General features: G+C 66.2%; 53 protein-coding genes (2 of these 53 cut by a window edge). 19 read left to right on the top strand and 34 right to left on the bottom strand.

What is annotated here, in order from left to right:
- The 5 genes from CLU88_RS17585 to CLU88_RS17565 form a co-directional block, all read left to right on the top strand.
- Positions 1–815, top strand: partial view of an ABC transporter substrate-binding protein gene (locus CLU88_RS17585; protein WP_099657696.1) — the 3' portion only. Its footprint begins 514 nt before the window's first position; the window shows 815 of its 1329 coding nt (coding positions 515–1329); its start codon lies off the left edge, out of view; its stop codon occupies positions 813–815.
- Positions 816–1055: 240 nt separating this feature from the next.
- The gene (locus tag CLU88_RS17580; RefSeq protein ID WP_099658976.1) at positions 1056–1865 is read left to right on the top strand and encodes an ABC transporter ATP-binding protein; all 810 of its coding nucleotides are present in this window, start codon (positions 1056–1058) and stop codon (positions 1863–1865) included.
- 227 nt (positions 1866–2092) lie between these two features.
- Positions 2093–3340, top strand: a complete 1248-nt coding sequence (locus CLU88_RS17575) for a phenylacetate--CoA ligase family protein (protein ID WP_099657695.1) — start codon at positions 2093–2095, stop codon at positions 3338–3340.
- A gap of 310 nt (positions 3341–3650) precedes the next feature.
- The gene (locus CLU88_RS17570) at positions 3651–4637 is read left to right on the top strand and encodes a tripartite tricarboxylate transporter substrate-binding protein (protein WP_099657694.1); all 987 of its coding nucleotides are present in this window, start codon (positions 3651–3653) and stop codon (positions 4635–4637) included.
- A 189-nt stretch (positions 4638–4826) separates the two neighbouring features.
- Complete coding sequence (locus CLU88_RS17565) at positions 4827–5942, top strand: tripartite tricarboxylate transporter substrate binding protein (protein ID WP_199173470.1); 1116 nt, start codon at positions 4827–4829, stop codon at positions 5940–5942.
- Positions 5943–6017: 75 nt separating this feature from the next.
- Here the strand turns inward: CLU88_RS17565 and CLU88_RS17560 are convergent, their stop codons facing one another.
- Positions 6018–6350 carry a DUF1840 domain-containing protein gene (locus CLU88_RS17560; protein WP_099657693.1) on the bottom strand — a complete coding sequence of 111 codons (333 nt, stop codon included), beginning with the start codon at positions 6348–6350 and terminating at the stop codon, positions 6018–6020.
- A 194-nt stretch (positions 6351–6544) separates the two neighbouring features.
- Complete coding sequence (locus CLU88_RS17555) at positions 6545–7525, bottom strand: EamA family transporter (protein WP_099657692.1); 981 nt, start codon at positions 7523–7525, stop codon at positions 6545–6547.
- A gap of 97 nt (positions 7526–7622) precedes the next feature.
- On the opposite strand from CLU88_RS17555, the gene CLU88_RS17550 reads away from it, so the two are divergent.
- From CLU88_RS17550 to arsC, 3 genes are read left to right on the top strand one after another with little or no spacing between them, the layout of a single operon-like run.
- A complete protein-coding gene (locus CLU88_RS17550) occupies positions 7623–8099 on the top strand; it encodes an Lrp/AsnC family transcriptional regulator (RefSeq protein WP_099658974.1) in 477 nt (158 codons plus the stop codon).
- A complete protein-coding gene (locus CLU88_RS17545) occupies positions 8096–8776 on the top strand; it encodes a DUF1045 domain-containing protein (protein WP_099657691.1) in 681 nt (226 codons plus the stop codon). Before CLU88_RS17550 ends, CLU88_RS17545 begins: the two co-directional genes overlap by 4 nt.
- Complete coding sequence (gene arsC / locus CLU88_RS17540; protein WP_099657690.1) at positions 8773–9120, top strand: arsenate reductase (glutaredoxin); 348 nt, start codon at positions 8773–8775, stop codon at positions 9118–9120. Before CLU88_RS17545 ends, arsC begins: the two co-directional genes overlap by 4 nt.
- Positions 9121–9148: 28 nt before the next feature.
- Here the strand turns inward: arsC and CLU88_RS17535 are convergent, their stop codons facing one another.
- From CLU88_RS17535 to CLU88_RS17485, 11 genes are all read right to left on the bottom strand, one after another.
- On the bottom strand, positions 9149–10168 hold the full coding sequence (locus CLU88_RS17535) for an NAD-dependent epimerase/dehydratase family protein (RefSeq protein ID WP_099657689.1): 1020 nt from the start codon (positions 10166–10168) through the stop codon (positions 9149–9151).
- Positions 10168–11172, bottom strand: coding sequence for a fumarylacetoacetate hydrolase family protein (locus CLU88_RS17530; protein ID WP_099657688.1), 1005 nt, complete (start codon positions 11170–11172; stop codon positions 10168–10170). The genes CLU88_RS17535 and CLU88_RS17530 overlap by 1 nt, the downstream gene beginning before the upstream one ends.
- A 22-nt stretch (positions 11173–11194) precedes the next feature.
- Entirely contained in the window at positions 11195–11773 is a 579-nt protein-coding gene (locus CLU88_RS17525) for a cupin domain-containing protein (RefSeq protein WP_099657687.1), read from the bottom strand.
- An 11-nt stretch (positions 11774–11784) separates the two neighbouring features.
- Entirely contained in the window at positions 11785–12582 is a 798-nt protein-coding gene (locus tag CLU88_RS17520; protein ID WP_099657686.1) for a cyclase family protein, read from the bottom strand.
- 84 nt (positions 12583–12666) lie between these two features.
- The gene (locus tag CLU88_RS17515) at positions 12667–13827 is read right to left on the bottom strand and encodes an MFS transporter (protein WP_199173469.1); all 1161 of its coding nucleotides are present in this window, start codon (positions 13825–13827) and stop codon (positions 12667–12669) included.
- A gap of 12 nt (positions 13828–13839) precedes the next feature.
- Positions 13840–14970, bottom strand: coding sequence for an FAD-dependent oxidoreductase (locus CLU88_RS17510; protein ID WP_099657685.1), 1131 nt, complete (start codon positions 14968–14970; stop codon positions 13840–13842).
- A complete protein-coding gene (locus CLU88_RS17505; RefSeq protein ID WP_099657684.1) occupies positions 14967–15317 on the bottom strand; it encodes a Rieske (2Fe-2S) protein in 351 nt (116 codons plus the stop codon). The genes CLU88_RS17510 and CLU88_RS17505 overlap by 4 nt, the downstream gene beginning before the upstream one ends.
- Positions 15318–15327: 10 nt before the next feature.
- A complete protein-coding gene (locus CLU88_RS17500) occupies positions 15328–16269 on the bottom strand; it encodes a VOC family protein (protein WP_099657683.1) in 942 nt (313 codons plus the stop codon).
- Between the two features lie 47 nt (positions 16270–16316).
- Positions 16317–17480: a S9 family peptidase gene (locus tag CLU88_RS17495; protein WP_099657682.1), complete on the bottom strand. Its 1164-nt coding sequence runs from the start codon at positions 17478–17480 to the stop codon at positions 16317–16319.
- A 9-nt stretch (positions 17481–17489) separates the two neighbouring features.
- The gene (locus CLU88_RS17490; RefSeq protein WP_143226043.1) at positions 17490–17978 is read right to left on the bottom strand and encodes a nuclear transport factor 2 family protein; all 489 of its coding nucleotides are present in this window, start codon (positions 17976–17978) and stop codon (positions 17490–17492) included.
- A gap of 28 nt (positions 17979–18006) precedes the next feature.
- The gene (locus CLU88_RS17485; RefSeq protein WP_233205517.1) at positions 18007–18918 is read right to left on the bottom strand and encodes a transporter; all 912 of its coding nucleotides are present in this window, start codon (positions 18916–18918) and stop codon (positions 18007–18009) included.
- Between the two features lie 312 nt (positions 18919–19230).
- On the opposite strand from CLU88_RS17485, the gene CLU88_RS17480 reads away from it, so the two are divergent.
- A complete protein-coding gene (locus tag CLU88_RS17480) occupies positions 19231–20160 on the top strand; it encodes a LysR family transcriptional regulator (RefSeq protein WP_099657680.1) in 930 nt (309 codons plus the stop codon).
- Between the two features lie 7 nt (positions 20161–20167).
- Here the strand turns inward: CLU88_RS17480 and CLU88_RS17475 are convergent, their stop codons facing one another.
- On the bottom strand, positions 20168–20860 hold the full coding sequence (locus CLU88_RS17475) for a DNA-3-methyladenine glycosylase I (protein WP_099657679.1): 693 nt from the start codon (positions 20858–20860) through the stop codon (positions 20168–20170).
- A gap of 103 nt (positions 20861–20963) precedes the next feature.
- Between CLU88_RS17475 and CLU88_RS17470 the strand changes: the two genes are divergently transcribed.
- Genes CLU88_RS17470 through CLU88_RS17450 form a run of 5 tightly spaced genes read left to right on the top strand, consistent with a single transcriptional unit; the run spans position 20964 to position 27577 of the window.
- Positions 20964–22160 carry an aminopeptidase gene (locus tag CLU88_RS17470; RefSeq protein ID WP_099658971.1) on the top strand — a complete coding sequence of 399 codons (1197 nt, stop codon included), beginning with the start codon at positions 20964–20966 and terminating at the stop codon, positions 22158–22160.
- On the top strand, positions 22153–22464 hold the full coding sequence (locus tag CLU88_RS17465; RefSeq protein WP_099657678.1) for a polyhydroxyalkanoic acid system family protein: 312 nt from the start codon (positions 22153–22155) through the stop codon (positions 22462–22464). Before CLU88_RS17470 ends, CLU88_RS17465 begins: the two co-directional genes overlap by 8 nt.
- A 10-nt stretch (positions 22465–22474) precedes the next feature.
- Positions 22475–23404, top strand: a complete 930-nt coding sequence (locus tag CLU88_RS17460) for a hydroxymethylglutaryl-CoA lyase (protein WP_099658970.1) — start codon at positions 22475–22477, stop codon at positions 23402–23404.
- A 31-nt stretch (positions 23405–23435) separates the two neighbouring features.
- Positions 23436–25172, top strand: a complete 1737-nt coding sequence (locus tag CLU88_RS17455; protein ID WP_233205516.1) for a VRR-NUC domain-containing protein — start codon at positions 23436–23438, stop codon at positions 25170–25172.
- On the top strand, positions 25169–27577 hold the full coding sequence (locus CLU88_RS17450; protein WP_099657677.1) for an ATP-dependent DNA helicase: 2409 nt from the start codon (positions 25169–25171) through the stop codon (positions 27575–27577). Before CLU88_RS17455 ends, CLU88_RS17450 begins: the two co-directional genes overlap by 4 nt.
- Before the next feature lie 142 nt (positions 27578–27719).
- Here CLU88_RS17450 and CLU88_RS17445 read toward each other — a convergent pair whose 3' ends face one another.
- From CLU88_RS17445 to CLU88_RS17435, 3 genes are all read right to left on the bottom strand, one after another.
- Entirely contained in the window at positions 27720–27974 is a 255-nt protein-coding gene (locus CLU88_RS17445; protein WP_099657676.1) for an acyl-CoA-binding protein, read from the bottom strand.
- Positions 27975–28238: 264 nt separating this feature from the next.
- On the bottom strand, positions 28239–29339 hold the full coding sequence (locus tag CLU88_RS17440) for a M14 family metallopeptidase (RefSeq protein WP_099657675.1): 1101 nt from the start codon (positions 29337–29339) through the stop codon (positions 28239–28241).
- A gap of 132 nt (positions 29340–29471) precedes the next feature.
- Entirely contained in the window at positions 29472–30680 is a 1209-nt protein-coding gene (locus tag CLU88_RS17435) for a M20 aminoacylase family protein (protein ID WP_099657674.1), read from the bottom strand.
- A gap of 140 nt (positions 30681–30820) precedes the next feature.
- Here CLU88_RS17435 and argE point away from each other — a divergent pair, with 140 nt between their 5' ends.
- Entirely contained in the window at positions 30821–31978 is a 1158-nt protein-coding gene (gene argE, locus CLU88_RS17430) for an acetylornithine deacetylase (protein WP_099657673.1), read from the top strand.
- 83 nt (positions 31979–32061) lie between these two features.
- Here the strand turns inward: argE and CLU88_RS17425 are convergent, their stop codons facing one another.
- The gene (locus CLU88_RS17425) at positions 32062–33210 is read right to left on the bottom strand and encodes an ABC transporter substrate-binding protein (protein WP_099657672.1); all 1149 of its coding nucleotides are present in this window, start codon (positions 33208–33210) and stop codon (positions 32062–32064) included.
- 134 nt (positions 33211–33344) lie between these two features.
- Here CLU88_RS17425 and CLU88_RS17420 point away from each other — a divergent pair, with 134 nt between their 5' ends.
- Positions 33345–35426 (top strand): molybdopterin-dependent oxidoreductase, encoded by a 2082-nt coding sequence (locus CLU88_RS17420; protein ID WP_099657671.1) that lies wholly within the window; start codon positions 33345–33347, stop codon positions 35424–35426.
- A 130-nt stretch (positions 35427–35556) separates the two neighbouring features.
- Here CLU88_RS17420 and CLU88_RS17415 read toward each other — a convergent pair whose 3' ends face one another.
- The 5 genes from CLU88_RS17415 to CLU88_RS17395 form a co-directional block, all read right to left on the bottom strand.
- The gene (locus tag CLU88_RS17415; protein ID WP_099657670.1) at positions 35557–36237 is read right to left on the bottom strand and encodes a type 1 glutamine amidotransferase domain-containing protein; all 681 of its coding nucleotides are present in this window, start codon (positions 36235–36237) and stop codon (positions 35557–35559) included.
- 103 nt (positions 36238–36340) lie between these two features.
- Positions 36341–37504, bottom strand: coding sequence for an iron-containing alcohol dehydrogenase (locus tag CLU88_RS17410; protein ID WP_099657669.1), 1164 nt, complete (start codon positions 37502–37504; stop codon positions 36341–36343).
- 232 nt (positions 37505–37736) lie between these two features.
- Entirely contained in the window at positions 37737–39902 is a 2166-nt protein-coding gene (locus CLU88_RS17405; RefSeq protein WP_143226042.1) for a M66 family metalloprotease, read from the bottom strand.
- A gap of 279 nt (positions 39903–40181) precedes the next feature.
- Positions 40182–41177, bottom strand: coding sequence for a tripartite tricarboxylate transporter substrate binding protein (locus CLU88_RS17400; RefSeq protein ID WP_099657667.1), 996 nt, complete (start codon positions 41175–41177; stop codon positions 40182–40184).
- Between the two features lie 112 nt (positions 41178–41289).
- Positions 41290–42303, bottom strand: coding sequence for a fumarylacetoacetate hydrolase family protein (locus CLU88_RS17395; protein ID WP_099657666.1), 1014 nt, complete (start codon positions 42301–42303; stop codon positions 41290–41292).
- A gap of 102 nt (positions 42304–42405) precedes the next feature.
- Here CLU88_RS17395 and CLU88_RS17390 point away from each other — a divergent pair, with 102 nt between their 5' ends.
- The 3 genes from CLU88_RS17390 (at position 42406) to CLU88_RS17380 (ending at position 44902) form a co-directional block, all read left to right on the top strand.
- Positions 42406–43188 (top strand): IclR family transcriptional regulator, encoded by a 783-nt coding sequence (locus tag CLU88_RS17390; protein ID WP_099657665.1) that lies wholly within the window; start codon positions 42406–42408, stop codon positions 43186–43188.
- Positions 43189–43225: 37 nt separating this feature from the next.
- Positions 43226–44419: a DUF3108 domain-containing protein gene (locus CLU88_RS17385; protein ID WP_099657664.1), complete on the top strand. Its 1194-nt coding sequence runs from the start codon at positions 43226–43228 to the stop codon at positions 44417–44419.
- A gap of 186 nt (positions 44420–44605) precedes the next feature.
- On the top strand, positions 44606–44902 hold the full coding sequence (locus tag CLU88_RS17380) for a DUF3567 domain-containing protein (protein ID WP_099657663.1): 297 nt from the start codon (positions 44606–44608) through the stop codon (positions 44900–44902).
- Positions 44903–44938: 36 nt separating this feature from the next.
- On the opposite strand, the gene CLU88_RS17375 is transcribed toward CLU88_RS17380, so the two are convergent.
- The 11 genes from CLU88_RS17375 to narH all read right to left on the bottom strand — a co-directional run.
- Positions 44939–46021, bottom strand: a complete 1083-nt coding sequence (locus tag CLU88_RS17375) for an AbrB family transcriptional regulator (protein WP_099657662.1) — start codon at positions 46019–46021, stop codon at positions 44939–44941.
- Positions 46022–46217: 196 nt separating this feature from the next.
- Entirely contained in the window at positions 46218–46763 is a 546-nt protein-coding gene (locus CLU88_RS17370) for a hemerythrin domain-containing protein (RefSeq protein WP_099657661.1), read from the bottom strand.
- An 8-nt stretch (positions 46764–46771) separates the two neighbouring features.
- Positions 46772–47185, bottom strand: a complete 414-nt coding sequence (locus CLU88_RS17365; protein ID WP_099657660.1) for a ribonucleotide reductase subunit alpha — start codon at positions 47183–47185, stop codon at positions 46772–46774.
- Positions 47186–47214: 29 nt separating this feature from the next.
- Positions 47215–47979 (bottom strand): nitroreductase family protein, encoded by a 765-nt coding sequence (locus CLU88_RS17360; RefSeq protein ID WP_369827663.1) that lies wholly within the window; start codon positions 47977–47979, stop codon positions 47215–47217.
- 23 nt (positions 47980–48002) lie between these two features.
- Positions 48003–49349 (bottom strand): NnrS family protein, encoded by a 1347-nt coding sequence (locus CLU88_RS17355; protein WP_099657658.1) that lies wholly within the window; start codon positions 49347–49349, stop codon positions 48003–48005.
- On the bottom strand, positions 49346–51793 hold the full coding sequence (locus CLU88_RS17350; protein ID WP_099657657.1) for an adenosylcobalamin-dependent ribonucleoside-diphosphate reductase: 2448 nt from the start codon (positions 51791–51793) through the stop codon (positions 49346–49348). Before CLU88_RS17350 ends, CLU88_RS17355 begins: the two co-directional genes overlap by 4 nt.
- Before the next feature lie 105 nt (positions 51794–51898).
- Positions 51899–52573 carry a carbonic anhydrase gene (locus tag CLU88_RS17345; protein WP_099657656.1) on the bottom strand — a complete coding sequence of 225 codons (675 nt, stop codon included), beginning with the start codon at positions 52571–52573 and terminating at the stop codon, positions 51899–51901.
- A 29-nt stretch (positions 52574–52602) separates the two neighbouring features.
- On the bottom strand, positions 52603–53427 hold the full coding sequence (locus CLU88_RS17340; RefSeq protein WP_369827697.1) for a peptidylprolyl isomerase: 825 nt from the start codon (positions 53425–53427) through the stop codon (positions 52603–52605).
- A 142-nt stretch (positions 53428–53569) separates the two neighbouring features.
- The gene (gene narI, locus CLU88_RS17335) at positions 53570–54301 is read right to left on the bottom strand and encodes a respiratory nitrate reductase subunit gamma (protein ID WP_099657655.1); all 732 of its coding nucleotides are present in this window, start codon (positions 54299–54301) and stop codon (positions 53570–53572) included.
- A complete protein-coding gene (gene narJ, locus CLU88_RS17330) occupies positions 54298–54999 on the bottom strand; it encodes a nitrate reductase molybdenum cofactor assembly chaperone (RefSeq protein WP_099657654.1) in 702 nt (233 codons plus the stop codon). Before narJ ends, narI begins: the two co-directional genes overlap by 4 nt.
- A 22-nt stretch (positions 55000–55021) precedes the next feature.
- On the bottom strand, positions 55022–55981 hold the 3' portion of the coding sequence (gene narH / locus CLU88_RS17325; protein WP_099657653.1) for a nitrate reductase subunit beta. The gene runs 564 nt beyond the window's last position; the window shows 960 of its 1524 coding nt (coding positions 565–1524); its start codon lies off the right edge, out of view; the stop codon is at positions 55022–55024.

The raw sequence follows: 55981 nt of genomic DNA, 5'->3' as shown, positions 1-55981 counted from the left end.
TCAAGGGCAAGAAGATTGCCTTGGTCTACCACGACAGCCCGTTTGGCAAAGAGCCCATCCCGGTGCTGCAAGAGCGCGCCAAGATGCACGGCTTTGAGCTGCAGATGCTGCCCGTGACGGCCCCCGGTGTGGAGCAAAAAGCCACCTGGCTGCAGGTGCGCCAAAGCCGCCCCGACTACGTGCTGCTGTGGGGCTGGGGCGTGATGAACTCCACCGCCCTGAAGGAAGCCCAGGCCACGGGCTACCCCCGCGACAAGATGTATGGCGTGTGGTGGGCTGGTGCCGAGCCCGATGTGCGCGACGTGGGCGAAGGCGCCAAGGGCTACAACGCGCTGGCGCTGAACGGCTACGGCCAGCAAAGCAAGGTGATCCAGGACATCCTGAAGCACGTGCACGACAAGGGCCAGGGCACAGGGCCCAAGGACGAAGTGGGATCGGTGCTGTACACGCGCGGCGTGATCATCCAGATGCTGGCAGTGGAGTCGGTGCGCCGCGCGCAAGAGCGCTTTGGCAAGGGCAAGGTCATGACCGGAGAGCAAGTGCGCTGGGGCATGGAAAACCTGGCGCTGGACCAGAAGAAGCTGGATGCCCTGGGCTTCAACGATGTGATGCGCCCCCTGTCCACCAGCTGCGCCGACCACATGGGATCGACCTGGTCGCGCGTGCACACCTGGGACGGCAAGAAGTGGAACTTCTCGTCCGACTGGTACCAGGCTGACGAGCAGATCCTCAAGCCCATGGTGAAGGCCGGTGCGGACAAGTACCTGGGCGACAAGAAGATGACGCGGCGGGACCCTGCTGATTGCAGTAGCTAAGTGCATCCCCCTGAGCGGCTTTGCCGCTTCCCCCTTCTCTCGAATCGCTGCGCGATTCGGGAAGGGGGACACCACCAGTGCGGCGGGGCGGCGCGGCCGGCGTAGGCCCTTGCACGGTGGTCCTGGCCTGGGGCTGCGACCGTTTCAAAGGCCAGTGACGTAGCGGCTGCATTCGTTTGCAGCCGCCAATCGAAAGGGTTGCACCGCAGCCCTTTCGATTGGCACAGCGAAGGCAACACCATGGACTCTAAAAACATTGTTCTCAACGTCAACGGCATCGAGGTCATTTACAACCATGTGATCCTGGTGCTCAAGGGCGTCTCGTTGCAGGTGCAGGAGGGCTCGATCGTGGCCATCTTGGGGGGCAACGGGGCGGGCAAGACGACCACGCTGCGGGCTATCTCCAACCTGCTCAAGGGTGAGCGCGGCGAGGTGACCAAGGGCAGCATTGAGCTGCGCGGCGAGCGCATTGAAAACCTGTCGCCTGCCGACCTCGTCAAGCGCGGCGTGGTGCAGGTGATGGAGGGGCGGCATTGCTTTGCCCACCTGACGATCGAAGAGAACCTGATGACGGGCAGCTACACCCGCACCAGCAAGGGCGAGATCGATGCCAATCTGGAGAAGGTCTACAACTACTTTCCGCGCCTCAAAACACGCCGCACCTCGCAGGCGGCCTACACCTCGGGGGGTGAGCAGCAGATGTGCGCCATTGGCCGCGCGCTGATGGCCAACCCCAGCATGGTGCTGCTGGACGAGCCCTCCATGGGCCTGGCGCCGCAGATCGTGGAAGAGGTGTTCAACATCGTCAAAGACCTGAACACCAAGGAAAAGGTCACCTTCTTGCTGGCCGAGCAGAACACCAACATGGCGCTGAAGTACGCGGACTACGGCTACATCATGGAAAGCGGCCGCGTGGTGATGGACGGCGCCGCCAGCGACCTGGCCAGCAACGAGGACGTCAAAGAGTTCTACCTGGGCGTGGGTGGCGGCGAGCGCAAGAGTTTCAAGGATGTCAAAAGCTACAAGCGGCGCAAGCGCTGGTTGGCTTGACGAGCCCCCTGCGGCGCTGCGCGCCTTCCCCCTCAGGGGGACGCACCCGGTGGCCTGGCAAAGCCAGTTCCACGGGTGCGCTGGCGGTGGCCGCGCCAGGGTTCAAGGCAGCGCCCTTTGTTGATTTCTGTTCAAAACGTTTTTGCTCCTCATTTGATAGCTGCTTGCGCTTGATAGATAAGCGCTAGAGGCCTTTTTGATTCAAACCTACCCAAAGGAACCCTGGCATGAGCACGTTTTATGACGCCTTGGAAACCCGCAGCCCTGCGGAGCGTGAAGCGGCGCTGATGGCAGCGCTGCCTCGGCAGGTGGCGCATGCGCAGCAGGCATCGCCTGCGTTTGCCAGCATTCTGGCGGGGGTGGATGCGGCCTCGGTCACCAGCCGCGCGGCGCTGGCGCAGTTGCCTGTCACGCGCAAGTACGAGCTGCTGGAGCGCCAGCAGGCGGGCCGGGCCAGCAACGTGTTTGGCGGCTTCAGTGCGCTGGGTTTTGGGCCGGGCATGACGCGCGTGTTTGCCAGCCCCGGCACCATCTACGAGCCCGAGGGCACGCGGGCCGATTACTGGCGCATGGCGCGGGCCATTCATGCGGCGGGGTTTCGTGCGGGCGAGTTGATTCACAACAGCTTCAGCTACCACTTCGTGCCCGCAGGCTCGATGATGGAAACCGGCGCGCACGCGCTGGGCTGCACCGTGTTTCCGGGTGGTACGGGCCAGACCGAGCAGCAGGTGCAGGCCATGGCCGAGCTGCAGCCGGCGGGCTACATCGGCACGCCCAGCTTTCTGAAAATCATTGTCGAAAAAGCTGCCGAGATGGGCGTGGCGCTGCCCACGGTGACCAAGGCGCTGGTGTCGGGCGAGGCCTTTCCGCCCTCGCTGCGCGACTGGTTTGCTGAGCACGGCATTGCGGGCTACCAGTGCTACGCCACGGCCGACCTGGGCTTGATTGCCTACGAGACCAGTGCGCGCGAAGGCCTGGTGCTGGACGAGGGCGTGATCGTCGAAATCGTGCGCCCTGGCACCGGCGACCCCGTGCCCGAGGGCGAGGTGGGCGAGCTGGTCATCACCACGCTCAACCCCGACTACCCGCTGATCCGCTTTGGCACCGGCGACCTGTCGGCCGTGCTGCCCGGCACCTGCCCCACAGGCCGCACCGGCACGCGCATCAAGGGCTGGATGGGCCGGGCCGACCAGACCACCAAGGTGCGCGGCATGTTTGTGCACCCGGGGCAGGTGGCGCAGATCGCCAAGCGTTTTCCGCAAGTGTTGCGAGCGCGCCTCGTGGTCAGTGGCGAGATGGCCAACGACCAGATGGTGCTGCAGGTCGAGACCACCGAAACCGCCGAGGGCCTGGCCCACCAGCTCTCGGATGCCATCCGCGAGGTGACCAAGCTGCGTGGCGAGGTGCAGATGGTGCCGCCTGGCACGCTGCCCAACGACGGCCGGGTGATCGAAGATGCGCGCAGCTACCGCTGACAGCGCGGCAAACGGGATCTAGCGATACCACCCAGAGGGCCTGCGCGCCCCCTTGCGCGGGCCGTGCGGGTGCTGTTGATTTGTCACAAAAACAAGGCAATCTGCACCCCTAACAGACGAGCTTTGCACGACCCTCGGTGTCAGGGTTAACCCTTGCATTTGCTATCAAATAGATAGCTTTCGGCGCTCTATATATCAGACCTGCAGCTTGTTTTGATTTAAAACACCACAGCGCACAGGCTACGGACAACCCGTATTACCCTGCGAAAACGCCATCGCTATCATGGCCCCGTCAATCAAAGGAGCATCCATGAAAAATCTGCTGAAACTCTCGCTGGCCGCCGCCGCAGTGGTCACCGCCTTCGGCGTACAAGCGCAAGAGTTCCCGTCCAAAGACAAGACGATCACGCTGGTGGTTCCTTACGCAGCGGGCGGCCCCACCGACCGCGTGGCCCGCGACCTGGCCGAAGCCCTGCGCAAGCCCCTGGGTGTGAGCGTGGTGGTGGACAACACGGCCGGTGCTGGCAGCACCATCGGTACCGCCAAGGCGGCCCGTGCCACCCCCGATGGCTACACACTGCTGCTCAACCACATCAGCATGTCCACCATGCCCACGATGTACCGCAAGCTGTCGTTCAACGTGGCCAACGATTTTGAGTACCTGGGCATCGTCAACGACGTGCCCATGACGCTGATCGCCAAGCCCAGCATGGCCGCCAACAACTACAAGGAGCTGTCGGCCTGGATCAACCAGAACAAGGGCAAGATCAACCTGGGTAATGCGGGCCAGGGCTCGGCATCGCACCTGTGCGGCCTGATGTTCCAAAGCGCGCTGCAGGTGGACATGACCCCTGTGCCCTACAAGGGCACCGCCCCCGCCATCACCGACCTGATCGGCGGCCAGATCGACCTGCTGTGCGACCAGACCACCAACACCACGTCGCAGATCGAAGGCAAGAAGGTCAAGGCCTACGCTGTGACCACCACCAAGCGCCTCACCACGCCAGCCCTCAAAGACCTGCCCACACTGGCTGAGTCGGGTGTGAAGGACTTCAACGTGACGATCTGGCACGGCGTGTACGCGCCCAAGGGCACCCCTGCCGACGTGCTCAAGAAGCTCAACGAAGCCATCAAGGTGGCCCTGAAGGACCCTGAGTTCATCAAGAAGCAAGAAGGCCTGGGCGCCGTGGTGGCCACCGACAAGCGCATCGAGCCCGCCGAGCACAAGAAGTTTGTGCAGTCCGAGATCGACAAGTGGGGCGCCGTCATCAAGGCCGCTGGCACTTACGCCGACTGATCCCTGCCGCTGGCGGCAACGCCAGTGCAGCACAAGCCACCGCGCCTTCCGGGCCCGGTGGCTTTTTTTATCGCTGCGGTCCCACTGTTCGGGTAATCCCATCTGCCCTTTGCGCACGCACCCGCGTAGAACACCAGCATGCAGGTCACGGCACCTGCAATGTCTATCGATTCGAAAAGGAATGGCCCCATGACATCGCTGCACCGCGTCCACCCCCCCGCCCGCTCCAGTGCACAAATCCAGGCCCGCAGCCAGGCACGCAGCCGCCGCAAGGCCGTGGCCCTCGCACTCACCCTGACGGCCATGGGCGCCTTGGCGCTGACCGCTGCGTCCTCTTTGCTGGCACCAGGCAAGGCACACGCGCAGACGGCACCCGCAACCGCTGGCTGGCCGACCAAGCCCGTGCGCATCATCGTGCCCTTTGCCCCCGGTGGCACCACCGACATCCTGGCGCGCGCCATGGCGCCCGAGCTGGGTCGCGCCTTCGGGCAGCCCTTCATTGTGGAAAACCGTGCTGGTGCGGGCGGCAACGTGGGCGCCGAGGCCGTGGCCAAGTCTGCCAACGACGGCTACACCCTGCTCATGGGCACGGTGGGCACGCACGGCATCAACCGCGCGCTGTACGCCAAGCTGCCCTACGACCCCATCAAGGACTTTGTGCCCATCACCCTGGTGGCCGCCGTGCCCAACGTGATGGTGATGAACCCCGACAAGGCCAAAGCCCTGGGCGTCGCCAACGTGCAGGATTTCATCAAGGCCGCCAAGGCCAACCCGGGCAAACTGAACATGGCGTCCAGCGGCAACGGCACCTCCATCCACCTGGCGGGCGAGCTGTTCAAAAGCATGACGGGCACCTACATGCTGCACCTGCCCTACCGGGGCTCGGGCCCCGCGCTGATGGACATGGTGGCGGGCAACGCCGATGTGATGTTTGACAACCTGCCTTCGTCCATGGCGCAGATCAAAGCCGGCAAGCTGGTGGCCCTGGCTGTGACCAGCAGCCAGCGCTCTGCCGCGCTGCCCGACGTGCCCACGGTGGAGCAGGCTGGCGGCCCGGCCCTCAAGGGCTACGAGGCCAGCTCCTGGTTCGGCCTGCTGGCCCCGGCAGGCACCGCCCCGGACATCGTCAACCGTATCCAGCAAGAGGTCGCCAAGTCACTGGCCAGCCCGGCGGTGAAAGAGCGGCTCACCGCCCAAGGCGCCATCCCGGGCGGCAACACCCCGGCCGAGTTTGCACGCCACATTGAGCAAGAACACCAGAAATGGGCGGGGGTGGTGAAGGTGTCAGGGGCCAAGGTGGATTGAGAGCGCACGGTCACACATGGCAGTGGCCATACAGCGCGCCCCTGCAGTGCGTCCTACCGCGGCGCCTGGCTTGCGCTACACACCCCAGACCACATCGCAGTCTTCTTGCAGGCTGCGGCGCAAAAGATCGATGAAGGGCGCCGCCCGTTGACGCAAGCGCACCGTGTCGCGGGGCTCGTCTTCCGGCGCGTTCGGGTCCGCCTCTACAGCCTGTTGCGCAGCCTCGCGCAGGCGGGCTTCGTCAGCGGCCACAGCGGCCTCCAGGGCGGCCAGCGCGGCAGGGATTTGCGCGGCAGTCACGATGCCGGTGGACGCTGGCGCTTTGCCAATGATTTGCAGAATCTGCCGCCCCTGGGGTTCCAGCAAGATCAGGTCGGCGGCAGCGCGGGATTTGAATTTGTAGAGCATGGCAAAGCACTCCAGGGCTAAGGTTGGGCGGCAGGGCAATCAAAGCCCAAGCCTAACCGCCTTCTTGCCAGTGCATGTCAGCGCATGCCGACAGATGCCAGGCAGGCCGGTGAATGGATTGCCTGCATCAATTTGAACAAAAAAGGCTGCCAGCGCTTATTCTCAAAGCGCTAGCAGCTATGCTTTCAATAGCACTACATCTGCCGCTGACGACTGCCAGGGGCCCAGGCAGCGCGCAACCGGGGCGCCACATTGCGCTGCCACAGGCCCAGCACCAGGGGCCCATACAAAATGCACACCAGCGCCCCGGCAATCAGCGGTAGCGCGGCAAACACCCAGCCGGTGAGCAGCTCGCCCCCCAGCGCCACACCCACCAACAGGGCCACCGCAGGGTTCACGAATGAGTAGCTGCCCGCCAGCGCAGCCGAGGCGTTTTGCAGCAGCCACAGGTAGGCGTTCAGCGCAATCAGCGTGCCAAACACCAGCAAATACACCCAAGCGGCCCACGACTTGGCTGTGACGTCAGCCAACCGGCCCACAGGCTCCACCCAGGCAGCCACCACCAGGCTGAGGGCACCACCCACAAGCCACTGTGCGGCAGAGGCCATGGCGGGCGCCGGCAGCGTGAGCTTGCGCGACGCGTACGAGCCCACGCTCCAGCACAGCGGGGCACCAAACGCCAGCAAGGCGCCCTGCCAGGTGGCCGAGAAGTCGCCCTCCAGCGCCAGCAGCAGCGCGCCCACCACGCCGAGCGCCAGCCCCACCCAACTGGTCAACGGCACGCGCTCGCCGCCCCAGCGCGTCCACAGCGCCAGCCACATGGGCATGGTGGTGACCACCGTGGCCATCAGGCCCGAGCCAATGCCCAGCTTTTGCGCAAAACCAATGCAGTTCATCGCAAAAAACACCATGAGCGCGCCCACCAGCGCGGCATTGCGCCACTGCACGGCCGTGGGCAGGGCATGCCCCTGCCACAACGCCACCAGCAACATCACACCACCCGCGCACAAAAAGCGGATGGCGTTCATCCACAGGGGCGGCATGCTTTGCAGCGCAATGCCAATGGCGAAATACGTGGTGCCCCACACCACATACACCAGCAACAAGGCCAGCACCAGCGCCCCAGAGCGCCCCAGCCCCCACTTGGGCGCTTGCACATTGAAAAATGTCGGCATATTCTTCACCTGACCGAATAATTTATGGAAAACCAGCGGTTTCAGGAATTTTTACCGAATCACAGCCCTTATGCAAGCAAATATTCAGACAGACGACATGGACGCCAGAATTATTTCGGCGCTTGGTGAAGATGGCCGTCGTTCTTATGCCGATGTCGGGGCCGAGGTCGGGCTGTCTACAGCGGCCGTGCACGAACGGGTCAAGAAGCTGCTGGACAAGGGCGTGATCCGCCGCTTTTCCATCAGCGTGGACCCCGACCGCGTGGGGCTGAGCTTCACCGCCTTTGTGGCAATCCGCAACGACGGCGGCATCCACTGCCGCGAAGTGGCCCCGCGCCTGCGCGCCATGCCCGAGGTGCAAGAGCTGCACAGCGTGGCGGGCGAATACGACTTTCTGGCCAAGATCCGCACCACCCACGCCCGTGCCCTGGAAGACGTCATCTACCAGATCAAGGCCATTGAGGGCGTGGCCCGCACCACCAGCACCGTGGTGCTGAGCACCGCCTTTGAAGACCGGCCGCTGGACTTGGGCAAGCGGCTGCCCGGCAAAGCCCCGGCGCAGACCGGCACATGACCGCACCCCGCTACACCCTGGCCTGGGCACCCCAGCCCGGCACGCTGGGCTGGCTTGCGGGCAGCCACTGGCTGGGCCGCTGCGCCGCGCAATTGCGCCCCCTGCCCCAGCTCGACATTGCCGAAGTGCCACCCGAGGTGCTGCACCTGCTCACGGCCCGCCCCCGCCAATGGGGCTGGCGCGCCGCCTGGGCACCCAGCTTTGCCCTGGCCGAGGGCACGGACTGGCTCACCCTGCAAGCCACCGTGCATCGGCTGACCACCCAATGGCAGCCCATGGCCTTGCCCCCGCTGCAGGTGGTGCGCCACGCTGGCGCACTGGCCTTGGCCCCCGCGCCAGGCCACCGCAGCCACCAGGCCCTGAACGCCTGGGCCACCCAATGCCAGCAAGCCCTGCAGGCGATTGCTGCGCTGCAGCAGGACGGTGCGGCAGCGCCTGAAGCGCCCTGGACCTTTCACCTGCCACTGACCGGCCCGCTGCACCTGGTGCAGCCGCCGCTACAGGACGTGGTGGAAGACGTGGCCCAGCAGTTCTTTGCCGACCTGCCGCCACAACACATCGACAGCCTGGCGCTGTTTTCACAAAAACACCCGCAGGACGACTTCGCGCTGCTGGACCACTTTGAGCTGGCGCCCGCTACTGCAACTTCAACAGCAACTGAGCCCAACCCGCTATGAGCGTCACCTTTTTTCACAACCCCAAGTGCAGCACCTCGCGCAACGCCCTGGCCCTGGTCCGCGAGCGCGGTGTGGAGCCCACGGTGGTGGACTACCTCAAGCACCCACCCAGCCGCGCCACGCTGCAAGCCCTGGTCGCCAGCAGCGGCCAAGGCGCGCTGTACCTGGTGCGCACCAAAGAGCCGCTGTTCAAAGAGCTGCACCTGGACGCCCCTGGTGTCACAGACGAACAGCTGCTGGACGCCCTGGCCACGCACCCCGTTCTGCTCAACCGCCCCGTGGCCAGCAGCCCCCGTGGCACCCGTGTGGGCCGGCCTATTGAGGCGGTGTTGGAGATTTTGTAAAAGCGCGCTGAACCGCCCCAGGTCCGCGTCACGCGCCAGGCAAGGCGGGCGGCCCCAGTGGCCCAAGCACCCGCGCCACCAAGGCGTCCACGCCATCGTCGTGCACAAAGCCCGCCGCCTGGGCATGCGGTGTGTGCAGGAAGGGCTGGCGACCAAACACCGCCTCGATGCGCGGGTCGGGCGCGTAGCCAATCCAGTCCTGCGCATGGCAGCCCAGGGCGTGCGCAGCCGCCTCCACCACCTGGGCCACCGAGGCATGCAGCACCGGCGGCTGCCAGCAACGGGCAGACGTCATCGCCTCCATGGGCATGCGCGCGGCATGCAGCAAGTTGTCCAGACAACGCTCCAGCGACATCCACCAGGCCGTGGCCTGGGGCGAGACCGGGCAGGTGTAGGCCTGCCGCCCATGCAAAGCATGAAAGATCTGGCTCATGAAGGCTGAGCCATGGCCCGTCTCGGCCGGGGGACGGGCCACCACACCGGGCAGGCGCAGGCTGCAGGCATCCAGCTCAGCACGGCGGCTGTAGTCGGCCAACAGCAGCTCAGTCGTCCATTTGTGGGTGCCGTAGCTCAACGTGGGCTGCGGCACTTGCGCTTCGTTCATGGGATGTGTCCCCAAGGCCCCATACACCGCCACCGAGCTGGCAAACACCACGCGCGGCGCGGGGGCTTGGCCCGCCCGCACTGGCTGGGCCAGCCCCTCCAGCAAGGCCACGGTATCGAGCAGATTGGCCTGCACGCCCAAAGCGGGCTCGCGCTCGGCCAGCGCCCCCGGCACACTGGCAAGGTGGAACACAACGCCCGGCGGATCATCGCGCAGTGCTTGCAGCAAGGAGGGGTCTGCAAAGCTGCCCAGGTGCCAGCGCAGGCTGGCCTGCGCTGGTGCCGAAGGCACCGTGTGCGAGGCGGGCGCTGACGCAGCAGCACGATCGACCAACGTGAGCCGTAGCGGGCCTGCTTGCCCCAGGCTCTGCGGGTGCGCACGCAGGCGCTGCACCAGCGCAGCCCCGACAAAGCCCCCCGCCCCCGTGATGACCACGTGCTGCATCAGCGCCCCTCTGCAACGTCAGCACCAGCCGCCACCACGCGCTGGTGCACTGCGCCAAACGGGCCTTCACGCCCGTCGGGCCACCGGGCCTGCATGCGCACGGCGTCGCCGTAGCGCATGAAGGGCGTTTTGGCGGCGCCCTCGTCCAGAATCTCAATCACGCGCCGCTCGGCCAGGCAGGCAGAGCCCGCATCGCGCGATTGGTTGGACACGGTGCCTGAGCCGACGATGGTGCCCGCCGTCAACCGCCGCGTGCGGGCTGCGTGTGCAATCAGTTGCCCAAAGCCAAAGTTCATTTCACCGCCATGGGGGTGGCCAAACCATTGGCCGTTGGACTCCACATGCAGACGCAAATGGACCCGCCCACCCTGCCAAGCATCGCCCAGCTCATCGGGCGTCACGGCCAGTGGGGCAAAGCTGGTGGAAGGCTTGGCCTGCAAGAAGCCAAAACCCGTCTTCATCTCGTGCGGGCCCAGCGCACGCAGGCTCCAGTCGTTGATCTGCACGATCAGCCGCACGCTGGCCAAGGCGGCCTCTGGCGTCACGCCCATCGGCACAGGCCCGCAGACGACGCCGAACTCGCCTTCGAAGTCGATGCCATCGGCCTCGCTGGGCATGGGCACATCGTCGCAGGGCCCCAAAAAGTCGTCGCTGGCGCCCTGGTACATGACCGGGATAGTGTCGAAGTGCGGAATGGGCGGGGTGTTGAACGCGCGCTCCATCAACCGCCCATGGTTGAGAAAGGCCGAGGCATCCAGCCACTGCGGGCTGCGCGGCAAGGGGGCGCTACACAAGGCGGGATCGAAAGGAAAAGCCCCAGGCGCTGTGCCGGTCTCCAGCGCTGCTGCCAGCACGCGCAGGGCGGGCTCCAACGCATCCCACTGCTGCAAGGCCGCCAACAGGCTGGGGGCCAAGGGCGCAACGTCCACAGCGCGCTGGCTGCAGGACGACACGAGTACCAAGCGGCCATCCAGTGTGCCGTTTTTCAGGGTGGCAAATCGCATCAAAAGCTCCGTTTCACAACCATCATGGCTGCACTGTGGGCTGAACCACGGACGGGGCAAACTGCCCGTCCACCAGCACGAACAACATGCGGCAAGGCGCACCGGACCGGTTGGCCCACGCATGGTTGGTGCCACGTTGCACCACCACGCTGCCAGGACGCAACTGCACCTCGCCCTCGTCGAGCACCAGCGTCAATTCGCCTTCGATCACCACGCCATAGTCCACCGATTCGGTGCGGTGCATCAACGGGTGGGGAGAATCCGAACACACGGTGGACGCAGATGCGTCGCCCACCTGGCTGAAGGCTGCATGCATGCGCTGGGCACCGTGGGCCAGGAACTCGGGGGTATCCGGCGGAATGTCCACAAAACGCAGGCGCGTACCGCCAGGGGGTGGGGGCAGCACCAGAGCACCCAAGGTGGGATCGGGGCCGTTGTCGACCACAGCAGGCGACTGGGCCGTGCTCCAGACCTCGTGGAACACTGTGCCAGGGATGGCCGCAATCTCGACCACAGTGGACAGCGGCCCTTCGCTGACGACCACGGCCCGACCTCGGCTGTTGTGGCCAGTGACCACGCGATGGATGGATGGGAAAGCCATGAACCAACTCCTCAATCTTCAAAAATGGCGACCGCGCGCGTCCAGCCTGCCGAGGCGCCGCGGATCTTGTGGGGGAAGCAGCTGATCGTGAAACCCGTAGGCGGCAACGCCTCCAGGTTGTGCAGCTTCTCCAGGTGGCAGTAGCCGATATCGCGACCCGCCTTGTGGCCCTCCCAGATCAGGGCCTTGTTGCCGGTCTCTGCCACACGCTGGGCGGTGTACGAAAACGGTGCATCCCAGCTCCAGGCATCGGTCCCCGTCAGGCGCACTCCCCGCTCGAGCAGGTACATCGTCGCTTCATAACCCATGCCGCAGCCTGCGCCCAGGTAGTCCTTGTGCCCGTAGCGCGAACCGGCCCGGGTGTTGACCACCACAATGTCGAGCGGCTGCAGCATGTGGCCGATGCGGGCCAGCTCAGCCTCCACGTCTGCGGCGGTGGCCACGTAGCCATCGGGCAGGTGGCGAAAGTCCAGCTTCACACCCGGCTGAAAGCACCATTCCAACGGCACTTCATCAATCGTGATGGAGGGGCGTGCTCCACCGTTCTTGGCATCCTGCGTGGAGTGGAAGTGCCAGGGGGCATCCAGGTGGGTGCCGTTGTGCGTGGTCAGCGTGACCCACTCGGCCGCCGCCGCTTCGCCGTCGGGGTAGTCCTCGGGCTGGGTGCCCGGGATCATGGCCATGAACTCGGGCAACGTATCGGCGTGCTTCTGGTAGGTGATCTTGGGCGCCAGGGGCGGTGGGTCGGAGAGCACATCGTTCTCCAGGTAGATGGACAGGTCCACAAAGCGGCGTTGGGGTTTGGTCATACAGAGATAGGGAAGGGCTCAGCGCGCACCCGCGACAGGTGCGCCCAGACAGAACAAGGAGTAGAGCGGGCAGTGCGTTGACGGTTACGCCACCCCGGGCAGAGGCTTGGCATGGGCGGGAGAGCGATGAATGCGTGCAAACGCATACATGGCCAGCCCATCGATCAACAGGGCGGCCACACCCAAGCTGCCATAGCCCCAGGCTTTGACCAGCGTGCCCCCCAGGATGGGCCCAATGGCCGCGCCAAACATGAGCATGGCGGGGGTGGCCGCCAAGGCCCTGCCACTAGGGTCCAGCCGGGCCAAAACGCCAAAGGCAAAGGTGTGCGTGAAGATCATCACCGCCGCAAACACGGCCGCTGCGGCGGCATAAGGGGCGAACACTGGGGAGTTCATGATCACCACCACCAGCAAGGCCTGCAGTGCAGGCCCCGCCAGCAAAACGCTGCGGGCGGCCCAGCGCTTTTCCAGAACAGCAGCCAACGCGGCCGGAAAGAGGTTCACCACACCCAAGGCAATGAGCACGCCAGTGACGGCCTGCAGTCCGTAACCCCGGTCGCTGCCCACACGCTCCAGAAAGCTGAAGGTCATGGACTGCACCAGCCCCAAAGCCGCAATGCCCAGCATGCCCCACCAGACAGCGACCGGCAATGGCGCAGAGGGACCGCGTGAAGACCCGGATTCTGTCGACGTATCAGGCTGCGGGAAGGCCAGCGCTGCCGCCAGGGCCCCCACCGCCATGACGCCAGCGAACACCTGAAACAGCACCGCACCGCCCTGCTGCGCCACCAGCACCGGAGTGCCCCCCAGAAACACGATGGCAAACACCCCCAGCGCCATGCCCACCAGCGCAAACATGCGGTGGGGGTTGTGGCTGCGGGCGATGGTGCCATGCGTCACGCTCAAGGCAGCGCCCGCAGCCACCCCTGAGGCGGCATGCAGTAAAGCCAACAGCGAAAACTGGGTGGTGCTAGAGGCCACCGCAAAACCCACGGCCGCAGCGGCAAACCCCGCGGTAGCCACTACGCGGCCCGGCAACACTTGAAAGAACGGCGCCAACACCAAGCTGGCAAGCACGGCGCCTGCCAAAAAGAGCGTCGCCAGCAATCCCGCCTGTTGCGGATCGAATCGGTACACCGATATCAAGGTGCCCACCCAAACAGGCAAGGCCACCAGGTCGACCATGCCTGCGCAGTGGCCCACCATCAGGGCCACACGGCCCCGCAGCGAATTGGTAGTGATCATGGCCGCCGCACCTCAGATAGGCTGGGCCAGGGCCATGAGGGACTCGCGCATGATGCGCGAATGCTCGTCCTTGTCGCCGCCTTCGACCTCAATCTCGCCCAGGCGTGCCGAGTTCTCCACCACCATGCGGCAGCGTTCCCAGCGGCGGGCTTCAAAGGAGGCCAAGGCGCTGGGCACGTCGCCCGCGCTGGCCAGCTCGTCGGCCAGCACCAGCGCGTCTTCGATGCCAATGCAGGCGCCAGAGGCGAGATGGGGCGTGGTGGCGTGCACCGTGTCGCCAATCAGCACCACCCGGCCTTGTGACCAGGGGCGCGGCATGAGCATGCCTTCCAAGGGGCGGTACACAATCTGCGAGTCAAGCCCGATCTGACTGCGGATTGCCTGCAGCGTGGGCGCAGTAAACCCGTCGAGCAACGCACGCAACCGGTCGGCAAAGGTGGCTGGGTCGACATGGTCGTTGGTGGGACGCGGCTCGGTGACGAAAAGGTACATCTCGGTCTTGGAGACCGGGTTCACACCAGGCTTGATCTGCGGGCCCATCCACATGGTGGCTGTGTCGATTTCGGGGGGACGGGGCAGCACTGCACGCCACACCGCCTGGCCGCTGTAGCGCGGCTTGGGGGCGTTTTCAAACACGGTTTCGCGCACCTTGGAATACAGTCCATCGGCGCCGATCACGAGGTCGTAGCGCTGGCTCTGGCCGTCGGTGAAGCGGACCTGCACGCCGTCGGCCTCCTGCTCAATGGCCGTGAAGGTGCAGCCCAGGCGGACATGGGCACCCGCCGCGCGGGTGGCCTCGGCCAGGATGCGGGCCAGTACGGGGCGCATGATGGCGCCCCCGCCGGGAACGTCCGCGCCCGCGATACGCGGCGTGGGAATGGTTGCGACTTGGGGACCATGGGGCAGGTGCAGGTTCACGCCGTCCGAGGCGTTGCCCTGGGCCAGGAAGGTGTCCAGAATGCCCAAGCGACGAAACGCCCGCAGCGTGGCGCCCCCCAGGCTGATGCCCGCGCCATAGCTGCGCCAGCCTGGGTCAATTTCGACCACGTCCACCTGGGCGCCCTGCTTGCGCAGCTCAATGGCCGCAGCCATGCCGGAAAAGCCACCGCCGATGACCAGAATGCGTTGGGAAGAAAGGTTCATGGATTTGTCTCCTGGTAGGTTGCGTCGGCGATGTGGACCTCGCCGTTCGCTTGTAATGTCAATGGCACGGGCGTGAGCGCATCGCCCAGGCATGGGCCCAGGGTGCACCGCCCGGTGGGGATGTCAAACAACGCACCGTGGGCCGCACACACAATGCGGTCCCCCGCTGCGTTCAGGTACTGGTCTTTGCGCCATGCCATGGGGGTGTTGTGGTGAGGGCAAGCGTCGGCGTAGGCAAAGAGTTGCGGGCCTTGGCGTACCACGAGCACCGAGTCCTGCCCCCGGCCTGTAGGGTCAAAGCCGCGCGATTGGCCATCGGGCAGATCCTTCCAGTGGCACAGCTTCATGGCACGGTCCTCAGTGCGCAGCGCCAGCGGGTGGTGGGCCGGAAGGCGCCCACTTTTCGCGGTGCTGGAACAGGAACAACTGAGAGGCGTCCGCACTCATCGGCACCTCGCGTGCAGCCCACGTGCTGTCGTGCAGGTCCATGTCGGCGTCGTATTCGACATGGCAACCCAGGGGCGAGTTGAAGTACCAAAACCAGTTGCTGCCAAACTTGTGGCGCCCCGGCCCCCAGAAGCTCTGATAGCCCTTGTCGACCAAACGGGTGCCAGCCAGCAGCAAGTCGGTGGGGCCGCCCATGTGGAAGGTGAAATGCTCGCAACCCTTCATGAACGGGGGAGTCTGGATCATGAAGAGGGTGTGGTGGTCCAGGGTGCCAGCGGGGCGCAAGAACGGGCCCACGCCGGTGAAGCGGTCGGTGCACACAAACCCCAGGCGGGCGTAGAAGGCCTCGGCCTTGGCCGCATCGGGCACGAAATACACCACATGCGACAGCGAGCGCGGCCGCGCGGGCATGTCGGGTGACAAACCCAGAGTATTGGGGCCACGCTGCGGCGCAGCGCCAGGGGCGTTCACAGCCTCGGCAGGCAGTGTCAGCGGCTTGCGCACCGTGACCTGGAAAGCCAGGGCAAAACCCAGGTCGTCGGTGGTGCGCAGCACACCGCCCTGGCGCTCTACGGCGCGGTCGCGCGCCAGCTCGGCTTCGATGGCGTCGAGTGTGGCCGCATCCGCCACCCCATAGACCGTTTCGCGCAACATGCTGGCCGTGCCCAGCGAAGGAGGCAGGGCGGGGTCGTCTTTGGCACGAATCTCCACGGCTGTGCCGTCCAGGGCCTCAAACCGCCCTCCAGCGGCGGTGACGCCCACCGGGGTGAGTCCGTAGTCCGTCAAGTATTGGGCGCAGGCGGCCACGTCGTCCACGCCAAAAACCAGGGCGTCGGGTCCAATGATGTTCATCTCTCAATCCTTTGTGGTGTCGTTTTTGGGGGCAGGCGCTAGGCCACTCAGGCAGTGCGGCCACCGAGGGTCTGTGCCACCCAGTCGGCGATGTAATGACCGGCGTTGATGCTGTTGTCAAAGCTCGCGTGCTGCGATCCGCCTTCGCGGTCGGTGAACACTTTCAGCTCGCGCCGAGGGCTGTTGACCAGCTGCTCATAAGTGCGGTGCGCCCACTTCAGCGGGATCTGCGAATCCCGCTCGCCATGCGTGACCAGGAAAGGCACGCGGATCTTCTCGACCACGCCATCCAGGTGCACGTCTTCGGCGATGCGCATGAAGTCGTCCACATCCTTGGCGCCCCAGACCCAGCAGACATGGGCCCAGTAGTGCGGCACCGGGAAGTCGCCCTCCTTTTCCATGCGGCGTTTTTGCACGTCGCGCCAGTCGTGGTTGGCGCCCCAGGCCACCCCGCAGGCAAAGCGCGGCTCCATGGCCACGGCGCGCGGGCAGTAGTAGCCACCCAATGAGACGCCTTCGCAACCGATCCGCTGAGGGTCCACTTCGGGGTGCTGCTCCAGCCAGTCAACCACCCGGCTGGCCCAGTGTTCGGTGTCATAGCGGGCCGTCAGGCCTTGCAGCCGCAGCGCCTCGCCAGTGCCCGGTTGGTCCACCACCAAGGACGACACTCCGCGCTGTGCCAGCCATGCGGGCAGGCCGACGAGGTATTTCATTTCCTTGGTGGAGTCCAGACCATTGAGCTGGACCAGCAAAGGCGCACGCTCGCCCGGCTTCAGGCCATGGGCCGGGTAGTAGAGCGCTGACAGGTGCGATCCTTCGTAGGGGATCTCTACCCGCTGGACCCGATCGCCCAGCAGGCGTGCCCCCTTGAGAAACAGTTCCAGCTCCCGCTGGTAGATGGCCAGCCGCCCCGGGGCGTTGTGCGCCTGCAGGCGCTCGGCGGTGATGAGGTAGCTGGAGGCACGGCGGTATTTCTCGCCCGCCGAGTACTGCCAGCCGCGCGCCTCGTCCTCCTGCGCCAGCCCACAGAGCTTGTCGGCCATGCGGACCCAGGTCTCGCGGAAGGCTTTGGTGCCCGCAGTGTCAGGGGCCTTGGCAGCCTCTTGCAACGGGGCGCACACTTCCTCGATTTCGCCGATGCGGGCACCCATCTCGATGGCGAGATCGACGGACAGGTTCCAGACGTAGTTGGTGGGGAAGTACTTGAACATCTTCAAAAGTCAGGGTTGGGAATTGCGGGGACGCGGCGTGATGCCGATGCTGGCGAAGAAGCTGGCCGTGGCCGGGTCCTTGAAGTCGGGCACAAAGCGAAAGGCGCGGATCTTTCCGTCCACGATGCGCAGCACATCGCTGCCGACGATGCGCTCTGCCCCGGCCTTTTGGTACAGCGCACTGCGCACCTCCAGCCTGGCTGTGAGCTCATCGCCCCGGGTCTCGATGGCAACCACGTTGATCTGTGCCTGGGGCTTGACCACGGTCTGATCGATGTAGAAGGCTAGGCACGCCGCGTTGTCCATCTGTGCGGTGCAGGCGGGGTAATCCAAGCGCTCGACGTCGGCAGCAATGAGGGCACGCACCGCGGGCAGATCGGCCGCGTGCACGGCCTGCACGTAGCGGTTGAAAACGGCCACCGGATCGGTGGGCTGCTGCGCCTGGGCCAAAGCACAGACCGCCAGCAGCGCTGGGGCAAGGAGATGTGGGGCTTTCATGGTGACAGTACCTGGCTGCGAAGCCCTCTCAGTGCTTGACCCACAGGGGAATCGTCACCCCCACGCCCAAGATGTTGTTCTTGGTGGTGTTGGTCGCGTACACGCCGCGCTGGTAGTTCAGGCTCACGCTGTAGCGGCCCGCGTTGTAGTTCAGCGATGGCCCCAACGCAAAGCTGCGCGCCCGGTTGCCCTGGATGGTGCTGCCGCCCTGCTGGTCGTCGCTGAACTGATTGAGGTACGAACCGACCACGCCCATCTTCCAGGGGCCGGTGTTCCAGCCCGCCGTGAATTCGCCCACATAGCCACGGCCTGAGCGGTAGTGGGTGGTGCTGTTTTCGCGGTTGATCAGCAGGCGGTTGATAACACCAATGTCCAAACCGTTCGGGTCGTTATGGCGAAAGCCCAGCACCGGCTGGAACGAGGTGTAGCCCGTGGAGACGCTGGGCCGGGTGGGGTTGTAGGAACCATTGGACAAAGCAATGTCCAGACCGGCGACCGCGTACGAGCGATCCGAGACCGCCCAGCGCAACACGGCAGGCGACACCGTGATGTTCGCCACCCCGTTGTGCCGCTCACTGTGGCCCGCCACGTCGGTGTGCAGCGACACCGCCGGAATCACCAGTTGCGAATACAGGCGCGCTCCCAGTACGGTAGTGTCATAACCCGCCAGCAAGCGCGTGGTGGCCGAGAACGTGCCCATCTTGAAAGGAATCGGCCGCTTGTCTCCCTGGTTGTCATACAGGCCCTTGGACGAGGTGTAGTGCAGCTGTTCCAGCACAAACAGCCCGGCCATCGGCGGAACGCCCGCCACATATTCACCTGTAGAGCCCACAGGAAAAGGCGAGACGCCACCCTCAAAAGCGTGGGCACTGTGGGCACCCACCAGGCTCAGCAACATGCAGCCCGCGGCCTTGCCGACGCGGGAAAAAGCGGTTTTCATCTTTGTCTCCTGATTCAACGCTGCCAGCGCAAACTGGGCGTTCTTTTTGTGGGGTGAGGTAGGGGCGCAGACTGCGCCGTGCGCAACCCATGCCCCTGGTGCATCCAGCACATTGCGCGGTTGGCGTCTGTGTGTTGGAACGGGGGCTAGATTAAGATTTGCCTTTACCTAGATCAAATGGATTGATTCCATTTGGTGTATTGGTCCCGCGAATAGATCAAGTACAAACCCTGATACCTGCGCTGGCGCCAGGGGCCTCATTCGCTGTACCGTGTCAGGCCAAAAAGAGCCCCACCGGAGACAACAACGCCCATGCGTTTCAACAAGCTTGATCTGAACCTGCTGGTCGCCTTGGATGCGCTGCTGACCGAGCAAAGCATCAGCCGCGCGGCCGAGAAGACCCACCTGAGCCAGTCCGCCATGAGCAACGCACTCGCCAGGCTGCGCGAATATTTTGAGGACGAGTTGCTGGTACAAGTGGGCCGCAAGATGGAGCCCACCCCGCGTGCGCAGTCGCTCAAAGACCCGGTGCGCGACATCCTGGTGCGGGTGGAAGCCAGCGTCACGGCGCAGCCGCAGTTCATCCCGGCGCAGTCCACCCGGCTGTTTCGCCTGCTGATCTCGGACTACACCTTGATGACCTTGGGCCCCCACCTGCAACGGCTGGCCTACAAGCAGGCGCCTGGCGTGCGGTTTGACCTGCGCCCGCAGGCCACCCAGCCTCAACGCGCACTGGAGCGCGGCGAGGCGGATCTGTTGATCATTCCGAAAGACTTCTGCTCTACCAGCCACCCCTCGGAATTGCTGTTTGAGGAGACGTTCTGCAGCGTCCTGTGGAGCGAAAGCCACCTGGCCTCTGGCACCTTGACCGAAGACCGCTACATGAGCGCAGGCCATGTGGTGGTGCAGCCCGGCGACGGCATTGCCCTGACGGACTGGTTCATGCAGCAGTCGGCCATCAAGCGCCAGGCAGAGACCAGCACTTTCAGTTTCCTATCGCAAGCCAGCCTGGTGGTGGGCACACACCGCATCGCCACCATGCACCGTCGCCTGGCGCTGCTGGCCACCCGCTTTTTGCCCATTGCCATCCGCGACTTGCCGGTGCCCATTCCGCACATGCAGCAAGTGGTGCAATGGCACCAGCACCGCACGGCCGACCCTGGCCTGGTGTGGCTGCGCGCGTTGCTGCACGAGGCCGTCACGGCGATGGACAGCGCGCAGCCGCCCAGCGAGGCGGGTTGAGCAGCGCTCAGCCCGGCAGCACCAGCGCCGCCCGCGCCTTCAGCGCCGCAGACCGCGAGTGGCAGCCCTTCAGGTGGTCGTTGACCAGGCCCATGGCCTGCATGAAGGCGTACACCGTGGTGGGACCCACAAAGCTCCAGCCGCGTTTTTTGAGGTCTTTGGACAAAGCCACCGACGCTGCGGTGGACGTGAGGGTGCGCGCGGCTTCGAGCGTCAGCACGGCAGGCCGGTCGGCTGCGCCGGGTTCGTACTGCCACACGTAGCGGGCCAGCGAGCCAAACTCTTGGCGCAGCTCCAGCACGCGGCGGGCGTTGTTGATGGTGGACTCGATCTTGCCCCGGTGGCGCACGATGGCGGCGTCCTGCACCAGGCGCTCCACATCGGCCTGATCGAAGGCGGCCACCTGCTCGGCGTTGAACTGGGCAAAGGCCGCGCGAAAGCCCTCGCGCTTGTTCAGGATGGTCAGCCAGCTCAGGCCCGATTGAAAGCCCTCCAGGCAGATTTTTTCAAACAAACGCCGGTCATCCATAACCGGAAAGCCCCACTCGTGGTCGTGGTAGTGGCGGTACAAGGGGCTGGCCTTGCACCAAGCACAGCGCGCTCGGGCGGTGCCGTCGGCGTCGTGGGCCGCATCGGCCACCAGGCCTGCGGGCAGCGCCGGTGCACCGGCGGGGATCTCGGTGGTGGTGAGGTCGGTCATGCCACCATTCTAGGAACGCGCCGCGCCATGCTGCTGACAGGGGATGCCTGGCCACCGCGACCCCGCCCATGCCAACGGCCGCGCCATGTCGTACCCTTGCCCCATGCGCACGCGTTTTCGTTTTTCCCGCCCCCGCTGTATCGCCCTGATTGGCGCGCTGGCGCTGCCCGCCCTGCTGCTGGGCTGCGCCCAAACGCGCGATGCCCTGGGCTACTACTGGCAGTCGGCGCACGGCCACGCGCAGTTGATGGGCGCCGCCAAACCGCTGGACGACTGGATTGCCGAGCCCGACACCCCGCCCGCCCTGCGCACGCGCCTGCAACTGGCCCAGCGCGCCCGCGCCTTTGCGGTGGCCGAGCTGCACCTGCCCGACAACGCCAGCTACCGCCGCTATGCCGACCTCAAGCGCCCCGCCGCGGTGTGGAACGTGGTGGCCGCGCCGCCCGATGCGCTCAGGCTGCACACCTGGTGCTTTCCGGTGACGGGCTGCATTGGCTACCGGGGCTACTTTGCCCAGGCCGATGCACAGGCCGAGGCCGACCGGCTGGCCGCCCAGGGGCTGGAGGTGGACGTGTACGGCGTGCCCGCCTACTCCACGCTGGGCTACATGAACTGGGCCGGGGGCGACCCGCTGCTGAGCACCTTTGTGGGCTGGCCCGAGGGCGACTTTGTGCGCCTGCTGTTCCACGAGTTGGCGCACCAGCTGGTGTACGCCCAGGGCGATACGGTCTTCAACGAATCGTTTGCCACGGCGGTAGAGCGCCTGGGCAGCGCCCGCTGGATGGCCGAGCACAGCACCCCTGAGGCCCGCGCCGCCCTGGCCACCAGCGAGCAGCGCCGCGCCCAGTGGCGCGCCCTGACCCGCACCACCCGCGCCGAGCTGCAAGCCATTTATGAACAAAATAAGGCCCCAGGGCAAGATACACAAGCGCTAGCAGCTATCAAAAACGAAGCAATGCAGCGCTTTCGTGCGGGCTACGCACAACTGCGATCGCAGTGGCTGGCGGCCGCGCCCACGCCGAACACCAGCGCCGCCCAACAGCCCAACACCCAACTGGCGGGCTACGACCGCTGGGTGGCCAAGGCCAACAACGCCAGCTTTGCGGCCCAGGCGGCCTATGACGAACTGGTGCCCGCGTTTGAAGCCCTGTTTGAACGCGAGGGCCGCGACTGGCCCCGGTTTTATGATGCCGTGCGACAACTCACCCAATTGCCCCAACCCGAGCGCCACGCCGCGCTGCGGGCACTGGCAAAAAACTCTCAGCCTCTGACCCAACCCAAGGAGAAACCTGGTGTCTGACCTTCACATCCAACGCGACCACCAACTGGGCCTGCCCCAAGCCCGCGAGGTGGCGCGTGCCTGGGCCCGCAAGGCCGAGGAAAAATTTGACATGGAATGCAGCTACGAAGAAGGCGACACGCAGGACACCCTGACCTTCACCCGCGCAGGCGTGAGCGGCACCCTGGTGGTGGACGCCCAGCAGTTCGACATGACGGCCAAGCTCGGCTTCCTGTTTACCGCCTTCAAAGACCGCATCGAAGCCGAGATTGGCGGCCAGCTGGACGCGCTGCTGGGCACGCCCAGCACCACCTCGCTGGCCTGAGGTGCGCAGCATGGCCACGCCCCCCAGTGTCCTCATCAGCGAAGTCGGCCCGCGCGACGGGCTGCAGTCCATCGCCACCACCATGCCCACCGCGCACAAGCTGCGCTGGGTGGATGCGCTGGTGGCCGCTGGCCTGCGGGAGATCGAGGTCGGCTCTTTCGTGCCCGCCAAGCTGCTGCCGCAAATGGCCGATGTGGCCGAGGTGGTGCGCCACGCCGTAGCCCGGCACCCGCACATCACCGTGATGGCGCTAGCCCCCAACCTGCGCGGGGCCGAGGCCGCGCTGCAGGCCGGGGCGCACAAGGTGACGCTGCCCGTGTCGGCCAGCGCGGCGCATTCGCTGGCCAATGTGCGCAAGACACCCGCCGCCATGGTGCAAGAGCTGCAGGCCGTGGTGCAGCTGCGCGCCGCCACCGCACCGCAGGCACTCATTGAAGTGGGCCTGTCGACCGCCTTTGGCTGCACGCTGCAGGGCGAGGTGCCCGAGGACGACGTGATCCGCCTGGCCGTGCAATGCGCCGAGGCGGGCGTGGACGAGGTGGGCCTGTCGGACACCACCGGCATGGCCAACCCGGCCCAGGTGCGCCGCCTGTTCACGCGCCTGCGTGCCGAGCTGGGCCCCAAGGCGGGCGCGGCCCACATGCACAACACGCGCGGCCTGGGTCTGGCCAACTGCCTGGCCGCCTACGACGTGGGCGTGCGCACGTTCGACGCCTCACAAGGCGGGCTGGGCGGCTGCCCTTACGCGCCCGGCGCCTCGGGCAACGTCGTCACCGAAGACCTGGTTTTCATGTTCGAGGCCATGGGCATTGCCACGGGGGTGGACTACGAGCGCCTGCTGGCCGCACGGCAAGCGCTGCAGGCCGGCCTGCCCAACGAGCCCCTGTACGGCATGACCCCGCTGGCTGGCCTGCCCAAGGGCTGGCAGCCAGCGGCCTGACACCGCCACCCACACCCCACGGAGACCGCCCTTGGGCCCCACCGCCCTGCCCCCACACCGCCTGTACTACCTGCACAACTTTGTGCAGGCGCTGGACTGGGTGCGCGCGCGATATGCCGACCTGCTGGCCCCGCCCGAGCAGGACTTCATCGCCCGCTTTGCACAACTGCCCGAGCCCACGCAAGCGCTGCTGGTGCGGCTGGTAATGCGGCGCGGGCCATGGTTTCGCGCGGGCAAGCTGGTGTACGAGGAAATTGGCGACATCGACGCCGCCGCCGCGCCCCTGCTGGCCCTGGGCTGGCTCGATGCCGCAGCCCCCATGGCGCTGGCCGAGCTGTTTGCCCTGCACACCCACCGCGAGGTGGCGGCGCTGTTTGCCGCCCCCGGCCCACACCCGGCGCAGCCCAAGTCGCTGACCAAGGCCGCGCTGCTGCAAGCCCTGCTGCCGCACCACACCGCCGCCCAGCCCTACCGCCAATGGCACCCCGCCAGCACCGAGGCGGTGTGGCGCTTGGCAGAGCACGTCATCGCGCTGTGCACGCGGCTGCGGCTCATGTTCTTTGGCAACCTGTTCCAGGACTGGTCGGAATTCGTGCTGGCCGACCTGGGCCTGCTCCAGTACGAAGTGGTGCCGTTTGATGCGCAGTCGCGGGCGTTTCAATGCCGCGCCGATGTGGACCACTATCTGGCCCTGCACGCCCTGCGCCAGGCGCTGGACGAGGGGGCCGAGCGCGCGCCCCTGCTGGCCGCCGCACTGCAAGCCACCAGCGCCAACCCCTGGTTGCAGCGCCGCCGCGCCAAGCTGCTGATGCGCATCGGCCAGGCCTGCGAGAAGGCCGCCGACTGGGCGCTGGCCGAGCAGGCCTACGCCCACTGCACGCACCCCGGCGCGCGACACCGGCGCATCCGCGTGCACGAACACCTGGGTCGCCACGCCGACGCGTTGGCCCTGGCCCTGCTGGCCCAGGCCGCACCGGAGAGCGACGAAGAAAGCCAGCGCCTGGCACGCATGCTGCCGCGCCTGCAACGCGCTGCCGGGCCATCCGCCTGCGCCGCGCAGCCACCGAACAAGCCCCAACGCGCAGCGGCGGCCCTGCCAGCACCGCTGGAGCTGGCACTGCCCCACCCCGGCCCAGCCACCTCGGTGGAGTGGGCACTGCGCCACCACTGGCACACCGACGAGGCCCCCGTGTTCTACACCGAGAACGCGCTCATCAACAGCCTGTTCGGGCTGCTGTGCTGGCCTGCTGTGTTCGCGCCGCTGCCGGGGGCGTTCTTCCACCCCTTCCAGGGCGCGCCCGCCGACCTGAATGCGCCCGACTTTGTGGAGCGCCGCGCCGCCCTCTTTGCCGAATGCCTGCAGGCGCTGGACGATGGCCGCTACCGCGCCCTCATCATCGAGCGCTTTGCCAGCAAGCAAGGGCGGCAGTCGCCCTATGTGTTTTGGGGAGCGCTGAGCGCGCCGCTGCTCGAACTGGCCCTGCACTGCATGCCCGCAGCGCACCTGCGCCTGTTTTTTGACCGCCTGCTGCAAGCCCCCGTGGCCCACCGCAGTGGCCTGCCGGACCTGGTGCGGTTTTGGCCTACACGCCCCGCCGAGCAGCGCTACGAACTGGTCGAAGTCAAAGGCCCGGGCGACAAGCTGCAAGACAACCAGATCCGCTGGCTGCAGTATTGCCACGCCCACGGCCTGCCCGCCAGCGTGTGCCATGTGCGCTGGCTGGATGCGCCGAGCATGGAGCACCCCAACGACGCGATGGCCGCATGAACGCCGCGAACACCACGCCCGCCCCGCTCGCGGTCTCGGTGCGCGCTCTGTGCGCCTTCACCGCCCGCACGGGCGACCTGGACCTGCGCTTTACGCCCGCGCCCAGCGCGCTGGAGGGCATGGAAAGCCACCGCCTGGTGCAGGGCCGCCGGGGCGATGGCTATGAGGCCGAGGTGGCGCTGAGTGGCCTGTTCCAGCAGCTCACGGTGCGCGGGCGGGCCGACGGGTTTGACGCCCCGCGCCAGCAGCTCGAAGAGATCAAGACCTACCGGGGCCAGCTGGATGGCGTGCGCCCCCACCAACGTGCACTGCACTGGGCCCAGGCCCGCGTGTACGGCCACCTCATGTGCCAGGCGCGGGGGATGGAGCGGCTGCATGTGGCACTGGTCTATGTGCAAACCGGCACGGGGCAAGAGACCGAGCTGGTCGAAACCCACACCGCCGCCGATCTGCAAGCGCACTTTGAAGCGCTGTGCACGCGCTACCTGGCCTGGGCGCACAGCGAGCAGCAGCACCGCCAGGCCCGCGATGCAGCCCTTGCCGCGCTGGCCTTTCCGCATGGCAGCTTTCGCGCCGGGCAGCGCGAGCTGGCCGTGGCCGTGTACCGCAACGTGGGGCCTGGCCAAGATGGCAACGAAGACGGCGGCCGTTGCCTGCTGGCCCAGGCCCCTACGGGCATTGGCAAAACGCTGGGCACGCTGTTCCCGCTGCTGCAGGCCAGCGCACGCAAGGGGCTGGACAAACTGTTTTTTCTGACCGCGAAGGGCACTGGCCACGCGCTGGCCCTCGATGCCTTGGCCCGTGTGCACGAGCAGTTGAGCCCCCCCGCACAGACCATCACCCCTATCCCACCCCTGCGCGTGCTGGACGTGCTGGCCCGCGACAAGGTCTGCGAGCACCCCGACAAGGCCTGCCACGGCGAATCCTGCCCGCTGGCCCAGGGCTTTTACGACCGGCTGCCCGCCGCACGCCAGGCCCTGGCGCAGCACACCCGCCTGTGGGACGGCCCCGCCGTGCGCACCACGGCGCTGGCACACGGCATCTGCCCCTACTACCTGGCGCAGGAGATGGCGCACTGGTGCGATGTGGCCGTGGCCGACTACCACTACTTCTACGACAGCGCCGCGATGCTGTATGCGCTGACGGTGGCGCATGGCTGGAAGGTGGGCGTGCTGGTGGACGAGGCCCACAACCTGCCCGACCGCGCCCGCCGCATGTACACCGCCGAGCTGCACCAGGGCACGCTGGCCGATGCCCGCGCGGCCGCCACGGGTGGCGTGCGCAAGGCGCTGGACGCACTGCAACGGCAGTGGAACGCCATCCACCGCGACCAAATGGACACGTACTGTGCACACACAGCGCTGCCCGAGGCCTTTGTGCAAGCACTGCAGCGCGCCATTGGCGCGGTGGCCGAGGCGCAGACCGATGCGCCCCTGCTGCCCGGCGACCCGGTGCTGGCGCTGTACCTGGACGCCCTGCACTTTGCCGCCATGGCCGAGCAGTTCGGCAGCCACGCGCTGCTGGACGTGACGCTGGACGCCCACCGCCATGGGCGGCGCGGCACATTCAGCACGCTGTGCATTCGCAACGTGGTGCCCGCCCCGCACCTGGCGGCGCGCCACGCGGCGGCGCACAGCAGCGTGCTGTTCTCCGGCACGCTCACGCCGCCTGCGTTTTATCGCGACCTGCTGGGCCTGCCGCCCGAGACGGGCTGGGTGGATGTGGAGTCGCCCTTTCACAGCGGGCAGCTGGCGGTGCACACGGTGGGGCACCTGTCGACCCGCTTTGCCGACCGCGCGCAGTCGCTGGCGCCCATGACAGCGCTGATGGCCGAGCAGTTTGCGCGCCTGCCGGGCAACTACCTGTGCTTTGCCAGCAGCTTTGACTACCTGCAGCGCATTGCGGCCCAGCTGCAGCAGGCCCACCCCGAGGTGCCCCAGTGGCAGCAAACCGCGGGCATGGACGACGCGGCCCGCCAGGGTTTTTTGGACCGCTTTCAGGAGGGCGGCCAGGGCATTGGCTTTGCCGTGCTGGGCGGTGCGTTTTCAGAAGGGGTGGACCTGCCCGGCCACCGGCTGATTGGCGCCTTCATCGCCACGCTGGGGCTGCCGCAGGTCAACCCGGTGAATGAAGAAATGCGCCGCGCGATGGACCGGCACTTTGGCGCGGGCAAGGGGTATGACTACACCTACCTCCTCCCTGGCCTGCGCAAGGTGGTGCAGGCGGCAGGAAGGGTGATTCGCACCGAGCAGGACGAGGGCGTGGTGTTTCTGATCGACGACCGCTACCGCCGCGCCCCGGTGCGGGCCCTGCTGCCCGCATGGTGGGCACTGGATGGGGCACCGCCAGCGCAAGCGGGGAGTGATGGGAACCCACCTCGACGCCACCCAAGCCGTTCGGGCTGAGCCTGTCGAAGCCTTGCGCGGCGCTTCGACAAGCTCAGCGTGAACGCGCTTGTTTTTGCATGCGTGCGAACAGGCACACAAGACCCGTCAAAACAAAGCGGCCCACAGGCCGCTCATCGCGAAGAAGAAGCTGAGGCAGTGCTCAGCTCAGCTCGGTGATCAGGTCGATGTACAGCTGCTTGGCCGCATCGGCTTCGGTGCCCTTGAGCTTTTCCCACGCTTCCCACTTGGCGCGGCCCACCACGTCGGAGAAGCTAGGCTTCTTGTCGGCGTTGTCACCGGCGGTAGCCTGCTTGTACAGGGCGTAAATTTTGAGCAGCGTAGGGTTGTCAGGGCGCTCGGCCAGGTTCTTGGAGTTGGCTACGGCAGCTTCAAAAGTGGCGTTCAGGTCAGACATGCGGGTGTCTCCGTATCGGTATGAAAAGGGGCGCGAAAAAGACGCAAAAAACAGGCCGCAACGATCTTACGGCCTGCCAGCAGCCAGCGCGTACACCCCCAGAGGGCGAGCGACGCCAAGACGACACTGCGCAGCCCGCATGCGGCCACCGCCCCGCGCTTTCATCGGGTTACCACAGCGATCAGCAGCCATCACCAGCCATCGAATGCTATTAATTTGATAGCTGCTAGCGCTTATATATCAAGCGCCAGCAGCCTATTTCTCTTAAACCCTTGCCAATCCATCCACCGCCTGGAACAGCGACTGCCGCGCCTGGCTGATGATCTGGCCCTTCCATGCATCGGTGTCGGTGTAGAAGGCCGCCAGCATCTGGGCCTTGATCTGTGTGGCCAGCTCGGCGGGGGCTTCGGGGTGGATGTTGAGCCAGTGCTCGGCCCGCAGGGCCTGGATGACTTCGGTGACCGGCACGGTGCCGTACTCCATGGCAATGCCGGTGTACTCGGCCTGCGGGCATTCGTCGTAGATGGCGGTCCACATCAGCCCCGTGAGGAAGGCCGAGGTGGACGAGCCGTCGTAGATGGAGGTGACGGGCGTGGCGCCACCGCCATCCCACCACTGGCGCGCGCGCTGCACTGCGGCGGCATCGTCTTTGCCTGCGTAGATGCGCTCGCCCAGGCCGCTGGGGCCCAGGCCTGTGTGCAGGTCGATCCAGGCCAGGCGCTGCGCACGGGTGCCGTGCTCGCGCAGCACTTGGCGCAGGGTCTGGTTGCTCCAGGTGGGCGCGGTGCCGCCATAGAACAAGCCCTGCGCAAACTCATGCTGCCCCCGGGTGATGGCGGCCTGCCAGGCGGCCTCGCCACGCTCTGCCAAAAAGGCCTGTACGGCCTGCACGTTGGCAGCATTGGGCGGCCACACATTGGGCAGCAGCAAAGGCGCGACTTCGCGGTAGGCGGTGTTCTCGGGCAGGCTCGCCTGGAAGGTGTGGAAGTTGCGGTTCAGGTCCACGTTCTCGTGCGTGGCACGGCGGATGTGCGAGAAGCCGTAGGGGTTGAGCGCGTGGATGTAGAGCACGGCCACACCCGCATCACGAGCCTTGGCGCGCCACTCGGCATCGTGCAGGGCAAACACCTGCACACCGCTGCCGCAGTAGCCCTCCACGCCGTGGCAGGCGCTGCTCACGATGAGCAGTTGCTTGGCATCTGCGGGGCCGTCCAGCGCTACGTCCATGGCCAGCACCTCGCCCTCGCGCCCCGCCAGGGGGTGGGTGTGCGACTCCACAGTCAGTCCGGCCGCTGCGGCGGCTTCCAGAAACTGCTTGCGGGCCACCGCGTAGGTAGGCGAGAACGCTTGGGAGATACCGATCATGGAGGGGTTTCTTTCCGGAGTGAAAAACGAAGGCTACGCGCCCTGTGGGCCAAGACGATGACAGAGGCGAAAAGGGAAGTGGGGGCGTGGCGCAGACGATCGGCCACCGGGCGCCGCGCCACCCCCCGCAGATCAGCCCGCCTTGGCTGCGGCCAGCCACTCCTGCGCCAGGCGCACCCAGAAGGTGGCCCCCAGGGGGATCAGGTCGTCATTGAAGTCGTAGCTGGGGTTGTGCAGCGTGCAGGGGCCACCGCCGTGGCCCATCTCGCGGTGGCTGCCATCGCCGTTGGCAATGAAGAGGTAGGCCCCGGGCTTGGCCTGCAGCATGTAGGCAAAGTCTTCCGCGCCCATGCTGGGCTCCTGGTCCAGCGCGTTGGCTTCGCCCACGATGCTGGCCATGACCTGGCGGGCAAACTGCGCCTCGGCCGGGGTGTTGATGGTGGGCGGGTAGTTGCGCACAAACTCAAAGTCGCACACCGCGTCGTGTGCAGCGCAGGTGTGTTCGGCCACCTGGCGCATGCGCTTTTCAATGAGGTCGAGCACCTCGAACGAGAAGGTGCGCACCGTGCCTTGCAGCTCGCAGCTGTCGGGCACCACGTTGGTGGCCTCGCCCGTGTGGATCATGGTGACCGAGATCACCCCCGCATCCACCGGCTTCTTGTTGCGGCTGATGATGGTCTGGAAGGCCTGCACCATCTGGCAGGCAATCGGCACCGGGTCCACCCCCATGTGGGGCATAGCGGCGTGGCCGCCCTTGCCGCGCACGGTGATCTTGAACTCGCTGGTGGACGCCATCACCGGCCCGGCGCTGGCGGCCATGGTGCCTGCAGGCATGCCGGGCCAGTTGTGCATGCCGTACACGGCCTGCATGGGAAACTTCTCGAACAGGCCGTCTTCAATCATCACGCGGGCACCGCCACCGCCCTCTTCTGCGGGCTGGAAGATGAGGTACACGGTGCCGTCAAAATCGCGGTGCTGGGCCAGGTGCTGGGCGGCGGCCAGCAGCATGGCGGTGTGGCCGTCATGGCCGCAGGCGTGCATCTTGCCCGCGTGCCGGCTGGCATGGGCGAAGGTGTTGAACTCCTGCATGGGCAGCGCGTCCATGTCGGCCCGCAGGCCAATGGCATGGCCGCAGGCCCCGCCATCACGGCCTTGCACGATACCCACCACCCCCGTCTTGCCCAAACCCCGGTGCACCGGAATGCCCCACTCGGTGAGCTTGCCCGCCACCACATCGGCGGTGCGCACTTCTTCAAAGCACAGCTCAGGGTGGGCGTGAATGTCCCGGCGCACCGCTGCAATACCAGCAGCCTGGGTCACGATGGAGTCGATAACGGTCATGATGGTATGTATCCTTACGATGGCACAGTCTAGCCCGCCAGCAACACCCATGCCATCACCCCTGTGGCAGACCACCTGTTGCGAGACGGGTATTTCGGTCATCCCCGCCCGCCGTCACAACCTGCTCAAAGCGAGAACCCATGCTCTCCCCCCAAGCCCTTGAACTTGCGCAAACCCTGGTGCGCATGAACACCGTCAGCCAGAACTCCAACCTGGAGCTGATCCACTTTGTGCGCGACACCCTCGCCAAGCTGGGCGTGGCCAGCCGCCTCACGTACAACGCCGACAAGACCAAGGCCAACCTGTTTGCCACACTGGGCGAGGGCAAGCCCAGCGGCATCATCCTGTCAGGCCACACCGACACCGTGCCCTGGACGGGCCAGAACTGGAGCATGGACCCCTTGAGTGCGCTGGTACAGGACGGCAAGCTCTACGGCCGCGGCAGCGCCGACATGAAAGCCTTCATTGCCCTGGCGCTGGCGCATGCAGAAGCCTTCTTGAACAGCCAGGCCCCGTTCGCGGTGCACTTTGCGTTCAGCTACGACGAGGAGGTGGGTTGCTTTGGCGTGAAGGAGCTGATTGCCGACTTGCGCGACGCAGACATCAAGCCCCTGGCCTGCATTGTGGGTGAGCCCACGCTCATGGTGCCCGCCATTGCCCACAAGGGGGTGTACCGCTACAAGTGCTGCGTGCGCGGCAAGGAAGCGCACTCGTCGCTGACCCCAAGCTCCGTCAACGCCATTGAAATGGCCGCCCGCGTGGTGGGCCGCGTGCGCGACATGGCCGAGGGTTTTGAGCAGCACGAGCCCCGCTTCGAGGGCTTTGACGTGCCCTTTTCCACCGCCAGCGTGGGCCAGTTCCACGGCGGCATTGCCGACAACGTGGTGCCGCGCGACGCCGAGTTCCGCTACGAATTTCGCGACCTGCCCACCGCCAACGCGGCGCAGATGCAGGCCGAGGTGCTGGCCTACGCCAAGTCGCTGGAGCCCGCGATGAAGAAGGTGGCCCCAGATGCGGGCTTTGGCTTTGAGACGATCTGCGAAATCCCCAGCTTTCTGGGCAGCAAGGACGACCCCGTCACCCGCTTGGCCCAGCAGCTCAGTGGTGAGCGCAGCACCACGCTGGTGGCGTTTGGCACCGAAGCCGGGCTGTTCAAAAACGCGGGCATCCCCACCGTGGTGTGCGGGCCCGGCAGCATCCAGCAGGCCCACCAGCCCGACGAATTTGTGAGCCTGGAGCAGTTGGCACGCTGCGAGGCGTTTTTGCAGGGGCTGGCCCAGACCACGTCTTTGGACTGAATCGACCACACCCGCCGAACGCCCACAAAAAAGCCCGGAGCTTGCGCGCCGGGCTGTGTTCTTCGCGGGCTGCGTCCGCAGGTTCAGGTTCGCACCCGACCATCCCCGGTAAGCATGGACATCTCCACAAAATGCGACGCAGAGTGATCGTTGGGGCCAAACGACACCGGGTAGCCCGAGATGACCTGGGTGCCGATGCCCTCCAGGCCGGAAATCAGGCTGTCGCGGGTGATCTTGCCGCTGCCCTGGGCCTGGCGCAGTCCCTCGGTGAAGATGCGCGCCGCCACAAAGCCCTCCATGCTGGAATAGTTGGCCTGCACCTTGTCGCCGCCTTTTTTGATGGCCTCCAGAAACTCGCGCGTGATCTGGCGCGAGGGCTGGTATGGCGAGGGCACGACCTGCGACACCACGACCCCGGCACCGTCTTTGCCCAGCTCGTCGGCCAGAGCCTGTGTGCCCACAAACGACACGTTGTAGAACGTGCCGCCAAAACCGGCCTTGCGCGCTGCACGCACAAAGGCAGCGCTGGCACCGTAGGCTGCGATCTGAACCACGGCGTCGGGCTTGGCAGCCACCAGTTTCTCCACGGCAGCGGCGACATCGACCGAATTGCGCTCCACCGTGGCAGCGGCCACCAGGGCCAGCTTTTGCTCGCCCAGTGCCTTGTTCACGCCGTCCAGCCCAGCTTTGCCATAGGCATCGTTTTGGTGGAAGACGGCAATCTTCTTGAGCCCCAGGTTAACCAGCTGGCGCACGATGAGCGCGGTTTCGTCGTAGTACGAGGCGCGCACATGGAACACGAGGCGGTTGAACGGCTGGCGCAGCGATTCGGCCCCCGTGAATGGCGCAAAAAACGGCACCTTGGCCTGGGTGAACAGGGGCAGCGCCGCCATGCTGGTTGGCGTGCCCACATAGCCAAACAGCGCAAACACCTCGTCGGCGATCAGCTTGCGGGTGTTTTCGGCGCAGCGGTCGGGCTCATACCCATCGTCCAGGGTGCGGATTTCCACCGTGCGCTTGCCGATGCCACCAGCGGCGTTAAGCTGGTCAAAAAACAGCTTGGCGCCCTGGTTGAACTGGATGCCCAATTGGGCCACGGGGCCGGAGAATGCGGCAGATTGCCCCAACACGATGCGCCCCTCGCTCTGCGCACGGGCCAGCCCAAAACCGCCCAGGGCAGCAGCGCCGACACCCACGGAAAATTGTCTGCGACTTAAAACGGATGGATTCATAGCAGGCTCATTGTTGGTTTTAGAGGGAGGGGAACGTATAACCGTTGCCCTGGAGATGGTGCCCTAAGCTGCCACGCAGCCGTAGCGAGTGCACACAATTCATTACATTCGAATTCTCAGATGACCACGAAAAAATGTCTGTATCTATTAGCGTAAACCCCACACCATCGCCGGTATTGAACATTCGTGGCGCCTGCCCGCACGACTGCCCCGACACCTGTGGCCTGATCACCACGGTGGACAACGGCGTTGCCACCCGCGTGCAAGGCAACCCCGACCACCCGCACACCGATGGCGTGCTGTGCGCCAAGGTGAGCAAGTACACCGAGCGCACTTATCACACCGAGCGCATCCTCACGCCGCTCAAGCGCAGCGGCCCCAAGGGGAGCGGCCAATTCACCCCCGTGACCTGGGATGAGGCGCTGGCTGACATTGCGCAGCGCCTGTCCACCATTGCCGCGCGCGCGCCCGAGGCCATCCTGCCCTACAGCTACGCAGGCACCATGGGCCTGGTACAGGGCGAGAGCATGGACCGCCGCTTCTTTCACCACCTGGGCGCCTCGCTGCTGGACCGCACCATCTGCGCGTCCGCCGGGGGCGAGGGGCTGGTGCAGACCTTGGGCGGCAAGGTGGGCATGAAGGTGGAGTTCTTTACCGAATCCAAGCTCATCCTTATCTGGGGCAGCAATTCGATTGGCAGCAACCTGCACTTCTGGCGCTACGCCCAGCAGGCCAAGCGCAACGGCGCCAAGCTGGTGTGCATCGACCCCCGCAAGAGCGAAACCGCCGACAAGTGCCACGAGCACATCGCCCTGCTGCCCGGCACCGACGCCGCCCTGGCGCTGGCGCTGATGCACGAGCTGATTGCCAATGACTGGCTGGACCACGACTACATCGCCCAGCACACGCTGGGCTGGGACCAGCTGCGTGAGCGCGCCCTGCAATGGTCGCCCGAGCGTGCGGCCGAAGTCTGCGGTATCCCGGTCGAGCAAATCCGCCAGCTCGCAAAGGACTACGGCACCACAACGCCTGCCGCCATCCGCCTGAACTACGGCATGCAGCGCGTACGCGGCGGCGGCAACGCAGTGCGCGCCGTGGCCTGCCTGCCCGCGCTCACCGGCGCGTGGCGGCACCGCGCGGGGGGGCTGCTGCTGTCCAGCTCCGGGCAGTTTCCAGTGCAGCGCGCTGCACTGCACCGCCCCGACCTGCTGGCCGGGCGCACGCCGCGCACCATCAACATGTCCACGATTGGCGACGACCTGCTGCGCGAGGCCTCGCCCGCCTTCGGCCCCCAGGTCGAAGCGGTGGTGGTCTACAACAGCAACCCCGTGGCCGTGGCGCCTGATTCAGGCAAGGTGGTGCAAGGCTTTGCCCGCGAAGACCTGTTCACCGTGGTGCTGGAGCACTTTCACACCGACACGGCCGACTACGCCGACTACATCCTGCCCGCCACCACGCAGCTCGAGCACTGGGATGTGCACCTGGCCTATGGGCACACCGATGTGATGCTCAACCGCCCCGCCATCGCCCCCGTGGGCGAGGCACGCAGCAATGCCCAGATCTTCCGCGACCTGGCCGCCCGCATGGGCCTGACCGACCCCTGCTTTGCCGACAGCGACGAGGCCCTGTGCCGCCAAGCCTTTGGCAAGGCGGTGGACTACGCGCTGCTGGAATCGCAGGGCTTTGCCACGCTGAGCATGCCCGATGCGCCATTTGCCGAAGGGCACTTCCCCACACCCTCGGGCCGGTGCGAATTCTTCAGCGCCCGGCTGGCTGCGCAGGGGCTGGACGGCCTGCCCGACCACCTGCCCAACCACGAGCTGCAGGGCACCAGCGCCCGCTACCCGCTGGCGATGATCTCGCCGCCCGCACGTAACTTCCTCAACTCCACCTTCGTCAACGTCAAGAGCCTGCGCACCATCGAAGGCCGCCCGCTGCTGGAGATGCACCCCAACGACGCCGCCGCACGCGGCATTGCCGACGGCAGCACCGTGCGCGTGTTCAACGACCGGGGCAGCTACCAATGCCACGCCGAGGTGTCAGCTCGTGCCCGCCCAGGTGTGGTGAACGGCCTGGGCATCTGGTGGCGCAAGCTGGGGCTGAACGGCACCAACGTGAACGAGCTGACCAGCCAGGCCCTGACCGACCTGGGCCGCGCGCCCACGTTTTATGACTGCCTGGTGGAGGTGGAGGCCAGCGCAAGCGCCGCAGCTTAAAGAGGCCGCCGGCCTTCAGGATGCTATTGATTGAATAGCTGCCAGCGCTTGATGGACGGGCGCTGGTGCCCATTTTTCATCAAAGTCTAGCGCCCATCCCGCTGGCGGGCGGAGGGCCTGCGCGGCGGAGTTACCTCAGCAACTGGAGCACCGCATGGGCGCCCGGCTCGGACGAGGCGGGGTTCTGCCCCGTGATCAGCGTGCCATCGGTCAGCACATAGGGCGCCCAGTCAGCGCCTTTGGAATACACGCCACCGTTGGCCTTGAGCATCTCTTCCACCAGGAAGGGCACGACGTCGGTCAACTGCACCGCGTCTTCTTCGGTGTTGGTAAAGCCGGTCACCTTTTTGCCCCTCACCAGCGGAGTCCCATCGGGTGCCTTGGTGTGTCGCAGCACGCCCGGGGCATGGCACACCAGCGCCAGCGGCTTACCCGCAGCAAAGGTCTTTTCAATGAGGGCGATGGACTGAGCGTCTTCGGCCAGGTCCCACAGCGGACCATGGCCGCCGGGGTAAAACACAGCGTCAAATTCTTCGGCCTTCACGCTGGAAAGAGGCACCGTGCTGGCCAGCTGCTTTTGCGCGTCGGCATCGGCCTTGAAGCGGCGCGTCGCATCGGTCTGGGCGCTTTCGTCATCGCTTTTGGGATCCAGCGGTGGCTGACCGCCGTGGGGCGATGCGAGCGTGATCTGCACGCCTGCATCTTGGAACACGTAGTACGGAGCGGCAAACTCTTCCAGCCAGAAGCCGGTCTTTTTGCCGGTGTTGCCCAGTTGGTCGTGGGACGTCAGAACCATGAGGATATGTGCCATGGGTACCGCTTTCTTTGTTCAGGGGGAGTCTAAAAACCAAAACGCCACAGTACCCGCAACCAAGGCTGCTGGGTACTGCGGCGTGTCAAATCGCGGCGTTGGCTTACAGCGCTGCTTCGAGGATGCGGCGGCTCACCGCAGGCGTGATCTCGCGCTGCTCGCCCAGCTTGACCATGCCGTGGGCTTCCAGCTGGGTGATGACGGTGTCGATCACTTCCGCACCGAGGCCGTAGCCGGACAGGCGGGTGCGGATGCCCATGCTTTCGAAGAAATCACGGGTGCGCTCGATGGCGGCAGTGATGCGTTCGTCTTCGCTGCCGGTGGTGAGGCCCCACACGCGTTCGGCGTACTGCAGCAGCTTGGCGCGCTTGGGGCCCCGGCGTTCGTTAAGCAGCGCGGGCAGCACGATGGCCAACGTGCGGGCGTGGTCGATGCCGTGCAGGGCTGTCAGCTCATGGCCAATCATGTGCGTGGCCCAGTCTTGCGGCACGCCCGCGCCAATCAGGCCGTTGAGCGCCATGGTGGCGGCCCACATCAGGTTGGCACGGTCGTCGTACACGGGTTCGGGGGCCGTGAGCAAGCGCGGGCCCACCTCGATCAGCGTGTGCAGGATGCCTTCGGCAAAGCGGTCTTGCACGGGGGCGTTCACGGGGTAGGTCAGGTACTGCTCTACCGTGTGCACAAAGGCGTCGACCACGCCGTTGGCCAGTTGCTGGGGCGGCAGGGTGTAGGTCTTGGTGGGGTCCAGCACCGAGAAGACGGGGTAAGTGTGCTCGCTGTTGAAGGGCAGCTTGGCGCCCTTGGCGCGGTGGGTGATGACGCTGCCGTTGTTCATCTCCGAGCCCGTGGCGGGCAAGGTGAGCACAGCGCCAAACGGCAGCGCGCGCCGCACGTTGCGGCCAAATTTTTCCAGAATCGCCCAAGGGTCGCCGCCCTCGAACAGCACCGCCGCTGCAATGAACTTGGTGGCGTCAATGACCGAGCCCCCGCCCACGGCCAGCAAGAAATCAAAGCCGCCCTCGCGGATCTGCGCCACGGCGTTCATCGAGGTTTCGTAGCTAGGGTTGGGCTCAATGCCCGTGAAGGTGGCGTGCTGGCGGCTGCCCAGCGCTGTGCGCACCTCGGCCAGGGTGCCGGTCTTCTCAGCACTGGCGCCACCCACCAGGATCAGCACTTTGGCAGCAGCGGGCACCAGTTTGTCCAAGTCGGCAATGCGGCCCTGGCCAAAGGCGATGCGGGTGGGGTTGTGGAAGTCGAAGTTCAGCATGCGTGGGTTCCTTGGTGTGGAGAGGCGGGCCTGCAGAGACAAACCTGCGGCGCCTGCTTGTTTGCAGCCACGAAGGTTAACGCTGCGGCGCAGCGGCGGCACGCCACCTTGGCGACAACCCTGCCCGGCGTGCTGCCTATGCGCTGGGCGTCCGCCGAGGCGGGCAATTTCGGCCACAAAAAAGGGGGCGTACAAGCCCCCTTCGGTGGAATGCCGCTGCAGCCTAGCGGCGTCAGCGCTTTTGCTCGATGCGCACGGCGTTCAGGCCGTCCGAGAAGCTCAACTCATAACGGCCACCCGCTGGCACGCCCTGAATGGGCAGCTGCAACTTGCCGCCCTTGGCGTCCACGATGAGGGTGGAGCGCTTGTCACCCACATGGGTGACCATGAGGTACGGGTAGGTCTGCGCATCCCACTGCACCGTCAACACCCCGCCCTGCTCCACGGCAGACATCTGCGGCGCACTGGCTTTGGTGTAGATGCCGTTCTTGGCCACGGCCTGGCTGCTGTACAGCACCTGGTCGCCGCGCAGGATGGCCACCGACAACACCTGCCCCGGATTAGGCACCGAGAAGCTGAACAAGGCTAGGTCTGAGCGGTGGTCCAGCGTATCGGTGGCAAATGGGTATTGCACCGTGCCCGTAGTGGTGGTGATGCGCAGGGTGTAAGGGCCGGGCGCAGGCGCCTGCAGCAGGCCCTGGAAGGCCTTGAGCGGGTTGACCTTGACGCCAGAGGCATCGAGCTGGCCGCTGATGAGCAGCAGCTCCTGCGGCAACTCGGCCGCCTTGGTCTCGGTAACGTACAGGGCGTCCGCAGGGGTCAGGTGCTTTTGCATCTTGCGGTAGCTGTAGTCCGAGAAGCTGCTGCCGCCGCAGTAGCTCATGGCGTCGTGCTTGCTGGTGTCGGTGGCGTCAATGAAGGTGGCCGTGCTGAGGTTGTAGCCCCAGATGTAACGACCGCTGCCGCCCAGAGTGCCACCCGCGTAGGGGTACTGCGGGTCGCCGTTGGTCACGCCGCAGGGGGCGTGGCTCAGGCTCAGGTTGTGGCCCAGTTCATGGACCATGGTGTCCAGCGCCACGCCCATGTTGTTGTTGGCAAACTTGCCCACACCCACCGCCGCGTTGCCGGGCACATAGCCCAGCCCCACTTGGCCGTAGGTGATTTTGGGCAGAAAGCCGTAGTAGTACGTGCGGCTGCTGCCGCTTTCGCTGGTGCGCAGGGCCGCCATCTCACCCAGGACCTTGCCCATGGCGGTGGACCACTCGGACTCGTTGGCCGGGAAGGTGGGCACCGCGGTGGAGGTGAACGTGGCGTGGATTTGCTCCGTCACCTTGCCCACCGGTACCTTGGGCTGGAAGTAGGCGGCCATGCCCGTGGGCATGTCCACGGTGGTGGACTCGATCTTGACCGGCACCGCCATGAGCGTGATGGCGTTTTCTGCCCCCACGCGCGGCGTGACGGTGGTGGGTGTCTGGCCATTGGCCAGGCTGACCTTCAGCACGATGCCACTGTTGATCAGCGCGGCCGGAATGGTGGCGGAGTACGCCGTGGCCAAGCTGGGCGAGGCGGGCGACGTGGTGGGGATGGCGCCTGTGGGTGCCGTCATTGCAATGGTCTGCAGCAACTGGCCGCTGCTGTTTTCCACACGCAGACTGCCCGTGGGCTTGGCCTCTGCGGCGTTGGTGGTAGTGACCTTGGCCAGCAGCAGAACGTTTTTGTTCTTGACCAGCACCAGCTCGGCATCCGTGACCGGGTAGACCATGGTCTGCGCCAACTCGACGCTGGCAATGCGGGCGGAGGACGTAGGTGCAGGCGCGGGAGCCGGTGCGGGCGTTGGCGAAGGTGCGGGGGCCGGAGTGGGCGCAGGCGCTGGGGCTGGTGCGGGGGCCGGAGTAGGTGCAGGCGCTGGCGTGGGAGCCGGTGCAGGTGCAGGTGCAGGTGCAGGCACCGGGGCCGGAGCAGGCGTGGGAGTTGGGGCTGGAGTGGGCGCTGGGGCCGGAACTGGAGTCGGACTGGGCGTTGGCGCCGGAGCCGGTGCAGGGGCCGGAGTAGGCGTTGGCGCGGGTGCCGGAGTCGGTGTGGGAGCCGGGACCGGTGTTGGCACCGGCACAGGTGCCGGGGTCGGCACAGGATTCGGCTCGGCCACAGGGGTCGGCGCCGGGGTGGTGGGGACGGCCGTTGGGGGCTCGGGCGTCGAGACCGTGCTGCCATCGTCGTTGCCGCCCCCGCAGGCGGTCAGCGCCACCAGGGTGGTGAAGGCGGCGATGGCCCGCAGGCTGGCACGGCTCGCCGTGGTGGCCCGGGGTGCCCACACCAGCCCCTCAGATACCTGGGCGCCTTGGGCTGCGGCGGCGGGCGCAACAACACCTTCCCGAATGGCAACGGGCTTTGAAACCATGGCTTTCCCTCTCTCGTCGTGAATTGGGGCCTGTTGCGCTCAAACACCGGTCAAACACCCTGCAACGGCCCGCTTTATGCGGTGAAAAATGCAAAGAGCCTGTTCAACCCTTTTTTAGGGGCTGAACAGGCTCCTCGCCGAGAACAAAATTTTAGCTAACAGTATGCAAATGCCGGTAAGCATCTGTTACATGCTGCCATTTGCGAATGTTTGCGAATGGTTTGCTGCGCAGCAGTGCCCGCAGTGCAGGGGAGCAGGCAGCCCAGGCTGCGCAAGAGGTCAGTCCAGGCGCACGCCTGCAGCCTTGATGATTTCGCCCCACCGCTTGGACTCGGCCCGCGCCATGGCGCGGAACTGCTCGGGCGTGCCGGGCAGGGCTTCCATGCCAAAGTCCTGCATGCGTTTGACCACGGCGGGGTTGGACAAGGCTTTGTTCAGGTCGGCATTGAGGCGGGCGGTGATGGCGGCAGGCAGGCCCGCAGGGCCCAACAGGCCCTGGAAGGCAAACACTTCTGTATTGGGGACACCGGCTTCGGCCAGCGTGGGCACATCCGGCAAAGCCGCCACCCGTTGGGCCGAGCCGATGGCCAGCGCCCGCACCTTGCCCGAGGTGATGACGGGCAGGCCCGCCGCCAGATCCAGGAACATGCAGGGCACCTGCCCGCCCATCACATCCTGCAGCGCAGGCGCGGCGCCGCGGTAGGGGATGTGCGTGAGGAAGGTCTTGGTGCGGTGCTTGAACATCTCCATCGCCAGGTGGTGTGGCGAGCCGTTGCCGGGCGATGCGTAGTTGAGCTTGCCGGGGTTGGCGCGCGCGTAGGCCAGGAATTCCTTCACCGTCTTGGCTTCAAACGCCGGATTCACCACCAGCGCCAGCGGAAAGCGGCTGATACCGCCCACGTAGGTGAAGTCCTTTTCGGGGTTGAAGGGCAGCTTGGTGAAGAGATGCTCGTTGTAGGCCAGCACGGCGTTGTCGGCCGACATGAAGGTGTTGCCGTCGGGCTTGGCCGTGGCCACAATCTGCGCGCCGATGTTGGTGGAGGCGCCGGGGCGGTTGTCCACGACGATCTGCTGGCCCAGCGTCTGGCGCATGGCCTCGGCCACGGTGCGGGCCAGCACGTCGGTGCCGCCACCTGCGGGGTACGGCACCACCCAGCGCAAGGGCTGGTCAGGCCAGGCGGCTTGGGCGCGCGCCGAGGGAGTAGAAAGGGCCGACAGAGCCGCGCCTGTGGCGGCCAGGGCAGGAAAGGCTGAAAGAAGGGTTCTGCGTTGCATGGTTTGTCTCCGTTTGCTTTATTTTTGATAGCTGCCAGCACTTATCCAGTAAGCGCTAGCGCCATTTTTTGTCTATATCCAGGCCGATATGCGGCTCATCCCCGGGGTGGGGTCAAACCGCTTCGGGCGACGCAATCTCTTGGTCGATGGCGCCAAAAATGCTGGAGCCGTCCTTGCCCTTGACTTCGATGCGGATGGTGTCGCCAAACTTCATGAAATCGGTGCTGGGCTTGCCGTCCTGGATGGTCTCGATGCAGCGCTTTTCGGCAATGCAGCTGTAGCCCTTGGGCCATTCCATGCGGCCTTTTTGCTCCACGCCCTTGTTGCTCACGGTGCCGCTGCCCACGATGGAGCCCGCGCGCACGTTGCGCGTCTTGGCAATGTGGGCAATCAGCTGGCCAAAGTGGAAGGTCATCTCGGGGCCTGCATCGCACATGCCGACCTTGCGGCCGTTCCAGGTGGACTGCACGGTGAGGTTCAAGCGGCCCTTGTCCCAGGCGTCGCCCAGTTCGTCCAGCGTCACGGCCACGGGGCCAAACGCGGTGGCGGGCTTGCTTTGGAAGAAGCCAAAGCCCTTGGCCAGCTCGGCCGGGATCAGATTGCGCAGGCTCACATCGTTGGCAATCATCACCAGGCGGATGCCGTCCAGCGCCTGTTCGGGCGTGGCGCCCATCTTCACATCACCGGTGACGACGGCGATTTCCGCCTCAAAGTCGATGCCCATGGCCTCGCTGGGCACCACCACCGGGTCGCAAGGGCCGATGAAGTCGTCGCTGCCGCCCTGGTACATGAGCGGGTCGGTGTAGAAACTCTCGGGCACCTCGGAGTTGCGCGCTTTTCGCACCAGTTCAACGTGGTTGATGTAGGCGGAGCCATCAGCCCACTGGTAGGCGCGGGGCAGCGGGGCCATGCACTGGGCCGGGTCAAACGGGAAGGCGTGGCGCGCGCGGCCACTGCTCAGCTGGTCGTACAGGTCTTGCAGCTGGGGCGAGAGGAAGCCCCAGTCGTCCAGCACCTGCTGCAGCTTGCTGGCAATGCCGGTCGCATAATGGGCCGTGCCCAGATCACGGGAGACCACAACCAGTTGGCCGTCGCGCGAGCCGTCTTTGTACGTAGCGAGTTTCATGGTGGCAGGACCTTTGTCTCAAGGGGTTGAAGGCTTCACCCAGCACGAATTACGCTTGGGTAAATTGATTTAACTAAATAAAACTCGCAAATTTTAGTGCACATGGACAAAGAACGTGCAGGAATTCAATCGGTCGAGGTCGGGTTTGCCCTGCTCGAGGGGCTGACCCGCGCGCGCGGTCCTTTGATGCTCAAGGACGTGGCCGCCGCTGCAGGCATGAGCGCGGCCAAGGCGCACCGCTATCTGGTGAGCTTTCAGCGCCTGGGGCTGGTCACCCAGGACAGCCGCACCGCCCGCTACGACCTGGGCCCGGCCGCGCTCAAGCTGGGCCTGGCGTCGCTCGCCCGGCTCGATGCCATGCGGCTGGCGCGCGAGCGCGTGCCCGCCTGGATGGAAGCGATAGAGCACACCCTGGCTCTGGCGGTGTGGGGCAACCACGGCCCCACCATCGTGCACTGGGAGGAATCGCCCCAGGCCGTCACCGCCAACCTGCGCCTGGGCGACGTGATGCCGCTGCTGTCGTCCGCCACTGGGCGCTGCTTTGCGGCCTACATGCCGCCTGATGCCGTGGCCCCGCTGCTGCAGCACGAGCTGGCCCAGGCCGCCAAGCTGCGCCGCACCGATCTGCCCGCCACCCTGCCCGAGGCCCAGGCCATGCTGGCCGAGGTGCGCGAACGCGGCATGGCCCGGGTGGTGGACACGCTGCTGCCCGGCATCGTCGCCTTTTGCGCCCCGGTGTTCGATGCCGACGGCCACCTGGCGCTGGGCATCACCACGCTAGGCTCCCTTGCCACGTTCGACCCCGAATGGGGCGGCGCGGTGGAGGCACCGCTGCGCACCGCAGCGGCCCAGTTGTCGGCCGACCTGGGCGCGGGCTGCGCGTGAAGCCCGTGGCGCCACAGCCCCGCCCCCTGAGGCGCTGATGCCACGGCGCACGCTGCTGGCCCTGACGGCGCTGGTACTGGCCCTGCACTGGCTGGTGCTGCACGGCATTCCCCTCGCGTGGGAAGGCCCCACCACCCCTGCGGGCAAGGTGTTCAGCACCCGCAGCGTGGCCGCGCCCCCGCCAGCAGCGGCCCTGCCCCCACCCAGCCAAGCCAGCCCGGCCGCAACCCCTGCGGCGGCGCCCCAGGCGGCCAAGCCGCGCCCTGCGCCTCCCAAACGGCCTCCAGCCCACAAGGCTCCAACGCCCTCGGGGCAGCCCCCCGAGCCGGCGGACACCACGCTGGCCACAGACACCGCTGGCGACGGGCCTGCGGCGGCCGACCCCGCAGCCAACGCAGAGCTATGGGCTGGTGGCGCAAACACCCCAGGCACGCCAGCCTCCGCAGCCGCCCCGGACATGGCCCCTGCGGCCTCAGCCCCCCAGCCCGCCGCCAGCGCGCCACCGGCCCAGGCCAGTACGGAAGGCTCCGGCGTAGACATCACCCCGCCAGGCGGCCAGCCGGGAGAAGGCGCCAGCACCGCCGCGCCCCCCGTGCGCTTGCCTGCGCCCGTCAAACTGGCCTTTGATGTGGCCGGGCAAGCCAAGAAGTTTGACTACCAGGCCCGCGCCGAGCTGGTGTGGCAGCACGACGGCGCCCGCTACGAGGCCCGCCAGGAGATCAGCGCCTTCTTGGTGGGCTCGCGCACCCAGCGCAGCACCGGCATGGTCACGCCCCAGGGCCTGCAACCCGAGCGCTTTGGCGACCGCAACCGAAGCGAACGCGCCGCCCACTTCGACTACGCCCGGGGCCGTGTCACCTTCAGCGCCAACACCCCCGAAGCCGCCGTGGGCCCTGGCGCCCAGGACCGCCTGAGCGTTTTCATCCAGCTCGCGGGCCTGCTGGCCGCAACCCCTGAGCGCTTTGTGCCCGGCACCCAGCTGACGCTGACCACCGTGAGCGCCACCAGCGCCGACCGCTGGACCTTCACCGTGGAAGCCCCGGAAACCCTGACCCTGCCCGCAGGCACCCTGCCCACCCTCAAGCTGCAGCGCCTGCCCCGGCGCGACTACGACCAAAAGGCCGAGCTGTGGCTGGCCCCCAGCATGGGTTACCTGCCCGTGCGCATCAAGATCACCCAGGCCAACGGCGACTTTGCCGACCTGCGCCTGCGCGCCAGCGGCCCGCCCTGAACCGCTGTGCGCCCACCACCTGTTGTGCAAAAGCGCAGCGGAACAGCAAAAAAGCACCGCCAACCTGAATGCGTTGCGGATTCATGGAATACTGGTTGCGAGCCTGCGAATGCGGTTTCAGGGGCCCGCCCCTTGAACTCTGCCCACCCGCTGTCATCTGACTTTTGTATCGACTGGGGGAACACCATGCAAATGCTCTACGACTCTGAATCCTTTGTGGTGGTCCACATGCTGCCTGACGCCGTGGAGAAATCGACCCAGGCACTGAACGACACCGCGCCCCCCAAACCCCAACTGGCCCGCCACGGCTTTGAAATCGTGGACAAGCGCTCGGGCAAAGAGGTGTACCTGGATGGCTCCTGGGCCGAAATGTTCCAGGAGCAAATCCTGGCCTGGCAGCGCGACACCCCTACGCAGGAAGAAGTGGAAGACGCGCTGGACCGCTACGCCGGGCTGGCGCAGAACCCGGTGATCGTGCACTGAGCCGCGCAGCGCCCGGCCTGGGCGGCTCGCCTGCCTTCAGTCCGCTGCGCCTGCTGACGCCTCTGGCGGGTAAATCCGCCGGTACAGCGGCGCCACCAGCATCAACACCGCCATCAACCGGCACACCTGAAAAGCCGTGACCACTGGCACGCCGAGTTGCAGCACCTTGGCGGTGATCGACATTTCGGCAATGCCGCCGGGCGAAGTGCCCAGCACCAGCGTGGCCCAGGGCAGGCCCGTGCCCCAGGCCAGCAGTGCGGCAAAAGCGGCGCACACGGCCATCAACCCCAGCGTACCGACCGCCACCGTGGCCAGCCAGCGCGGGGCGGCGCGCAAGAAATCGACCCGAAACCGCACGCCCAGGCTCACCCCAATCACCAGTTGCGCCGCATTGACCAGGCCTTGCGGCACAGCTGACAAGGTGATGCTGGCCATGGTGAGCCCCATGGAGACCAGCATGGCGCCCATGAACCAGGGGTTGGCGCGGCCCAGCCGGTCCATCAGCAGCGCGCCAGCGCCGGTGAGGGCGCCCAGCAGCACCAGCCCCTGCCAGTCCACCACGCGCACCGGGGGCGCCAGCACGTCCAGGCCATGCAACCCACTCCACTGCAGGGCAAACGGAATGGTGAGGGTGACGATGAGCAGCCGCAGGCTGTGGCTGGCCGCCACCAGGTCGGTGCGGGCGTTTTCGCGCTCGGCCAGCAGCGTCATCTCTGATGCAGCGCCGATGGCCCCGGCAAAGTAGCTGGTGGCCCGCAGCATGGGCGCGGGCACACCGTGCATGCGTGGTGCGTGCAGCCGGTACAGCCAGGCACCAAAGCCCCAGCCCAGCAGCAGCGCCCACCCAATGCCCAGGGCAATGGCCCACCACAGGCTGCCCACCAGAGCGGTGACTTCGGGCGTGAAATACAGGCCCAGCGTGGCGCCGATGGTCCACTGCCCGGCGTTGCGCAGCGGGCCCCAGCTTTCGGTGGGTGCGCCGCCAATGGACAGCAACGAGGTGGCCACCAGCGGCCCCAGCATCCACGGCAGCGGGGTGTGCAGGGCCACGCAGGTGGCGGCTGCGGCCCAGGCCAGCAGCAGGGTCAACAGGGTATGGAGAAAAAATCGAACAGACATGGAACGCGACGGGGGCCAAAGAGCCCGTCGAGTATCGCGCCCACCCAGTCCGCCATGGGCCTGGAGGGAATGCCCACCCGCCAGGGCTGCCATCGCCATGCGGTACGGCCTGCGCTGCAATGCGCACACCCATTCACAAACAAATCCACCCCTAGCGCTTATCCAATAAGCGCTAGCAGCTATACATTCAATAGCATCAACCCACGCGGCGGCGGGCGGCCATCTCCAAGCCCATGGCATGCAGGTCGCCCTGGGCCAGCAGGGCCTGGGCACAGGGGTAGGCGGTGCCCTCTTCGGCCTGGATGTGCTGCTGGTAGCGCTGGGCGAACTGGTCGAGCCGGGCCTCGTCCTCGGGCCCAAAGCCTGCGGCCGCGCCCTCGGCCAGGGCCTGCAGCGCGCCCCGGGCAGCAGCCCAATCGGCGGCCATGCAGACGTGGTCGTGCTGCAGCTGCTGCACCACCGCCACCACCGACGGCGCGCCCTGCGCCAGCAGCAACGGGAACACATGCAGCTCCTCGTCCTGGTGGTGCAGGGGCGCAGCGATGTCAAAGTAACGCAGCACATCGCGCGCGGCCTGGCGGGCGGCCTCGTCAGCGGCTTGCTCGCGCACATACGCGCGCAGCCGCTGCAACAGGGTCAGCGTGCGCTCCACGCGCTCGTGGCAAGCCTCCAGCATGGCAAAGGGTTGTTCAAACCCCACGGCGGGGGTGTTGAAACCGGGCAGGCCTGCAGACGTTGCCATGCCAGCCCCTAGCCTAAGCGCACAGGCTGGCCCTGGCGGTCGAAGGGGATGAACCCCTCCATGGCGCCGCGCTTGATGGCATCGACCATGCGCTGCAGGGGGGCCTCGGCATCGGCACTGGTGGGCGCCTGGTTCAGCGTGCCGGACATGGCGGCCGCAAACACCATGACCCAATCGTGCCCGGGGGCCGTGAACTGCTGGGCCTCGGCGACCAAGGCGGCGAACGAGGGCAGCTCCTGCGGGGTCTTGTCCACGCACATCCGCGGCACCAGGGCCCCGCCCTGCCCTTGTTCAAAGCGGGCGCGCTGGGCTTCGGTGGCGTCGTCTGGCAGCTCCACACCGGCAAACACAAACAGCAGGCGCTGGGGCTCGGGCTGCTGGCGCGCAGCCACCAGCAAGTCGTCAAAGGAGGCAATATTCATGGGGGTCTCTTCAAAATCCGTCGGTCACATCAAAACCCGGGCAGGATACCTCGGTGCTCATCGAGCGTGCTCACATAGCTGCTGGCTGCGGGCCGCACGCGGGCGGCCTTGCGCGAGACCACGGTGCCGATGCTCACAAAGCACAGGGCCTGCTCATCGCACCCCAAGCGGAACAGCGCGCGCAGGCTGGCCGCCTTGAGCGCCTTGCCGCTGGTGAGCGCCGAGCCAAAGCCCTGCGCCGTGGCCATGAGCAGCATGTTCTGGATGGCGCAGCCTGCCGACACCAGGCGCTCGGCCAGGTCGATGTCGGCGTCGCCACGCGCAGCGTCCACCACCGCCAGCAGCAGCACGGGCGAGCGGTAGGCCTTTTCGCGGGCCTGTTCGATTTGTTCGGGCGTGGCCTCTGCGTCGCGCTCCTGCAATGCCAAAGCAAACACGTCGGCCAGCAGGGTTCGGGCCGTGTCGGGCACCAGCACAAAGCGCCAGGGCTGCAGTTGCCCATGGTCAGGCGCGTGGGCTGCGGCCTCCAGGATGGCGGCCAGCTCGGCCACGTTGGGGCCAGGCGCGCCCAGGCGCTTGGGCAAGATGGTTTGCCGCGACTGGATCAGCGCAGCCGCCATCGCAGCCGTGTCGTCCGGGCCGGCAGCGGCCGCTGGCGCGGCGCAGCCTCGCCCACTGCGGTCTGCAGGGGCGGCAGATGCGGATGCAACGGCACCGCCGCGTGCACTACCGTGTGCGCGCCCAGACGGCGTGTGGGGCGGCATCGGCTTCAGGGGCCAAGGGATGACAGACATGCAAGATCCTCCGCTACATCATTTCAGCCAGGGCGGCCATCGGGACGCAGGCGCCCATACCAACGCGCCAGCCGCACTCCCCAGGCCCCCATGGTGGCCGCCCAGGTGCAGGCACTGGCCAACAACACCCAGGGCAACCACACGCCAGGCAGGCCGGGCACCGTGGCCCCTATGCGCAGCAGCGTGGCCGCCTGCAACAACCAAAACAGCGACCACGCGATGCGATCAGCCACCAGCGCGCGGCCACTGTGGCCGCAAGACACCCGTGTGACCATGGCCAGCATGAGCGATGCCAGGCACCCCATGGACAGCGCATGCAACGCACCAAGCCCAAGGCCGCCCACCCCCCCAGCCACCGCCAGCCACTGAGCCGCGCCGCCTAGGACAAACGCCACGCCCAGCCACAAAAAGCCAATGTGCAGCATGGCCAGCAACTTGTTCTTGAGGCTTTGCACCAGCCCCCACACCCAGGCCAGCCAGACCAGCACGCAGCCCACAGCCACCTGCAAGCCACCGTGCACCCAGGCCCACGCCGGGCCCGCAGCGCTGGCGGACACCCCGGCAAACTCCAGCCAGGCCGCCAGCACCTGCATGGCCGCTGCCGCCAGCATGAGCCACAGCACCCAGAAGGGGCGCCACGCCTGCACCATGGGCATGGCGCTGGAGGTGAAAAACGGAATCATGCGGTGCGCCACCGAGACGTAGACCACCACCACAAAGCCCCACAGCGCGGTGAACACGCAGACACGGGCCAGCGCATGCGAATCCCACACCATCGCGAGTGCCACCCCAGCCGCGCTCAGGCTGCCCACCACACAGGCCGTGGCGATAGCGCGGGCGTGCAGCTGGTCTTCAGCCTGGCTCAGGCGCACACGGCCCCAGAACTGCGCCGTCATCCAGCCCAGCCCCACACAGGCCAGCAGCAGCCCTGCCAAGGCCAAAGGCGCCCCCAGGTGCGCCCCCGCCAGCCACAGCAGCCACCCACCAGCCTGCAAAAACAACACGGGGCGCAAAGCAGACACGGGCAAGGGGTCGACCCCCAGCCACTTGGGGCCTGCCGTGAAGAGAAAGCCCGCAAAGTACAACGGAATGAAGCCCAGCACCATCACTGTGGAATGCACCAGCGTGGGCGACAAGGCCAGGGCCTGCGCGTACCCCAGCCCCCACCAGCCGGTGGCGCGGTCGACCTGCACCGCCAGCCACCAAACCGCCGAAGCCACCAGCACCACCATCGCCAAAAAGAAGCTGAGCCGGTGCGGCGCCAACATGAGGTACTGCCAGCACCAGCGCTTGTCGAGCTGGGCCAGCACCTCAGGCGATGGCTTGCCCGAAGCCACCTTCAGCGCAATGGTGGGGCGGGGGTTGTTCATCCACAGCTCCCCAGGTGACCGCACTGCGTGCAGTAGTCGCAGCCGTCCTTGCGGATCACCGCGTGGGCACCGCACTCGCTGCATTTTTTGCCTGCCATGGCGGGGGGCATGCCCAGAGGGGCTTCGGGCTCGTCCAGCGGCAGCGATTGCTGCTGCGGCTCGGCCACGCGGCGCGCCAGGATGTTTTGCACCGCAAAGGCGATGGCAGCCACTTCCGAGTCATGCCACATGGGCACCATGGCGCCGTCCGCACGCTGGTGGGTGCCCAGGCGCACAGGGCCTCGGTCCCAAGCGACCTTGCGCATGTCGGACAAAGCCCGCTCCAGAAAACCACCGCGCGCAGCCAGCGAGAGCAGCCGCATGCTGGAGGTGATCCACTGCTGCGACTCACCGCTTTGGCCTACGGGCATGAAGAACTCGATGGCGCGGTCTACCGTGTGGTTGCCAATGCCCGTGGGAACGGGCAAGAAGGACACGATGATGTACAGCGTCTTGTGGCCCTCTTGCGTCCAGTACTCCACCTTTTCGGCCACGGCCGAGAGCCCCCCCTTGGGGCGGCTCTCAATCACAGTGCGCATGGGGTCGGCCGGCGGGGCGGACACCGCGGCTGGCGCGGGTGCCGCAACGGGTTCTGGCGCAGGGGTCGTCACCTCCAGCACCGAGCCCAAGATGGCGTTGGGCCGGTAGGTGGCCAAGCCCTTGAGCCGCGCGCGCCAGGCCTGCAGGTACAGGTCCTTGAAGTCCTCGTAAGGGTAGTCCGCCGGGATGTTCACAGTCTTGGAAATGGCCGTGTCCACAAACGGCTGCACGGTCTCCATCATGGCGATGTGGTCCTGCGCGGACATGGCCAGGGCCGACACGAAGTAGTCGGGCAGCGCATTCACATCCCCTCCGCCGTCGCGGTACAGGCGCCAGGCGTGGTCTTCCACCGCGTATTCGCTGGTGCTGCCATCGGCCTCGCGCTTCTTGCGCTTGTACATCCACGAGAACGGTGGCTCGATGCCGTTCGAGGCATTGTCGGCAAACGCCAGGCTCACCGTGCCCGTGGGCGCAATGGACAACAGGTGGCTGTTGCGGATGCCGTGCTTGCGAATGCTCTTTTGCAAGGCCGCAGGCAAACGGCTGGCAAAGGTGCCCGAGGCCAGGTAGCCCTCGGCATTGAATTGGGGGAAAGCGCCCTTCTCTTGCGCCAGTGCCACCGAGGCCTCGTACGCCGCATCCCGCATGCGCTCGGCAATGCGGGCCGCCAGGGCGCGCCCCTCGGGCGCGTCGTAGCGCTGGCACAGCATGGCCAGGGTGTTGCCCATGCCGGTAAAGCCCACGCCAATGCGGCGCTTGGCCATGGCCTCATCGCGCTGCTGCGGCAAGGGCCAAAACGTCACATCCAGCACGTTGTCGAGCGCCCGCACCTGCAGCGCCACGGCCTGCTCAAACGACTCAAAATCAAACGCCGCCACACCGCCACGCCCAAACGGGTGGCGCACAAAGCGTGTGAGGATGATGGGCCCGAGGTCGCAGCAACCGTAGGAGGGCAATGGTTGCTCGCCGCAAGGATTCGTCGCAGCGATCTCTTCGCAGTAATGCAGGTTGTTGTCTTCGTTGATGCGACCCAAAAACAGGATGCCCGGCTCGGCAAAGTCGTAGGCCGATTTCATGATCGTGTCCCACAGCTCACGCGCAGGCACGGTGGCGTAGACCCACTGGCCATCGGCGCGCTGGTGCGCACCTTGGGCCTGCAGGGCTGCGCCGGGGCGGGCCCGGTGCACCAGTTCCCAGGGGGCGTTGGCCTGCACGGCCTCAATGAACGCGTCCGACACGCCCACCGACACGTTGAAGTTGTTCCAGCGGCCCGGCGTGCGCTTGGCCGTGATGAACTCCTTCACGTCGGGGTGGTCGATGCGCAGCACGCCCATCTGTGCACCGCGCCGTGAGCCTGCGCTCTCGACCGTTGAGCACGACTGGTCGAACACATTGATGTAGCTGCAGGGGCCAGACGCCATGGAGTGCGTGCCCTTGACTTCCGCACCCCGTGGACGGATGCGAGAGAAGTCATAACCCACGCCACCACCACGGCGCATGGTTTCTGCAGCTTCGCGCAGGGCTTCGTAAATGCCGGGGTAGCCTTCATCGTCCACGCCCTGGATGCAGTCGCCCACGGGCTGCACAAAGCAGTTGATGAGCGTGGCCTGGATGTCGGTGCCCGCCGCACTCATGATGCGGCCCGCGCCGATGGCGCCCGCATGCAGATTGGCGAGGAACAGGGCCTCGTACTTTTCGCGCAGCTCGGGCGCCTCAACCGAGGCCAGCGCACGCGCCACGCGGCGGTACAGGTCTTCCACACCGGTCTCGCCGGGCTTGAGGTATTTCTCGCGCAACACATCCAGGCTGATGGGTTGCAACGCAGACAGGGGGGAGGGAATGGAGGGGGGTGTTTCGCGCTTCATGGCTCGGAATGATTCAGGGTTACCTTCCCGGTGGTCTTGCGCTCCGTCAAGAAGGCATCAAAGCAGAGACCTGCCTTTCTGCGCAACCTGCGAAGACGGCAATCCCTAGTCCAGCAGCACCTGACCATCGTGCTCCACGTAGGGGTGGTAGGGCCCAGTGCCGCTGTTGTCAGCCCGTGATGCCGGCACGAAACCACCCGTCTGCACATCAAAGACGTGGACTTCACCGTCTTCGATCACGTAGTGCCAGCCGTGCAGGCTGATCTGGCCACTCTGCACACGGCTGCGCACCATGGGGTACTCCATCAGGCGTTCGAGCTGAAGCACCACGGCACGCTGCTCCGTGCGGCGCAGCGCCTCGGGGCCCGGCTGCACGGGCAGCAAGGCCTCGCGCCCCAGGTCCAGCCAACGGTTGAGGTTGGGGGCCTCGGGCGAGACCTCACCATACATGGCCTTGATAGCCCCACAGTGACTGTGGCCGCACACGATGATGCGGCGCACCTGCAAATTGAGCACCGCAAACTCGATGGCGGCCGTGGTGCCATGGTGGCCATGGGAGCCGTCATACGGAGGAATGAAGGCCCCCACATTGCGCACCAGAAACAGCTCGCCCGGCCCCGCACCGGTCAACAGGTAGGGCACCAGGCGCGAGTCAGAACAACCGACAAACAAAGTGGTGGGGTGCTGCCCCTCATCCACCAGGGTCTGGAACTGCTCGCGGTACTGGGGAAATGCGTCGTTGTGAAAACGGCGCAGGCGGTCCAGCAGTTCGTCAGGCATAAGGTGGCAATCGAAAAAATGCAGTGCCGCTATTGCACCAGCGGCGATTCGGCAGCGTCGAGCGCTACCCCTTCGACCACGGCGGCGCCTGCCAGCAGTTGCAGGTATTGGCGCAGCGCGTTCACCCAGGCCTGTTGGCGCAGGGTGAGTGCGATGGCCTGGCGTACTTCCTCGAACGCGGGCTGCTGCCCGGGGTCGCGGGCCACCACCTCCACCACATGCAGGCCAAAGCGGCTGTGCACCAGGCGCGCCAGCACACCGATCTCAGCACCGCCAAACACCTCGCGGGCGAACTCGGGGGCGCAATCGGCGCGGGTGAGCCAGCCCAGATCGCCGCCCTGCTGGCCGCTGGGGCAGTTGGACCACTGGGCGGCTGCCTTGGCAAACTGGGCACCGCCATCGTCCGCGCAGCGCAGCTCGATCAGCAAGGCCTCGGCCCGCAGGCGCAGCTGCTTCACATCCACACCCGGCGTCACGGCAAAGAGCACATGGCGCAGTTGCGCACGCTCCCCCTGGGCGTGTGCCGCAGGGTGGGCGTCGTGGTAGCGGCGGCAGGCTTCTTCTGAAGGATCGGGGAGGTCCAGCTCGCGCTCCAGCAACTGCTCAATGGCATTGGAGGCCTGGACGCTGATGGCCCCCTCAACACCCGGCACATCGCTCGCGGGCAGCAGGCCCGCCTGCTGCGCCGCCTGGCGCAGCAGCTCGGTACATGCACGCTGGCGCAGGGCCTCTTCGTCCAGCGACTCGTGCGGTGCGTTGAGGGCCACGCCATTGACGCGTGCCACCTCGGCCACCACCGAGCCCATGCCCCCGGCTTGTGGTGCCACGGCAGCTTGCTGGGGCGCATCGGCCATCGTTGCCACCAGGGCCTCATAGGCCGCTGTCTGCGTGGGGGTCAGCGTGCTGGCCGTGGCCGCAGCGCTGTTCTCGGTGGAGCTGCAGCCGCAGCTCCCGGTTCCACATCCGCTCATGGTGTGCTCCTTGGATGGGTGGGTTTCAGGCGCGGCGGTCTTGCGACTGCATGTGGCCTGCGGGCAGGTTCAGGCGGCGCGCACGCACCACCTGATAGGGACGCAGCACATAGGCCAGCGTGCCAAAGCCGCTCCACACGTGCACCAGGCGGGTGAACGGGAAGATCAGGAAGATGCTCATGCCCAGGAACATGTGGGCCTTGAAGATCCAGCCGGCTTCGGCCAGCAGCTCCACACCCCCACTGCGGAAGGTGACGATGCGTTGGCCCCACTCGGCCAGCTTCATCATCATGGAGCCGTCCAGATGCTGGGCCGACAGCGGGATGGTGGCCAGGCCCAGCGCCAGTTGCAGCCACAGCAGCACCAGGATCAGGATGTCGCTGACCTTGGACGTGGCGCGGATGCGCTCATCCGACAGGCGGCGGTGCAGCAGGATGGACAGGCCGATGAAGCCCAGCGTGCCCGCAATGCCGCCCGACACCATGGCCATGAGCTGCTTGGCACCCGCACTCATGAAATGCTCATACAGAAAGTGCGGCGTGAGCATGCCCACGGTGTGGCCGAAGAACAGGAACAGCACGCCGATGTGGAACAGGTTGCTGCCCCAGCGCAGGCTGCCGGTGCGCAGCAGCTGCGACGAGTCGCTTTTCCAGGTGTACTGGTCGCGGTCGAACCGCGCCCAGCTGCCAATGAAGAAAACGGCCAGGCAAATGTAGGGATAGATGCCAAACAACAGGGTATCGAGCCAGGTGGTCATGCTGAGACTCCTTCTGGTGCCCGCTCGGCGCGGGGGGTACGAACAAAATGCATGGGCTGCGGCTGGTCAGGCTTGGCCTGGCCCTGGGTGCTGCAACCCCCAAACGCTTCGGGCTCGGCCCACACCTCGTCCATCTCGGGCTCGGGGGTGAGCGCCACCGACTGCACACGCTGGCCCGACACTTCGAGCACGGCAGCGATCACGCTGGCGTAGGGGCTGTTGCGCGCCACGAGGGCGCTGAACAGCGCGTTGAGGATGTGGGTCATTTCGCCCAGGAACTCCTTGGCCACTTCGGGCGGCTGGGTGGAGGCGAACTCCAGCACCACCGGCAGGTGGTCGGGCAGCTCGTCGGCCTGGAATTGCAGGCCGGCCTTTTCATAGGTCTGCATCAGGTCGATGAGCGCCGGGCCGCGGTCGCGCGAGTCGCCGTGCACATGCTCGAACAGGTGCAGCGAGGTCTGGCGACCCCGGTCGAAGTTGTCCACGTAGCGGGCTTCGGCTTCCATCGGGTCGAGTGCTGCAAGGTGCTGGCACACGGCTTCGAGCTCGGCCATGCGTTCGGTGGTCAGGGCCTGCTCTACCTGCAGCGCGTCGATGAGCTGCGGCATCACGCTGCGCAGCTGCGCATCGGGGTAGCTCAGCAGGTAGCCCAGGGCGCGCAGGGTCAGGCGCACAGAGGTCGGGTTCTTCTTGAACATGGTGATTCCTTCCTGTGTGCGATCAGACCGTGGCCTTGATCGGGATCGTGCGGGGCTTCTTGCCACCGAACATGCTGGTCTCGGTGGCGCCGTCGGAGCAGCCGTTGCCAAACGAGAAGCCGCAGCCGCCCCGGATGTCGAACGCGTTCTCGGCGTACTCGCGGTGGGCCGACGGGATGACGAAGCGGTCCTCGTAATTGGCAATCGCCATCACGTGGTACATCTCCTCGACCTCGGCCATCGACAGGCCGGCCTGCTTGAGCACGGCCAGGTTCTGGCGCTGCTCCACATGCTTGTCGCGCTGGTAGGTGCGCATGGCCAGCATGCGCTCCAGCGCCCGCACCACGGGGCCGGTGTCGCCGGCGGTGAGCAGGTTGGCCAGGTACTGCACAGGGATGCGCAGTTGCGACACATCGGGGATGTCACCATTCACGCCCACATGGCCTGCGTTGGCAGCAGCCGTGATGGGCGAGAGCGGTGGCACATACCAGACCATGGGCAGCGTGCGGTACTCGGGGTGCAGGGGCAGGGCCACCTTCCATTGCACGGCCATCTTGTAGACGGGGCTATTGCGGGCAGCGTCCATCCAGCTGTCCGGGATGCCGTCGATGCGGGCTTGCTTGATCACGTCCGGGTCATTCGGGTCCAGGAAGATGTCGAGCTGGGCCTGGTACAGGTCGCGGTCGCGCTCCACGCTGGCGGCTTCCTGGATGCGGTCTGCGTCATACAGCAGCACACCCAGGTAGCGGATGCGGCCCACGCAGGTTTCCGAGCACACGGTCGGCTGGCCCGCTTCGATGCGGGGGTAGCAGAAGATGCACTTCTCGGCCTTGCCCGATTGCCAGTTGTAGTAGATCTTCTTGTAGGGGCAGCCCGAGACGCACATGCGCCAGCCACGGCACTTGTCCTGGTCGATCAGCACAATGCCGTCTTCCTCGCGCTTGTAGATCGAGCCGCTGGGGCACGATGCCACGCACGCCGG

Source organism: Acidovorax sp. 56 (assembly GCF_002749705.1).
Lineage (GTDB): Bacteria > Pseudomonadota > Gammaproteobacteria > Burkholderiales > Burkholderiaceae_C > Acidovorax.
This window is presented reverse-complemented; position numbering and strand designations above follow the sequence as displayed.

Coding starts and splice junctions, on each gene's coding strand:
- CLU88_RS17545 (WP_099657691.1), top strand. CDS start 8,096: ATGACCGCACCCCGCTACACCCTGGCCTGGGCACCCCAGCCCGGCACG.
- CLU88_RS17360 (WP_369827663.1), bottom strand. CDS start 47,979: ATGTCTGTCATCCCTTGGCCCCTGAAGCCGATGCCGCCCCACACGCCG.
- CLU88_RS17345 (WP_099657656.1), bottom strand. CDS start 52,573: ATGCCTGACGAACTGCTGGACCGCCTGCGCCGTTTTCACAACGACGCA.
- arsC (WP_099657690.1), top strand. CDS start 8,773: ATGAGCGTCACCTTTTTTCACAACCCCAAGTGCAGCACCTCGCGCAAC.
- narI (WP_099657655.1), bottom strand. CDS start 54,301: ATGACCACCTGGCTCGATACCCTGTTGTTTGGCATCTATCCCTACATT.
- CLU88_RS17340 (WP_369827697.1), bottom strand. CDS start 53,427: ATGGCCGATGCGCCCCAGCAAGCTGCCGTGGCACCACAAGCCGGGGGC.
- CLU88_RS17350 (WP_099657657.1), bottom strand. CDS start 51,793: ATGAAGCGCGAAACACCCCCCTCCATTCCCTCCCCCCTGTCTGCGTTG.
- CLU88_RS17415 (WP_099657670.1), bottom strand. CDS start 36,237: ATGGCACATATCCTCATGGTTCTGACGTCCCACGACCAACTGGGCAAC.
- CLU88_RS17480 (WP_099657680.1), top strand. CDS start 19,231: ATGCGTTTCAACAAGCTTGATCTGAACCTGCTGGTCGCCTTGGATGCG.
- argE (WP_099657673.1), top strand. CDS start 30,821: ATGCTCTCCCCCCAAGCCCTTGAACTTGCGCAAACCCTGGTGCGCATG.
- CLU88_RS17525 (WP_099657687.1), bottom strand. CDS start 11,773: ATGGCTTTCCCATCCATCCATCGCGTGGTCACTGGCCACAACAGCCGA.
- CLU88_RS17370 (WP_099657661.1), bottom strand. CDS start 46,763: ATGGCAACGTCTGCAGGCCTGCCCGGTTTCAACACCCCCGCCGTGGGG.
- CLU88_RS17390 (WP_099657665.1), top strand. CDS start 42,406: ATGGACAAAGAACGTGCAGGAATTCAATCGGTCGAGGTCGGGTTTGCC.
- CLU88_RS17485 (WP_233205517.1), bottom strand. CDS start 18,918: ATGAAAACCGCTTTTTCCCGCGTCGGCAAGGCCGCGGGCTGCATGTTG.
- CLU88_RS17365 (WP_099657660.1), bottom strand. CDS start 47,185: ATGAATATTGCCTCCTTTGACGACTTGCTGGTGGCTGCGCGCCAGCAG.
- CLU88_RS17380 (WP_099657663.1), top strand. CDS start 44,606: ATGCAAATGCTCTACGACTCTGAATCCTTTGTGGTGGTCCACATGCTG.
- CLU88_RS17575 (WP_099657695.1), top strand. CDS start 2,093: ATGAGCACGTTTTATGACGCCTTGGAAACCCGCAGCCCTGCGGAGCGT.
- CLU88_RS17355 (WP_099657658.1), bottom strand. CDS start 49,349: ATGAACAACCCCCGCCCCACCATTGCGCTGAAGGTGGCTTCGGGCAAG.
- CLU88_RS17450 (WP_099657677.1), top strand. CDS start 25,169: ATGAACGCCGCGAACACCACGCCCGCCCCGCTCGCGGTCTCGGTGCGC.
- CLU88_RS17520 (WP_099657686.1), bottom strand. CDS start 12,582: ATGACCAAACCCCAACGCCGCTTTGTGGACCTGTCCATCTACCTGGAG.
- CLU88_RS17435 (WP_099657674.1), bottom strand. CDS start 30,680: ATGACCGTTATCGACTCCATCGTGACCCAGGCTGCTGGTATTGCAGCG.
- CLU88_RS17505 (WP_099657684.1), bottom strand. CDS start 15,317: ATGAAGCTGTGCCACTGGAAGGATCTGCCCGATGGCCAATCGCGCGGC.
- CLU88_RS17445 (WP_099657676.1), bottom strand. CDS start 27,974: ATGTCTGACCTGAACGCCACTTTTGAAGCTGCCGTAGCCAACTCCAAG.
- CLU88_RS17440 (WP_099657675.1), bottom strand. CDS start 29,339: ATGATCGGTATCTCCCAAGCGTTCTCGCCTACCTACGCGGTGGCCCGC.
- CLU88_RS17460 (WP_099658970.1), top strand. CDS start 22,475: ATGGCCACGCCCCCCAGTGTCCTCATCAGCGAAGTCGGCCCGCGCGAC.
- CLU88_RS17375 (WP_099657662.1), bottom strand. CDS start 46,021: ATGTCTGTTCGATTTTTTCTCCATACCCTGTTGACCCTGCTGCTGGCC.
- CLU88_RS17475 (WP_099657679.1), bottom strand. CDS start 20,860: ATGACCGACCTCACCACCACCGAGATCCCCGCCGGTGCACCGGCGCTG.
- CLU88_RS17400 (WP_099657667.1), bottom strand. CDS start 41,177: ATGCAACGCAGAACCCTTCTTTCAGCCTTTCCTGCCCTGGCCGCCACA.
- narJ (WP_099657654.1), bottom strand. CDS start 54,999: ATGTTCAAGAAGAACCCGACCTCTGTGCGCCTGACCCTGCGCGCCCTG.
- CLU88_RS17530 (WP_099657688.1), bottom strand. CDS start 11,172: ATGCGATTTGCCACCCTGAAAAACGGCACACTGGATGGCCGCTTGGTA.
- CLU88_RS17500 (WP_099657683.1), bottom strand. CDS start 16,269: ATGAACATCATTGGACCCGACGCCCTGGTTTTTGGCGTGGACGACGTG.
- CLU88_RS17570 (WP_099657694.1), top strand. CDS start 3,651: ATGAAAAATCTGCTGAAACTCTCGCTGGCCGCCGCCGCAGTGGTCACC.
- CLU88_RS17405 (WP_143226042.1), bottom strand. CDS start 39,902: ATGGTTTCAAAGCCCGTTGCCATTCGGGAAGGTGTTGTTGCGCCCGCC.
- CLU88_RS17560 (WP_099657693.1), bottom strand. CDS start 6,350: ATGCTCTACAAATTCAAATCCCGCGCTGCCGCCGACCTGATCTTGCTG.
- CLU88_RS17385 (WP_099657664.1), top strand. CDS start 43,226: ATGCCACGGCGCACGCTGCTGGCCCTGACGGCGCTGGTACTGGCCCTG.
- CLU88_RS17420 (WP_099657671.1), top strand. CDS start 33,345: ATGTCTGTATCTATTAGCGTAAACCCCACACCATCGCCGGTATTGAAC.
- CLU88_RS17535 (WP_099657689.1), bottom strand. CDS start 10,168: ATGCAGCACGTGGTCATCACGGGGGCGGGGGGCTTTGTCGGGGCTGCG.
- CLU88_RS17580 (WP_099658976.1), top strand. CDS start 1,056: ATGGACTCTAAAAACATTGTTCTCAACGTCAACGGCATCGAGGTCATT.
- CLU88_RS17550 (WP_099658974.1), top strand. CDS start 7,623: ATGGACGCCAGAATTATTTCGGCGCTTGGTGAAGATGGCCGTCGTTCT.
- CLU88_RS17490 (WP_143226043.1), bottom strand. CDS start 17,978: ATGAAAGCCCCACATCTCCTTGCCCCAGCGCTGCTGGCGGTCTGTGCT.
- CLU88_RS17565 (WP_199173470.1), top strand. CDS start 4,827: ATGACATCGCTGCACCGCGTCCACCCCCCCGCCCGCTCCAGTGCACAA.
- CLU88_RS17470 (WP_099658971.1), top strand. CDS start 20,964: ATGCGCACGCGTTTTCGTTTTTCCCGCCCCCGCTGTATCGCCCTGATT.
- CLU88_RS17555 (WP_099657692.1), bottom strand. CDS start 7,525: ATGCCGACATTTTTCAATGTGCAAGCGCCCAAGTGGGGGCTGGGGCGC.
- CLU88_RS17410 (WP_099657669.1), bottom strand. CDS start 37,504: ATGCTGAACTTCGACTTCCACAACCCCACCCGCATCGCCTTTGGCCAG.
- CLU88_RS17515 (WP_199173469.1), bottom strand. CDS start 13,827: ATGATCACTACCAATTCGCTGCGGGGCCGTGTGGCCCTGATGGTGGGC.
- CLU88_RS17425 (WP_099657672.1), bottom strand. CDS start 33,210: ATGAATCCATCCGTTTTAAGTCGCAGACAATTTTCCGTGGGTGTCGGC.
- CLU88_RS17510 (WP_099657685.1), bottom strand. CDS start 14,970: ATGAACCTTTCTTCCCAACGCATTCTGGTCATCGGCGGTGGCTTTTCC.
- CLU88_RS17395 (WP_099657666.1), bottom strand. CDS start 42,303: ATGAAACTCGCTACGTACAAAGACGGCTCGCGCGACGGCCAACTGGTT.
- CLU88_RS17495 (WP_099657682.1), bottom strand. CDS start 17,480: ATGTTCAAGTACTTCCCCACCAACTACGTCTGGAACCTGTCCGTCGAT.